Source organism: Streptomyces sp. UW30, assembly GCF_008042075.1.
GTDB lineage: Bacteria > Actinomycetota > Actinomycetes > Streptomycetales > Streptomycetaceae > Streptomyces.
The window spans coordinates 876,455-917,484 of sequence record NZ_RDBN01000053.1 but is presented as its reverse complement, the minus strand read 5'-3'; the positions used below and the strand labels follow the sequence as shown (position 1 = coordinate 917,484).

General features: G+C 70.6%; 38 protein-coding genes, 1 tRNA gene, 3 pseudogenes and 1 riboswitch. Of the genes and pseudogenes, 21 read left to right on the top strand and 21 right to left on the bottom strand.

Features of this window, described 5'->3' with window-relative positions; genetic code table 11:
- Positions 1–132 (bottom strand): annotated as a pseudogene (locus EAO75_RS47820) (cytochrome P450); the annotation flags it as partial.
- On the opposite strand from EAO75_RS47820, the gene EAO75_RS38415 reads away from it, so the two are divergent.
- The 5 genes and pseudogenes from EAO75_RS38415 to EAO75_RS38395 all read left to right on the top strand — a co-directional run.
- A complete protein-coding gene (locus EAO75_RS38415) occupies positions 79–1,335 on the top strand; it encodes a cytochrome P450 family protein (RefSeq protein WP_147999708.1) in 1,257 nt (418 codons plus the stop codon). The pseudogene EAO75_RS47820 and the gene EAO75_RS38415 overlap by 54 nt on opposite strands.
- Positions 1,336–1,501: 166 nt before the next feature.
- Complete coding sequence (locus EAO75_RS38410; RefSeq protein ID WP_147999707.1) at positions 1,502–2,569, top strand: transglycosylase family protein; 1,068 nt, start codon at positions 1,502–1,504, stop codon at positions 2,567–2,569.
- Positions 2,570–2,777: 208 nt separating this feature from the next.
- Positions 2,778–2,977: riboswitch (cyclic di-AMP (ydaO/yuaA leader) on the top strand.
- 4 nt (positions 2,978–2,981) lie between these two features.
- Positions 2,982–3,671 (top strand): transglycosylase family protein, encoded by a 690-nt coding sequence (locus tag EAO75_RS38405; RefSeq protein ID WP_147999706.1) that lies wholly within the window; start codon positions 2,982–2,984, stop codon positions 3,669–3,671.
- A gap of 339 nt (positions 3,672–4,010) precedes the next feature.
- Complete coding sequence (eno, locus tag EAO75_RS38400; protein WP_147999705.1) at positions 4,011–5,297, top strand: phosphopyruvate hydratase; 1,287 nt, start codon at positions 4,011–4,013, stop codon at positions 5,295–5,297.
- A 107-nt stretch (positions 5,298–5,404) separates the two neighbouring features.
- A pseudogene (locus EAO75_RS38395) lies at positions 5,405–5,818 on the top strand (FtsB family cell division protein); the annotation flags it as partial.
- Here the strand turns inward: EAO75_RS38395 and EAO75_RS46245 are convergent.
- Both EAO75_RS46245 and EAO75_RS38385 read right to left on the bottom strand, forming a co-directional pair.
- A complete protein-coding gene (locus EAO75_RS46245; protein WP_187284826.1) occupies positions 5,761–5,997 on the bottom strand; it encodes a hypothetical protein in 237 nt (78 codons plus the stop codon). The pseudogene EAO75_RS38395 and the gene EAO75_RS46245 sit on opposite strands and share 58 nt — an antisense overlap.
- Positions 5,932–6,100 (bottom strand): annotated as a pseudogene (locus EAO75_RS38385) (exopolyphosphatase); the annotation flags it as partial. The pseudogene EAO75_RS38385 and the gene EAO75_RS46245, both read right to left, overlap by 66 nt.
- Between EAO75_RS38385 and EAO75_RS38380 the strand changes: the two are divergent.
- Positions 6,081–6,587 (top strand): DUF501 domain-containing protein, encoded by a 507-nt coding sequence (locus tag EAO75_RS38380; RefSeq protein ID WP_148000532.1) that lies wholly within the window; start codon positions 6,081–6,083, stop codon positions 6,585–6,587. The pseudogene EAO75_RS38385 and the gene EAO75_RS38380 sit on opposite strands and share 20 nt — an antisense overlap.
- Positions 6,588–6,706: 119 nt before the next feature.
- Positions 6,707–7,660: a Ppx/GppA phosphatase family protein gene (locus EAO75_RS38375; RefSeq protein ID WP_147999704.1), complete on the top strand. Its 954-nt coding sequence runs from the start codon at positions 6,707–6,709 to the stop codon at positions 7,658–7,660.
- A gap of 109 nt (positions 7,661–7,769) precedes the next feature.
- On the opposite strand, the gene EAO75_RS38370 is transcribed toward EAO75_RS38375, so the two are convergent.
- Positions 7,770–7,985: a hypothetical protein gene (locus tag EAO75_RS38370; protein WP_147999703.1), complete on the bottom strand. Its 216-nt coding sequence runs from the start codon at positions 7,983–7,985 to the stop codon at positions 7,770–7,772.
- Between the two features lie 547 nt (positions 7,986–8,532).
- On the opposite strand from EAO75_RS38370, the gene EAO75_RS38365 reads away from it, so the two are divergent.
- A complete protein-coding gene (locus EAO75_RS38365) occupies positions 8,533–9,921 on the top strand; it encodes an NAD(P)/FAD-dependent oxidoreductase (protein ID WP_147999702.1) in 1,389 nt (462 codons plus the stop codon).
- Positions 9,922–10,151: 230 nt separating this feature from the next.
- Positions 10,152–11,456 (top strand): class I SAM-dependent methyltransferase, encoded by a 1,305-nt coding sequence (locus tag EAO75_RS38360; RefSeq protein ID WP_147999701.1) that lies wholly within the window; start codon positions 10,152–10,154, stop codon positions 11,454–11,456.
- 84 nt (positions 11,457–11,540) lie between these two features.
- Here EAO75_RS38360 and EAO75_RS38355 read toward each other — a convergent pair whose 3' ends face one another.
- Together EAO75_RS38355 and EAO75_RS38350 are read right to left on the bottom strand one after the other, a co-directional pair.
- Entirely contained in the window at positions 11,541–14,075 is a 2,535-nt protein-coding gene (locus EAO75_RS38355; protein WP_147999700.1) for an ABC transporter permease, read from the bottom strand.
- The gene (locus EAO75_RS38350) at positions 14,075–14,845 is read right to left on the bottom strand and encodes an ABC transporter ATP-binding protein (RefSeq protein ID WP_147999699.1); all 771 of its coding nucleotides are present in this window, start codon (positions 14,843–14,845) and stop codon (positions 14,075–14,077) included. The genes EAO75_RS38355 and EAO75_RS38350 overlap by 1 nt, the downstream gene beginning before the upstream one ends.
- A gap of 393 nt (positions 14,846–15,238) precedes the next feature.
- Here EAO75_RS38350 and EAO75_RS38340 point away from each other — a divergent pair.
- The 3 genes from EAO75_RS38340 to EAO75_RS38330 all read left to right on the top strand — a co-directional run bounded on the left by EAO75_RS38340 (position 15,239) and on the right by EAO75_RS38330 (position 17,727).
- Positions 15,239–15,322 (top strand) — tRNA-Leu (locus tag EAO75_RS38340).
- Positions 15,323–15,451: 129 nt separating this feature from the next.
- Positions 15,452–16,627, top strand: coding sequence for a 4-hydroxybenzoate 3-monooxygenase (locus EAO75_RS38335; protein WP_147999698.1), 1,176 nt, complete (start codon positions 15,452–15,454; stop codon positions 16,625–16,627).
- Positions 16,628–16,830: 203 nt separating this feature from the next.
- The gene (locus EAO75_RS38330; RefSeq protein WP_147999697.1) at positions 16,831–17,727 is read left to right on the top strand and encodes a Bax inhibitor-1/YccA family protein; all 897 of its coding nucleotides are present in this window, start codon (positions 16,831–16,833) and stop codon (positions 17,725–17,727) included.
- A 61-nt stretch (positions 17,728–17,788) separates the two neighbouring features.
- On the opposite strand, the gene EAO75_RS38325 is transcribed toward EAO75_RS38330, so the two are convergent.
- Complete coding sequence (locus tag EAO75_RS38325) at positions 17,789–18,019, bottom strand: DUF4287 domain-containing protein (protein ID WP_030049879.1); 231 nt, start codon at positions 18,017–18,019, stop codon at positions 17,789–17,791.
- Between the two features lie 94 nt (positions 18,020–18,113).
- On the opposite strand from EAO75_RS38325, the gene EAO75_RS38320 reads away from it, so the two are divergent.
- Positions 18,114–18,425, top strand: a complete 312-nt coding sequence (locus tag EAO75_RS38320) for a hypothetical protein (RefSeq protein ID WP_187284754.1) — start codon at positions 18,114–18,116, stop codon at positions 18,423–18,425.
- 35 nt (positions 18,426–18,460) lie between these two features.
- On the opposite strand, the gene EAO75_RS38315 is transcribed toward EAO75_RS38320, so the two are convergent.
- The 3 genes from EAO75_RS38315 to EAO75_RS38305 form a co-directional block, all read right to left on the bottom strand.
- Positions 18,461–19,252: a hypothetical protein gene (locus tag EAO75_RS38315; RefSeq protein WP_147999696.1), complete on the bottom strand. Its 792-nt coding sequence runs from the start codon at positions 19,250–19,252 to the stop codon at positions 18,461–18,463.
- A 287-nt stretch (positions 19,253–19,539) separates the two neighbouring features.
- Positions 19,540–20,760: an acetyl-CoA C-acetyltransferase gene (locus tag EAO75_RS38310; RefSeq protein ID WP_147999695.1), complete on the bottom strand. Its 1,221-nt coding sequence runs from the start codon at positions 20,758–20,760 to the stop codon at positions 19,540–19,542.
- Positions 20,761–20,979: 219 nt separating this feature from the next.
- Entirely contained in the window at positions 20,980–22,005 is a 1,026-nt protein-coding gene (locus tag EAO75_RS38305) for an SGNH/GDSL hydrolase family protein (RefSeq protein WP_147999694.1), read from the bottom strand.
- 167 nt (positions 22,006–22,172) lie between these two features.
- On the opposite strand from EAO75_RS38305, the gene EAO75_RS38300 reads away from it, so the two are divergent.
- Positions 22,173–23,561, top strand: a complete 1,389-nt coding sequence (locus tag EAO75_RS38300; RefSeq protein ID WP_147999693.1) for a cystathionine beta-synthase — start codon at positions 22,173–22,175, stop codon at positions 23,559–23,561.
- Positions 23,562–23,896: 335 nt separating this feature from the next.
- On the opposite strand, the gene EAO75_RS38295 is transcribed toward EAO75_RS38300, so the two are convergent.
- Positions 23,897–24,724, bottom strand: coding sequence for a helix-turn-helix transcriptional regulator (locus EAO75_RS38295; protein WP_147999692.1), 828 nt, complete (start codon positions 24,722–24,724; stop codon positions 23,897–23,899).
- 139 nt (positions 24,725–24,863) lie between these two features.
- On the opposite strand from EAO75_RS38295, the gene EAO75_RS38290 reads away from it, so the two are divergent.
- Positions 24,864–25,625: an SDR family oxidoreductase gene (locus tag EAO75_RS38290; protein WP_147999691.1), complete on the top strand. Its 762-nt coding sequence runs from the start codon at positions 24,864–24,866 to the stop codon at positions 25,623–25,625.
- Between the two features lie 23 nt (positions 25,626–25,648).
- Here the strand turns inward: EAO75_RS38290 and EAO75_RS38285 are convergent, their stop codons facing one another.
- The 5 genes from EAO75_RS38285 to EAO75_RS38265 all read right to left on the bottom strand — a co-directional run bounded on the left by EAO75_RS38285 (position 25,649) and on the right by EAO75_RS38265 (position 29,466).
- Entirely contained in the window at positions 25,649–26,089 is a 441-nt protein-coding gene (locus tag EAO75_RS38285) for a hypothetical protein (protein WP_147999690.1), read from the bottom strand.
- An 81-nt stretch (positions 26,090–26,170) separates the two neighbouring features.
- On the bottom strand, positions 26,171–27,103 hold the full coding sequence (locus EAO75_RS38280) for an ABC transporter substrate-binding protein (protein ID WP_147999689.1): 933 nt from the start codon (positions 27,101–27,103) through the stop codon (positions 26,171–26,173).
- Between the two features lie 26 nt (positions 27,104–27,129).
- On the bottom strand, positions 27,130–27,792 hold the full coding sequence (locus EAO75_RS38275) for an ABC transporter permease (protein ID WP_147999688.1): 663 nt from the start codon (positions 27,790–27,792) through the stop codon (positions 27,130–27,132).
- Between the two features lies 1 nt (position 27,793).
- The gene (locus tag EAO75_RS38270; RefSeq protein WP_147999687.1) at positions 27,794–28,435 is read right to left on the bottom strand and encodes an ABC transporter permease; all 642 of its coding nucleotides are present in this window, start codon (positions 28,433–28,435) and stop codon (positions 27,794–27,796) included.
- The gene (locus EAO75_RS38265) at positions 28,432–29,466 is read right to left on the bottom strand and encodes an ABC transporter ATP-binding protein (RefSeq protein WP_147999686.1); all 1,035 of its coding nucleotides are present in this window, start codon (positions 29,464–29,466) and stop codon (positions 28,432–28,434) included. The genes EAO75_RS38270 and EAO75_RS38265 overlap by 4 nt, the downstream gene beginning before the upstream one ends.
- A gap of 141 nt (positions 29,467–29,607) precedes the next feature.
- Here EAO75_RS38265 and EAO75_RS38260 point away from each other — a divergent pair, with 141 nt between their 5' ends.
- The 3 genes from EAO75_RS38260 to EAO75_RS38250 all read left to right on the top strand — a co-directional run bounded on the left by EAO75_RS38260 (position 29,608) and on the right by EAO75_RS38250 (position 32,743).
- A complete protein-coding gene (locus EAO75_RS38260; protein WP_147999685.1) occupies positions 29,608–31,125 on the top strand; it encodes an aromatic amino acid ammonia-lyase in 1,518 nt (505 codons plus the stop codon).
- Positions 31,122–32,054, top strand: a complete 933-nt coding sequence (locus EAO75_RS38255; protein ID WP_261989591.1) for a MurR/RpiR family transcriptional regulator — start codon at positions 31,122–31,124, stop codon at positions 32,052–32,054. The genes EAO75_RS38260 and EAO75_RS38255 overlap by 4 nt, the downstream gene beginning before the upstream one ends.
- Before the next feature lie 101 nt (positions 32,055–32,155).
- Complete coding sequence (locus tag EAO75_RS38250; protein ID WP_147999683.1) at positions 32,156–32,743, top strand: hypothetical protein; 588 nt, start codon at positions 32,156–32,158, stop codon at positions 32,741–32,743.
- Between the two features lie 9 nt (positions 32,744–32,752).
- Here EAO75_RS38250 and EAO75_RS38245 read toward each other — a convergent pair whose 3' ends face one another.
- From EAO75_RS38245 to EAO75_RS38225, 5 genes are all read right to left on the bottom strand, one after another.
- Positions 32,753–33,127 (bottom strand): hypothetical protein, encoded by a 375-nt coding sequence (locus EAO75_RS38245; protein WP_147999682.1) that lies wholly within the window; start codon positions 33,125–33,127, stop codon positions 32,753–32,755.
- A gap of 14 nt (positions 33,128–33,141) precedes the next feature.
- Positions 33,142–33,639: a roadblock/LC7 domain-containing protein gene (locus EAO75_RS38240; RefSeq protein ID WP_147999681.1), complete on the bottom strand. Its 498-nt coding sequence runs from the start codon at positions 33,637–33,639 to the stop codon at positions 33,142–33,144.
- A gap of 79 nt (positions 33,640–33,718) precedes the next feature.
- The gene (locus tag EAO75_RS38235; RefSeq protein WP_147999680.1) at positions 33,719–34,513 is read right to left on the bottom strand and encodes a transcriptional regulator; all 795 of its coding nucleotides are present in this window, start codon (positions 34,511–34,513) and stop codon (positions 33,719–33,721) included.
- Entirely contained in the window at positions 34,510–34,902 is a 393-nt protein-coding gene (locus EAO75_RS38230) for a hypothetical protein (RefSeq protein WP_147999679.1), read from the bottom strand. Before EAO75_RS38230 ends, EAO75_RS38235 begins: the two co-directional genes overlap by 4 nt.
- 181 nt (positions 34,903–35,083) lie before the next feature.
- Complete coding sequence (locus tag EAO75_RS38225) at positions 35,084–36,490, bottom strand: diaminopimelate decarboxylase (RefSeq protein ID WP_148000530.1); 1,407 nt, start codon at positions 36,488–36,490, stop codon at positions 35,084–35,086.
- Between the two features lie 146 nt (positions 36,491–36,636).
- On the opposite strand from EAO75_RS38225, the gene hutU reads away from it, so the two are divergent.
- From hutU to EAO75_RS38210, 3 genes are read left to right on the top strand one after another with little or no spacing between them, the layout of a single operon-like run.
- Entirely contained in the window at positions 36,637–38,301 is a 1,665-nt protein-coding gene (hutU, locus tag EAO75_RS38220; protein WP_147999678.1) for a urocanate hydratase, read from the top strand.
- 38 nt (positions 38,302–38,339) lie between these two features.
- The gene (locus tag EAO75_RS38215) at positions 38,340–39,542 is read left to right on the top strand and encodes an allantoate amidohydrolase (protein WP_148000529.1); all 1,203 of its coding nucleotides are present in this window, start codon (positions 38,340–38,342) and stop codon (positions 39,540–39,542) included.
- Entirely contained in the window at positions 39,539–40,900 is a 1,362-nt protein-coding gene (locus EAO75_RS38210) for a formimidoylglutamate deiminase (RefSeq protein ID WP_147999677.1), read from the top strand. Before EAO75_RS38215 ends, EAO75_RS38210 begins: the two co-directional genes overlap by 4 nt.
- Positions 40,901–41,030: the final 130 nt, after the last annotated feature.

The window sequence follows — 41,030 nt, the reverse complement described above, 5'->3', positions numbered from 1 at the left end:
GTGGTCGGAGGCGCGGATGAGGCCCGAGATGAGGTCCTCGCCGGGGTCGGGGGTGGCGGGAAGTGCCTCGCGCTTGCGGTGGATGAGGTCGGCCAGATACCCGCGCATCTTCTTCACGGACCGCGCGACCCCTACCCCGCCTACGCCTGGCTCCGGGACCACGCCCCCGTGCACCGGACGCGGCTCCCCAGCGGGGTGGAGGCCTGGCTGGTCACCCGGTACGCCGACGCCAAGCAGGCCCTCGCCGACAGCAGGCTCTCCAAGAACCCGGCCCACCACGACGAGCCSGCGCACGCCAAGGGCAAGACCGGTATCCCGGGGGAGCGCAAGGCCGAGCTGATGACGCATCTGCTCAACATCGATCCACCGGACCACACCAGGCTGCGCCGGCTCGTCTCCAAGGCCTTCACGCCCCGCAGGGTCGCCGAGTTCACGCCCCGGGTGCAGGAGCTCACCGATCAGCTCATCGACCGGTTCGCGGCGGAGGGGAGCGCCGACCTCATCCACGACTTCGCCTTCCCCCTCCCCATCTACGCCATCTGCGACCTGCTCGGCGTCCCCCGCGAGGACCAGGACGACTTCCGGGACTGGGCGGGCATGATGATCCGGCACCAGGGCGGCCCCAGGGGCGGGGTCGCGCGGTCCGTGAAGAAGATGCGCGGGTATCTGGCCGACCTCATCCACCGCAAGCGCGAGGCACTTCCCGCCACCCCCGACCCCGGCGAGGACCTCATCTCGGGCCTCATCCGCGCCTCCGACCACGGTGAGCACCTCACCGAGAACGAGGCCGCGGCCATGGCCTTCATCCTGCTGTTCGCCGGCTTCGAGACGACCGTCAACCTCATCGGCAACGGCACCTACGCCCTGCTCACCCACCCCGATCAGCGCGCCCGCCTCCAGACCTCCCTCGCCGCCCGGGAAACCGACCTCCTCGAGACCGGCGTCGAGGAACTCCTGCGCTACGACGGCCCCGTCGAGCTCGCCACCTGGCGCTTCGCGACCGAACCGCTCAGCATCGGCGGGCAGGGCATCGCGGCCGGCGACCCCGTCCTCGTCGTCCTGGCCGCGGCCGACCGTGACCCGGAGCGGTTCGCCGACCCGGACGTGCTCGACCTCGGCCGCCGCGACAACCAGCACCTCGGTTACGGCCACGGCATCCACTACTGCCTCGGCGCCCCGCTCGCCCGGCTGGAGGGCCAGACCGCCCTCGCCACGCTCCTCACCCGCCTCCCGGACCTCCGACTCGCAGTGGACCCGGGGGAGTTGAGATGGCGCGGCGGCCTCATCATGCGCGGACTGCGCACGCTTCCGGTGGAGTTCACCCCAGTTGGGTGAGTGTGTCCACCGCCGAAAACGTGAATCGCGCTCAATTCTGTGATCTTCACGTGATCTACGCGGCATTAACTTGTGACAAGTGATCGTCTGCCTATACGTTCACGGATCAACAAGGCGCCCAGGTTTCAAGCGCCGCGTTCACTGCTGTCTCGTGAAAGGTCCCCGCATGCTCTCCGGGAACGGTCGTCACCGTCGCCCCCGTCAGGCTCCGGCTCTCCTCGTCGCGGCCGGAGTGACCGGGTCCGCAATCGCCATCCCGCTCCTCGGCGCAAGCGGCGCGAGTGCCGCCGACGGCACCGTGTGGGACAAGGTGGCCGAGTGCGAGACCGGCGGCTCGTGGAGCGCCGACAGCGGCAACGGACACTACGGCGGACTGCAGTTGACCCAGGAGGACTGGGAGCAGTACGGCGGTCTCGACTACGCCTCCAGCCCCGACCTGGCCAGCCGCTCCCAGCAGATAGCCGTGGCCCAGGACATCCTCGCGGACCAGGGGACCAGCCCCTGGGGCACGTGCGCCGTGCTCAACGGGCTCACCAAGAAGTCCGGATCGATCGACCTCGACACCGGAGTGGACGACGACTCGCCCTCCGAGGTGTCCGGATCCTCCGGATTGCTCGATTCGTCCGGCTCGTCGAATTCATCTGATGCGTCCGAGGAGTCCGACTCCTCTGACTCTTCCGACTCCAGCGGTTCCCCCGACGCGTCGACGCCGTCCAGTGACCCGTCGAAGTCGGCGAGCGGCACTCCCGACGCTTCGTCCGAATCGCCCGGGAAGTCCTCTTCCTCGCCGTCTTCGCCCTCTAAGTCCGGCAAGTCTTCGAAGCCCGATGCGTCCCCCGAAGCGACGGACTCGCAGTCGCCGGAGAGCTCGCCCGTCGAGACGCCCAAGGCTGACAATCCGGACAACTGGTCGCAGGATGCGGGCTCCTGGGGCCTCGTCGACACCGGTTCGGTCGACGGCGTGACCGAAGGCGCGGTCGAGGGATTGACGGCCGGCGCCGGTCGGCACCGCGGCCCCAGCGCCGACGAGAGCGACACCGCCGAGGTGGCCACCAAGTCCACCGGTCGCCACGCCTCGTACAAGGTCCGCGAGGGCGACACTCTCGCCTCGATCGCCGACTCCCTTGACCTCGACGGCGGGTGGCGCGCGCTGTACAAGGCGAACGAGAAGGCCATAGGGGGCGACGCGAACCGCATCGCCCCCGGTCAGACCCTGGACGTCCCTGTCAAATAGCGGTCGAACAGGGCGAAAAACAGCGGGAGTTCGCGTCACATTTCGCGCTGAATGTCCGTTTTGAAAGTAGTGAGAGATAGATCTCAGAAGCCCTGATCGTCTTTGTCATTCCGCGAATCGCGTGTCTACGGTCGGGACCGCTCGCCACCAGAGTGAGCCCCGACAGCCGTCACGCCGAATCCTGCCGGCGGCCGTACGGGAACAGTCGTCGCGTAAAGCGCCGTAGGCAGGAGCGGGGGACCCAAGGTTTGTGCCGGGTCCGGCAGTTGAGGCCCTTCGGGGCCGCACAGCCGGAGCCGGCTTGGGGTGGAGCCGTGCAACGCGAGCCGAAAGGCGGACGTGCGCGGCCGGGCAACTCAACCGGCCCGAACCCGACAGCTCACCTCGCAGGCGTCGGTGAGGGGATCTCTCCATGCTGTTTTCCAGCAAGGGCAAGCACCGTCGTCCGTCCAAGGCCGCTCGCGCCATCGCCGTCGTCGGCGTCACCGGTGCCGCCGCCGTCGCCGCCCCGCTGATGGCGGCCGGCAGCGCCTCGGCCGCCACCGCCTCCGAGTGGGACGCCGTCGCCCAGTGCGAGGCCGGCGGCAACTGGTCGATCAACACCGGCAACGGCTACTACGGCGGTCTGCAGTTCTCCGCCTCCACCTGGGCCGCGTACGGCGGCACCCAGTACGCCTCCACCGCCGACCAGGCCACCAAGGCGCAGCAGATCGAGATAGGCGAGAAGGTCCTCGCGGGCCAGGGCAAGGGTGCCTGGCCGAACTGCGGCACCGGCCTGTCGAGCGCCGCGTACTCCGGCTCCTCCGCCGGCGGCTCCTCGCAGAGCACCGAGTCGACCACCCGCTCCACCGAGCAGCAGTCGGCCTCCCGCTCCGCCGACCGTCCGGCCGCGAAGAAGAGCACCAAGACCGTCACCACCCCGACCGGCAAGAAGGTCAAGAAGGGCGACGGCGAGTACAAGGTCGTCAAGGGTGACACCCTCAGCTCGATCGCCGCGGACCACGACGTCAAGGGCGGCTGGGAGAAGCTCTTCAAGCTGAACAAGGACATCGTCGAGGACGCCAACCTGATCTACCCCGGTCAGCAGCTGCACCTGAAGTAATACGTGCGCGACAGTTGAACCACAGCGCCTTCACATCCGTGGACCTGATAGTGAAGGCGTCGTGAGGGTCACCCCCGTCCCCGCGAACTCCCCGCCTCGGTGCGTTTTCCCCCGTACGCACCGGGGCGGGGCTTTCTTTTGCGCCGGCTCCCGGACCGCCGTCCGGCACGGTGCCCGCCACGGTGTCCGCCACCGCGGGTTTTTGTTCCGTTCGGAAACAATTCGCTCTCGGTTCTGTCCACGGGGCGGTCGACCACTGGCCGAAGCCCCCGGGCCGGTTAGGCTCGTCTCGCAGCACCCTCCGGGGTCTGCGTACCCGCGTCACATCCGAAGAAGGAGATGCTCGTGCCGTCCATCGACGTCGTCGTAGCCCGGGAAATCCTGGACTCCCGAGGCAACCCCACGGTCGAGGTCGAGGTCGGCCTCGACGACGGCAGCACGGGTCGTGCCGCCGTTCCGTCCGGCGCCTCGACCGGTGCCTTCGAGGCCATCGAGCTCCGCGACGGTGACCCCAACCGTTACCAGGGCAAGGGCGTCGAGAAGGCCGTCCTCGCCGTCATCGAGCAGATCGGCCCCGAGCTGGTCGGCTACGACGCCACCGAGCAGCGCCTGATCGACCAGGCCATGTTCGACCTGGACGCCACCGACAACAAGGGCTCCCTCGGCGCCAACGCCATCCTCGGCGTCTCGCTCGCCGTCGCCCACGCCGCCTCCGAGGCCAGCGACCTGCCGCTGTTCCGCTACCTGGGCGGCCCGAACGCGCACCTGCTGCCGGTGCCGATGATGAACATCCTGAACGGCGGCTCGCACGCCGACTCCAACGTGGACATCCAGGAGTTCATGATCGCCCCGATCGGCGCGGAGTCCTTCTCCGAGGCGCTGCGCTGGGGCACCGAGGTCTACCACACCCTCAAGAAGGTCCTGAAGGGCCGCGGCCTGTCCACCGGCCTCGGCGACGAGGGCGGCTTCGCCCCGAACCTCGGCTCCAACCGCGAGGCCCTCGACCTCATCCTCGAGGCCATCAAGGAAGCCGGCTACGCCCCCGGCGAGCAGATCGCCCTCGCGCTCGACGTCGCCGCCTCCGAGTTCTACAAGGACGGCAAGTACCTCTTCGAGGGCAAGGAGCGCTCCGCCGCCGAGATGACGGAGTACTACGAGGAGCTCGTGGCGGCCTACCCGCTCGTCTCCATCGAGGACCCGCTGTTCGAGGACGACTGGGCCGGCTGGAAGGTCCTCACCGACAAGCTGGGCGACAAGGTCCAGATCGTCGGCGACGACCTCTTCGTCACCAACCCGGAGCGCCTGGCCCGCGGCATCGACGACGGCGCCGCCAACGCGCTGCTCGTCAAGGTCAACCAGATCGGCTCGCTCACCGAGACCCTGGACGCCGTCGAGCTCGCCCAGCGCAGCGGCTTCAAGTGCATGATGTCCCACCGCTCCGGCGAGACCGAGGACGTCACCATCGCCGACCTGGCCGTCGCCACCAACTGCGGCCAGATCAAGACCGGCGCCCCGGCCCGCTCCGAGCGCGTCGCCAAGTACAACCAGCTGCTGCGCATCGAGGAGATCCTCGACGACGCCGCGGTGTACGCCGGCCGCTCGGCCTTCCCGCGCTTCAAGGGCTGACCGAAGGGCTGACACAGGCCCCAGAGCAGCGTCGTACGTACGTCCCCGTACTCGGTCCCGTACCGTGTGCGGGGACGTACGCACGTGAAAGGGGAGGCGGAGAGCCGATGGCCGTCAAGGACCGGGACCGTTTCTCCACCGCGACCAGGATCCGGTTGCTCGGCGAGCAGACGGCGGCCCGCGTCTACCGCTCCCAGACCAAGCGGCAGGCCCGGCGCTCCAGGCTCACCTCGCGCGCCGCGCTGCTCGCGCTGGTGGTCTGCTCCCTCGTCGTGGCGCTGGCCTACCCCATAAGGCAGTACGTCTCCCAGCGCGCCGAGATCGCCGACCTCCAGCGGCAGAAGGAGGAGGCCGCCCAGCGCGTCGAGGACCTGCGTGACATCAAGGCACGCTGGCAGGACGACAAGTACGCCGAGCAGCAGATCCGGCAGCGGCTGCACTATGTGATGCCCGGGGAGACCGGTTACATCGTGATCGACCCGGACGCGGCCAAGAAGGCGCGGACCGACCAGAGCGCGGCGAGCGTGGGCACGGTCGACACGACCGTGATCTCCTGCTCGACCAGCCACGGCCCGAGATCGGCGCCGCTCCTGACCTGCGAGCGCGGCACCGGCACCAGACAGGCGCCGTACCGCCAGGACGAACTCCGTCGACCCGCCGCCGATGTCCACGACGAGGTAGGGCCGGTGCAGGTCCGCACGCCCCGTCAGCTCCTTCGTCGCGCCCGTGAAGGAGAACTCGGCCTCCTGGTCCCCGGTGACGACCTCGGGCTCGACGCCCAGGATGTCCACGACCCCGCGCACCGAACCCACCGACGCGGATGTCGAGGCCTTCAAGCAGCAGCTCGGCCGTCCTCCGCGCGGGCTGCGCGCGATCGCTCACCGGTGCCCGTGCGGGCAGCCCGACGTGGTCGAGACGGCGCCTCGGCTGCCCGACGGCACGCCCTTCCCGACGCTGTACTACCTGACGTGCCCGAAGGCCTCTTCGGCGATCGGCACGCTGGAGGCCGAGGGTGTGATGAAGGAGATGACGGCTCGGCTGGAGACGGATCCGGAACTGGCCGCCGCGTATCGCTCCGCGCATGAGGACTACATCCGGCGGCGGGACGAGATCGAGGAGCTGACCGGGTTTCCGAGTGCGGGGGGCATGCCGGACCGGGTGAAGTGTCTGCATGTGCTCGTTGCGCACTCGTTGGCGGCCGGGCCCGGGGTGAATCCGCTGGGGGACGAGGCGATCGCGATGCTGCCGGAGTGGTGGCGGAAGGGGCCGTGCGTGGTTCCGGCCGAGTGAGCCTCGCCCCGCCACCCCTACCCGTCGTTCCCCCAAGCTCTTCGAGCAGGGGGGACCCCCGGATGGGCTGAGTGATACCGACCGGCGCTGAATTGTCCCGCACATCAGAAGGGCCCACCATGACCCGCGTCGCCGCCATCGACTGCGGTACCAACTCCATCCGGCTTCTCGTCGCCGACGTCGATCCAGACAGTGGTGAACTCGTCGATCTGGACCGGCGTATGACCATCGTGCGTCTCGGGCAGGGCGTGGACCGTACGGGACGGCTCGCGCCGGAGGCGCTGGAGCGTACCTTCGCCGCCTGTCGTGACTACGCGGCGATCATCAAGGAGCACGGCGCCGAGCGGCTGCGCTTCGTCGCCACCTCCGCCTCGCGGGACGCCGAGAACCGGGACGAGTTCGTGCGCGGGGTCGTGGACATCCTGGGCGTCGAGCCCGAGGTCGTCACCGGGGACCAGGAGGCCGAGTTCTCCTTCACGGGCGCGACGAAGGAGCTGACGGGGCGTGCGGACCTGCACCGGCCCTACCTCGTCGTGGACATCGGCGGCGGGTCGACGGAGTTCGTCGTCGGCGAGGAGCACGTGCGCGCCGCGCGCTCCGTGGACGTCGGCTGTGTGCGGATGACCGAGCGTCATCTCGTACGCGACGGCCTCGTCTCCGACCCGCCCTCCGCGGAGCAGATCGCGGCGATGCGGGCCGACATCGAGGCGGCCCTCGACCTCGCCGAGGAGAGCGTGCCGCTGCGTGAGGCGAAGACGCTGGTGGGGCTGGCCGGTTCGGTCACCACGCTGTCGGCGATCGCGCAGGACCTGCCCGAGTACGACTCGACGCGCATCCACCACTCCCGGGTCACCCTCGACCGGGTCCGCGAGATCACTGACTGGCTGCTGCACTCCACCCATGCCGAGCGTGCGGCCGTTCCCTCCATGCACCCGGGGCGGGTCGACGTCATCGCGGCCGGCGCGCTGGTGCTGCTCGCGATCATGGAGCGGACCGGCGCCGAGGAGGTCGTCGTCAGCGAGCACGACATCCTCGACGGCATCGCCTTCAAGGTGGCGCAGGCGCCCCAGTAGGGCGAGCGGGCAAGGCACTTGCGCGGACGCGGAACGGACGCGGAACGGCCCCGGTACCTCGTGAAGAGGGGCCGGGGCCGTTCCGCGTCGAGCCCGTGCGGGCCGTCCGTCAGTTGCAGAGGATGACGAGGAGGCCGCTGCACCCTCCGTCGTCACCGCCTCCGTGGGCCGGACTGGACTGTACGGCCGAGGTGTTCATGGTGGCGGGTGTCGCTGCCGCGGTGGATGCGACCGCCGTCCCCAGCGCAAGGGCGATGCCGAGGGCAGCGCCGACCGAGACTATTCGCTTGACGGCCCGCTTGGGGGCCTTCTGTGAGGTGATCATGGCTGCACGTTATGTGCCCTTCTGATCAATTTCGCGCGGAGTGTGGCCGACCGGGTGACGGTGCCTCAGATCGCCGTCTCGGGGTGGTTCGGGTCTCGTTTTCCTACCGGTGGGTAGCTTTCGGTTGAGCAGGTCGGCTAGCGTATGAGCGCCCCCGAGGGGGCTTTCGGGGCCCTGATCGACCCGCCGCGGGCACCCGCCGAAGAAAGTTCGTGAAGTTCTTCACAAGGAATTCGGCCCTCTCGGACCACGGATAGGTGTCGGTTGACCCTTCCGAGGGGTGAACGGCCCCTTGAACATGTTCAGATGGACGGTGTAAAGAGGCTTCGGGAGTCTCTCCACGGAGGGTGTTCCGGTCCGCTCACGCGAGGCCCAAAGACCCAGAGGGGCAGCTCACGCGGCATTGACAACGGGGCATAGCGCTTCCCGGTTCCCCATCGTGACCATGACCTGTGTCACGCGGGCCGGGGAGTGTAGCACAGGGCCTGCAAGAGCTTGTGAAGGGGCGCACGAGCGACCCCCCTGAGGCAGGTGGATACTCGATGGCATGAGCACCACGGAGCGTCCCAGGATCCTCGTAGTAGGCGGTGGGTACGTAGGCCTGTACGCAGCTCGGCGCATTCTCAAGAAGATGCGCTACGGAGAGGCGACCGTCACGGTCGTCGACCCCCGGTCGTACATGACCTACCAGCCCTTCCTCCCCGAAACCGCCGCCGGCAGCATCTCCCCGCGCCACGTCGTCGTCCCGCTGCGACGCGTGCTGCCCAAGGCGGAGGTCCTCACCGGCCGGGTCACCACCATCGATCAGGACCGCAAGGTCGCGACGATCGCCCCGCTGGTCGGCGAGGCGTACGAGCTGCCCTTCGACTACCTGGTCATCGCGATGGGCGCGGTCTCCCGCACCTTCCCGATCCCCGGCCTCGCCGAGCAGGGCATCGGTATGAAGGGCATCGAGGAGGCCATCGGCCTGCGCAACCACGTCCTCGAGCAGCTCGACAAGGCCGACTCCACCACCGACGAGGAGATCCGCCGCAAGGCGCTCACCTTCGTCTTCATCGGCGGCGGCTTCGCCGGTGCGGAGACCATCGGTGAGGTCGAGGACATGGCCCGCGACGCGGCCAAGTACTACACCAGCGTGTCCCGTGAGGACATGCGGTTCGTGCTCGTCGACGCCGCCGACAAGATCCTCCCCGAGGTCGGCCCGAAGCTCGGCCAGTACGGCAAGGAGCACCTCGAGGCCCGTGGCGTCGAGGTCTACCTCTCCACCTCCATGGACTCCTGCGTCGACGGCCACGTCGTGCTGAAGAACGGCCTCGAGGTCGACTCCAACACGATCGTCTGGACCGCCGGCGTCAAGCCGAACCCCGCCCTCACCCGCTTCGGTCTGCCCCTCGGCCCCCGCGGTCATGTCGACTGCGAGCCGTCCCTCCAGGTCAAGGGCACCGACTACATCTGGGCCGCCGGCGACAACGCCCAGGTCCCGGACCTCGTCGGCCGCAAGGCGGGCAACGAGAACGCCTGGTGCCCGCCGAACGCCCAGCACGCGCTGCGCCAGGCCCGCACCCTCGGCGACAACGTGATCTCCGGTATGCGGGGCTTCCCGCAGAAGGACTACTCGCACGCCAACAAGGGCGCGGTGGCCGGCCTCGGCCTCCACAAGGGCGTCGCGATGATCGTCATGGGCAAGATGAAGATCAAGCTCAAGGGCCGTCTCGCCTGGTACATGCACCGTGGCTACCACGGCATGGCGATGCCGACCTGGAACCGCAAGATCCGCGTCTTCGCCGACTGGACCCTCGGCATGTTCCTCAAGCGCGAGGTCGTGGCGCTCGGCGCGCTGGAGACTCCGCGCGAGGAGTTCTACGAGGCCGCCAAGCCGGCCCCGGTCGCCGCCGCGAGCAGCGCCGACAAGGGCGAGAAGGCCAAGGCCTCCTGACCCTGCCGGCCGGCCCCGCCGGTCGCTGAACCAACCGAAGGACCTCCCGCCATCCGTGGTGCGGGAGGTCCTTCGGCGTTTTCTCGGACGCATGCGTCGGACGGGCCAACTGAGTGGCTCCTGCACCCTTTTTGCCCATCCGTAACGCGCGTGGGGGACTGTCATCGGGCCCCGCAGGTGTTTACGTGGTGTTGGACATTCCGGGATCCTTTTTCACGGAGGTGCTCGCCATGGCAGACGCCGCGGTGCGGCTGAAGGGGCTTCTCGAACAGGTGCTGGGAGTGCCGCTCCCGGTGCGCATCCGCGCCTGGGACGGTTCCCAGGCGGGTCCGCCGGGCGCGCCGACCCTCGTCGTACGCAACCGCCGTGCCGTGCGGCGGCTGCTGTTCAAGCCCGGCGAGCTGGGGCTCGCCCGGGCCTGGGTCGCCGGAGACCTGGAGATCGAGGGGGACCTCTACACGGCTCTCGATCTGCTCTCGGGGCTCGTGTGGGAGCGGGGCGAGGACGCCCGGAGCCTGGCGCAGGCGCTTCGGGACCCCGAGGTGCGCGCCGCCGTCCGCGGCCTCGTCAAGCTCGGCGGACTGCCGTTTCCGCCCGCGCCGCCGCCCGAGGAGGTGCGCCGGCACGGCCATCTGCACACCAAGCGCACCGACAGGCGCGCCATCAGCCACCACTACGACGTAGGCAACGACTTCTACGAGATCGTCCTCGGCCCGTCCATGGTGTACTCCTGCGCCTACTGGCCCGCCCCGGACAGCACCCTGGAGACCGCCCAGCGCGACAAGCTGGACCTCATCTGCCGCAAGCTCGACCTGAGGCCCGGTCAGCGGCTGCTCGACGTCGGCTGCGGCTGGGGCTCCATGGCCCTGCACGCCGCCCGCGAGTACGGCGTGAGCGTCGTCGGCATCACCCTCTCCCAGGAGCAGGCGGCCTACGCCCGTAAGCGCATCGCCGACGAGGGGCTCACCGACAAGGTGGAGATCCGCGTACAGGACTACCGGGACGTCGACGACGGGCCGTACGACGCTATCTCCTCCATCGGTATGGCCGAGCACGTCGGCGCCGAGCGGTATCTGGAGTACGCCGATGTGCTGCACCGGCTCCTGAAGCCCGGCGGGCGGCTGCTCAACCACCAGATCGGCCGACGGCCGCAGCGCGACGAATCCACGTACGAGGTCGACGAGTTCATCGACTCCTACGTCTTCCCCGACGGCGAGCTCCAGCCCATCGGCGTCACCGTCGCCCAGCTCGAACGCGCCGGCTTCGAGGTGCGCGACGTCGAGTCGATCCGGGAGCACTACGCCCTGACCCTGCGCCGCTGGGTCGCCAACCTGGAGACGGAGTGGGCTCGGGCGGTCAAGCTCACCAGCGTCGGGCGCGCCCGGGTCTGGCGGCTGTACATGGCGGCCTGCGCGCTCGCCTTCGAGCGCAACCGCATCGGCGTCAACCAGGTGCTGGCCCTGCGGACACCCGATTCCGGTGCCTCCGGGATGCCGCTGCGGGCCCGCGAGTGGAGTGAGCCCGAGCGCCGTTGATCCGGACGCAGGAGGTCGGCAAACGGAAACGGCCGGGCTCCCCCGTCGTGGGGAAGCCCGGCCCTTCGGTGTACCGGGGCCCGGTTACTCGGCCTTGATCGCGTTCAGCATGTTCAGCCTCGCCGCGTTGCGGGCCGGCCACAGCGCGGCCAGGACGCCGACCAGTCCGGCCAGCACCAGGAAGATCCCGATCCGGTCCCAGGGCAGGACCAGCCGGTAGCCCGGGATCTGATCGGCGATGGTCTCGCCGATCGCCCAGCCGAGGAACGAGCCGAGACCGATGCCGATGACCGCGCCGAACACCGAGATGACCACGGCCTCCAGCCGGACCATCCGCTTCACCCGGCGCCGGTCGAGACCGATCGCGCGCAGCATGCCGATCTCCTGCTGCCGTTCGAAGACCGACATCGCGAGGGTGTTGACGACGCCCAGCACCGCGATGATCAGGGCCATCGCCAGCAGGCCGTACATGATGTTCAGCAGGGTGTTGATGGCGCCGCCGAACTCGCTGCGGATGTCCTGCTGGTCCATGATCTTGATCGCGGGGTTGTCACCCAGCGCGTCGATGAGGACCTTCTCGTTCGCCGAGGACTGGCCGCCGTCCACCTTCACGAAGATCTGCGGGATGTACGGCTTCACCTCGTGCGGGTTCACGACCTTGGTGTCGACGAGGACGGGGGAGAGGAACTCGCTGTCCTTGAAGACGGCGCCGACCGTCAGCGTGGTCTTCTTCTCGTCGCTGAAGGTGACGGGGATGCTGTCGCCGGGCTTCCAGCCCTTGCTCTTGGCCGTCTTGTCGGCGACCGCGATCTGGCCCTTGGCGAGCGAGTCGATGTTGCCGCTGACGACGTCGACGTTCAGGACCTGCTGGATGGCGCCCGGCGTCACCGCGGAGGCGGACACGAAGTCGTCGTCACCGGTCCGGAAGTAGACGTCCTGCTGCGGCGAGACCGCGCTGACGCCCTTGGCCTTCTCCAGCGCCGTCAGTGCGGACTGGTCGAGGTCCCCGCCGTTCGCCATCGAGACCATGTAGTCGGCCTTGATGTTGTCCGTGGTCATCTTGTCGATGGCCGTGCCGACCGTGATACCGAGCACCGACAGGCCGGTCACCAGCGTCAGTCCGATCGCCAGCGCCGAGGCGGTGGCTCCGGTACGGCGCGGGTTGCGGACCGCGTTCTGGCCGGCCAGCTTGCCGGCCACCCCGAAGGGGCCCACGAGCAGCGGACGGACGAGCGCGATCACGGGCCGGGACAGCAGCGGGATCAGGATGATCACACCGATCAGCGCGAGGAACGCGCCCGCCCCGATGTACATCCGGCCGCTGTCGCCGCCGGTCGAGGCACCCGCCACGATTCCGGCCGCGCCGAGGGCGGTGATGGCCGCACCGATGGAGTTGCGCACCACCAGCGACTTGGTGGTCGCCACCGCGTGGACGCTGCTCATGGCCGCCACCGGCGGGATCTTCGCGGCCCGGCGGCCGGGCAGCCAGGCGGCGAGCATCGTGATCAGCACACCGACGCCGATCGCGGCGAGCACCGGCGTGACGGACAGGATCAGCGGGCCGTCCGGGATCTTCATCTCGAACGCGGCCATTCCGGACCGCAGACCCACGGCCAGCCCGATGCCGAGGACGAAGCCGATCACCGACGCGACCAGGCCCACCACCGCGGCCTCGGCGAGCACCGAGCGGGTGATCTGCTTGCGCGACGCACCGACGGCGCGCATCAGGGCGATCTCCTTCGTGCGCTGGGCGACCAGCATCGTGAAGGTGTTGGAGATCAGGAAGATCCCGACGAACAGCGCGATGCCCGCGAAGCCGAGCAGGACCTGCTTGAGATTGCCCAGACCCTGCTCGATCTGCTTGGCCTGCTCGTCCGCGAGCGCCTGGCCGGTCTCGGCATCGGCGCTGGCCGGCAGCAGCGGCTTGACCGCGGCCAGGACCTTCGCGTCGTCCGAGCCGGAGGCGGCGCTGACGGTGGCTTCCTCGAAGTAGCCCGGCTTGAGGTACTGCTTCTGGGCGACCGCGGTGTCGAAGAGGACGAGGCTGCCGCCGGCGTTCACGGCGCCGTCCTCGGTGGTGAACACGCCGCTGAGGGTGAACTCCTTCACCGGCCCGTTCGTGGCGACCCGGACCCGGTCGCCCACCTTGTACTCGCCCTTGGCCGCGGAGTCCTTGTCCAGGGCGATCTGATCGTCCTTCACCGGGCCGGAGCCGTCGGTGAACGTGTAGGCGGGGTCCTTGCCGTCCTTGCCGGGGGCGAAGTTGGAGCCCTTGTTGGACCAGCCGACGCCGATCAGTTTCCCGTCGGGGTCGGCGACCCCGGCGAAGCCGTTGACGCGGCCGTACACGCCGTCGACGCCGTCCGCCGCGGAGAGCTTGTCGAGGGTCTTGCGGGAGAGGCCGGGCTCTTCCTTGGGGTTGTCCGGGTCGGCGTGCGAGGTGATGGCGACGGCGACGTCGTCGTAGCTCTTCGCCGACTGGTTGCGGAAGGCGTTGGAGAGGGTGTCGGCGAAGACCAGGGTGCCGGAGACGAATGCGACGCCGAGCATCACGGCGAGCACGGTCATCAGAAGCCGGGCCTTGTGCGCGAGTACGTTGCGCAGGGCTGTGCGGAACATCAGCTGGTGCGGCCCTTCGCGTCGAACTGCTTCATGAAGTCGAGGACGTTGTCCGCCGTCGGCCGGTACATCTCGTCGATGATCCGGCCGTCGGCGAGGAAGACCACGCGGTCCGCGTACGCGGCGGCGACCGGGTCGTGCGTGACCATCACGACGGTCTGCCCCATCTCCCGTACGGAGTTGCGCAGGAAGCCCAGCACCTCGGCTCCCGAGCGCGAGTCGAGGTTTCCGGTCGGCTCGTCGCCGAAGATGATCTCGGGCTTGGAGGCCAGGGCGCGGGCGACGGCGACGCGCTGCTGCTGGCCGCCGGAGAGCTGGGCCGGGCGGTGGCTCAGCCGGTCGGCGAGGCCCACCATCCGGATGACCGAATCCAGCCACTGCTTGTCGGGTTTGCGGCCCGCGATGTCCATCGGGAGGGTGATGTTCTCCAGGCCCGTCAGCGTCGGCAGCAGGTTGAACGCCTGGAAGATGAAGCCGATCTTGTCCCGGCGCAACTGGGTGAGCTGCTTGTCCTTCAGGGAGCCGAGCTCGGTGTCGCCGATGCGCACGGAACCGGAGGAGAAGGTGTCCAGTCCGGCCACACAGTGCATCAGCGTGGACTTGCCGGAGCCGGAGGGGCCCATGATCGCGGTGAACTCGGCCTGCCGGAAGTCGACGGAGACCCGGTCCAGGGCGACCACCTGGGTCTCACCCTGTCCGTAGATCTTCGACAGATCCGTGGCACGCGCGGCCACGGAGGTGGCCCGGTCTGCGATGGGTGCGGTGGTCACGAGTAGAACGCTCCTGAAGGGACGGCGGTGTGTTCGAAGGACGTATCCATCGTCCCGGCCGGTGGGCGCCGTGTAGTCCGTCCCTGTTCTGGTTCCGAAGGCAGACTGCGGATGGACCGGAGGCGGTCGTGTCATACCTGAGGATGACGGGCACCCCTGACACCTGTTCGGTTCGGGAACAGGTGGAGCGTCCTTGTTTGGACGGTGAAATTCCGTCATTCCGCATGCGCCGCCGACTGCCGCACGGAAGGCTATTGGCAAGTGCGGACGGCGTGTTCCGTAGGCTGATGCACCCTCAGACGTCAATAAAATAAGACAACATCAGTCCGCCCGTCCGCTGTTCGGGGGATGTATCCCGATAGGCTCGGGACCTCGATGCGGAGCCCATGGCCTGCCCAGATGGTGGAATGCAGACACGGCGAGCTTAAACCTCGCTGCCCCTTCGCGGGCGTGCCGGTTCAAGTCCGGCTCTGGGCACTTCCGAGACCCCTCCTTGCTTCAAGAGTTCACCGCACCCGTTGACAGCGGGCGGGTGCGGCCGGACACTCGCATCGAGATGTGGTGAATGAAACTTCACCATACGAACAGCGGGAAGGGAAGCGACCGATGCGTACCACCGTCGGCATCATCGGAGCGGGCCCCGCCGGGCTCCTCCTCGCGCGGCTGCTGCACGGCGCCGGCATCGACTCGGTCGTCCTGGAGAGCCGCGACCGCGCCTACGTCGAGCACCGCCAGCGCGCCGGAATCCTGGAGCAGGGCACGGTGGACGTGCTGCGCGCGGCCGGCGCCGGGGAGCGGATGGACCGCGAGGGGCTGCGGCACGACGGTATAGAACTGCGCCACGACCGCAAGCGTCATCGCGTCGACTTCCCCGCCCTCACCGGTGGCCGGTCCGTGATGGTCTACGCCCAGACCGAGGTCTGCAAGGACCTCATCGCCCTCCAACTCAAGGAGGGCGGCCCGCTGCTGTTCGAGGCCGAGGCGCTCGCGGTGGAGGGCGCCGACACCGACAGCCCGCGCGTGCGGTTCCGTCAGGCGGGCGTCGAGGACGTCCTGGAGTGCGACTACGTCGTCGGCTGCGACGGCTTCTGGGGCGTGTCCCGCAAGGCGATCCCCGCGGAGCTGGTCCGCGTCTTCGAGCGGACGTACCCCTTCGGCTGGCTCGGCATCCTCGCCGACGTCGCCCCCTCGCACGACGAGTTGGTCTACGCCCGCCACGATCGCGGCTTCGCCCTGCTGTCCATGCGCTCCCCGTCCGTCTCCCGCCTCTACCTCCAGGTCCCGGAGGGCACGGACGCCGAGGCGTGGAGCGACGACGGGATCTGGGACGAGCTGGAGCGCCGCTTCGAGACCGCCGACGACTGGCGCCTGGAGCGCGGCCCCATCACCCAGAAGTCGGTCACGCCCATGCGCTCCTACGTCCACGAACCCATGCGGCACGGCCGCCTCTTCCTGGCCGGTGACGCGGCGCACATCGTGCCGCCCACGGGCGCGAAGGGGCTGAATCTGGCCATTGGTGACGTCGTCACTTTCGCGCGGGCGCTGACGCACGAGAGGGAGACTCGTTCGGCGGAGCTCCTCGACGCCTACTCCGAGACCTGTCTGCGCCGCGTCTGGCAGGCCGAGCGGTTCTCCTACGACATGACGACGCTGCTGCACCGTGCCCCCGGTGCAACGCCGTTCGAGGACCGGATCCAGCGGGCGCGGCTGGAGCGGATCGCGTCGTCGAGGGCGGCCGAGACGGACCTGGCGGAGGGGTACACCGGGTTCCCGTTCGGGTGAGGCAAACGGATGATCTCCGGCCGGTTCCGGCCACGTCGCAGCTTGGTCATGAATGAGCCCCGTCGTGGCCGGGAATCACCCGGCCGCGTAGCGTGTTGGCCAGCACGACGAGGGAAAGATCCTCCCCAAGTACTAGGGTCGATCCTTTGCCAACCTATTACTCTTGAGCCAAGGCCCGCGCACGGCGGCCATGGAGGAGTGAAATGAGGAGCAGCAACCCGGTCTTCTCGCGACGGGGGTTCAGCCGCGACAACGGCTACGCGGGCTTCAACACCGCGCCGCAGGCCGGGGGCACCGCTGTCGGCACGCAGGGCAGCCCGTACGCCCAGCCGCAGGCCGGCAACCCGTACGCGCAGAACCCTTACGCCCAGCAGGACCTTCAGTACGGCGCACCGCCGCAGGCCCCGGCCACCACCGGCCGGATGACGATGGACGACGTCATCCTGCGCACCGGCACCACGCTCGGCGTCCTGATCGTCACGGCCGCCCTCGCCTGGGCGACGCTGCCGGTCGACGACGCGAACATCAGCCGGTCCTACGGCATCGCCATCGGCGCCGGTCTGATCGGCATGGTCCTGGCGCTCGTCCAGTCCTTCAAGCGCAAGGCGACGCCCGCGCTGATCCTGGCGTACGCCGCGTTCGAGGGCGTGTTCCTCGGCGTGGTCTCCAGCGTCGTCGACAACCGCATCGCCAGTGGTGCGGCCATGCAGGCGGTGCTCGGCACCATGGCGGTCTTCGCCGCGGTGCTGGTGGCGTACAAGGCGGGCTGGATCCGCGTCAACCGCCGCTTCGTCGGCTTCGTGATGGCGGCCGCGCTCGGCTTCATCATGCTGATGGCGATCAACCTGCTGTTCGCCGTCTTCGGCGGCGGTGACGGCCTCGGCTTCCGCAGCGGCCCGATGGGCATCCTGTTCGGCGTCATCGGCATCCTGCTCGGCGCCTGCTTCCTCGCCCTGGACTTCAAGCAGGTCGAGGACGGACTCGCCTACGGCGCTCCGCGCGAGGAGGCCTGGCTGGCGGCCTTCGGTCTCACCCTGACGCTGGTGTGGATCTACATGGAGTTCCTGAGGCTCATCTCGATCCTCAACAGCAGCGACTAGTCTGCGACGGTTTTGCAGCAAAGGGCCCCGGTACGCACCGGGGCCCTTCGTCGTATGCGCGCTAGAGGAATTTGCGCGCCGCCCTCCTCAGGTCGTACTCGTGGACGATCGCCTTCGCGTGGCCGTACGCGAGGTCGTATTCGTGCCGAAGCCAGCTGACCTTCTCCTCGAAGCGGACGAGGGCCGGGCCTTCTTCTACGGTGCGCAGCCAGTCGGAGACTTCACGACCGGTGCAGTGGGGGATGCGGGCGAGCATGTTGCGGTGGGTCTCCTCGGAGAGGACGTGGGACATCGGCGCCTCCGGACGCAAAGGGGATGTAAGCCGGTCCTTCAGGTCACCGTGCCTGAGCGTTCGCCCGTTGGCAACAGTCGCGTACGCTCGCGGCGTGGTTGATACGACGCGTCTGACCAGAGCCGTGGATCACTTCGCCGACCGGTTGAGGGCGGCGCCGCAGAGCCGGTTGCAGCGGAACGGGGCCGCCGAGGCGCTGGCGCTGGCCAGAGAATTGGCACGTCGGGCCCAGGTCCTGGAGGCGCCGGGGGCCGAGCCCCGGGTCATGCCCGATGCCGGGATGTTCGCGGCGGCCGACCAAATCACCGTCGCCGCCCATGACTTGGCGGTCGTACTGACGAACGAGGGTGAGGTCGAGGACGCGGTGCGGCTGGTGGAGGAGGCGCAGAAGCGGGCGGGGGTGTGATCCCCGGGGAGTGCGCTCCCTGGCCGGCGTGATTCCTAGAGGGACGCTATGACCCGGTCGGCCAGGATGTAGACGTTCTCCTCGCCGCACGCGAAGGTCAGCGTGTACGCGCCCGAGATACCCGAACCGCCCAGCAGCACCGGCGTCTCGCCGGCGCGCAGGGCCGCCGCCAGACGTTCCGCCGTCTCGCGGTGGCCCGGGGTCATGCACAGGGTGGTGCCGTCGGCGAAGACGTAGACGTCGAGGGTGCCCAGAGGGCCGGGGCGGACGTCGGTCAGTTCGGTGGCGGAGGAGGCCAGGTCCTCCAGGGTGGCCACCGTGCGCTCGTGGTCGTTCACCACCGGTGACMAGGTCGGGACGAAGTCCGGGTGGGAGGGGTGACGGCGGCGGGCCGCGGCCAGTTCGGGGGACTCCCCCGAGAACTCGTCGGGCTCCGCGGTCGGCTCGGTCACCGGCTCCAGATGCTCCAGGCCCGCGAAGTCGGCCTGGCGGGGCAGGAACAGCTCGCTGTCCGACAGACCCAGCAGCGTCGGCGCGTCCGAGGCGTCACGGGCCTCCTGGGCGGCCCAGAAGGCGCGCGCCTCGGCCAGCTCACGCTCCCGTTCCTCGGCGAGCGCCTCGGCCACGGCGGCGCGTATCTCATCGGCCTCCGCGGCGATGCGGGCCTGCGGGACGAGGCCGCGGGCAGCGGCGGCGTTCTTCTGTGCCAGCTCGGCGTGCAGGGCCGCGACCTGCCGGCGCAGCACCATGACGGTGCGCAGGACGGCGACGCCCACGGCGCCGGTGGCGGCCGTGGTGAGCAGCAAGGCGATCGGCATGGCGCTCACTGACGTACTCCCGGTTCAAAGTCGACCCCCGACTTCCTACATCAGCTTGAAGGGCGGACTATCCAGCTGTCAGTGCGTAACGTCACGAAACGGGCAGGGTTTTGGGCCTGGGGTTTGGTGCTGAAACAGCTCTGACCTGCGTATATCCCTCCGCGAAGGGAGATAGGTCACATCCTGGGGGAGATTGGATCACAAAACGGCCCAGAACCTTGGAGTTTCCCGGGTTCTGGGCCGAAGGCTCACGCTGGGTCGTGAGTTGACTACCTAGGGGCTCGAATCGGCCCGTTTCAGCTGAGGCGCTCGATGACCATCGCCATGCCCTGACCGCCGCCGACGCACATCGTCTCCAGACCGAACTGCTTGTCGTGGTGCTGGAGGGAGTTGATGAGCGTGGTGGTGATGCGGGCGCCGGTCATGCCGAAGGGGTGGCCGACGGCGATGGCGCCGCCGTTGACGTTCAGCTTGTCGATGTCGATGCCCAGGTCGCGGTAGGAGGGGATCACCTGCGCGGCGAACGCCTCGTTGATCTCGACCAGGTCGATGTCGTCGATGGTGAGGCCGGCACGGCGCAGGGCCTGCTGGCTGGCCTCCACCGGGCCGAGGCCCATGATCTCCGGGGACAGGCCGGAGACGCCGGTGGAGACGATGCGGGCGAGCGGGGTGAGGCCGAGCTCGCGGGCCTTGGTGTCGGACATGATCACGAGCGCGGCGGCGCCGTCGTTGAGGGGGCAGCAGTTGCCGGCCGTGACGAGGCCGTCAGGGCGGAAGACCGGCTTGAGGCCCGCCACGCCCTCCACGGTGACGCCGGCGCGGGGGCCGTCGTCCTTGCTGACGACGGTGCCGTCGGGGAGGGTCACCGGGGTGATCTCGCGCTCCCAGAAGCCGTTCTTGATGGCTTCCTCGGCGAGGTTCTGCGAGCGGACGCCGAACTCGTCCAGTTCCTGGCGGGTGATGCCCTTCATCCGGGCGAGGTTCTCGGCGGTCTGGCCCATGGCGATGTACGCGTCCGGGACGAGTCCGTCCTCGCGCGGGTCGTGCCAGGTCGTGCCCTCCTGCTGGGCGACCTCGGCGGTGCGGGCCTCGGCCTCCGCGAAGAGGGGGTTGTGGGTGTCGGGGATGCTGTCGGAGTTGCCCTTGGCGAACCGGGAGACCGTCTCCACGCCCGCCGAGATGAAGACGTCGCCCTCGCCGGCCTTGATGGCGTGCAGGGCCATGCGGCTCGTCTGGAGGGACGAGGAGCAGTAGCGGGTGACGGTGCAGCCCGGGAGGTGGTCCATGCCCATCTGTACGGCGACGATGCGGCCGAGGTTGTTGCCCTGTTCGCCGCCGGGGAGGCCGCAGCCGAGCATCAGGTCGTCGATGTCTCGCGGGTCCAGCTCGGGGACCTTGGCGAGGGCGGCCTGGATGATCGTGGCGGTGAGGTCGTCGGGGCGCAGGTCCTTGAGGGAGCCCTTGAAGGCGCGGCCGATGGGGGAGCGGGCGGTCGAGACGATCACGGCTTCGGGCATCACGGCTCCAGTGAAAAGGTGCGGCGCGTAGCGCCTCGTCGAGGGGTGGGCATACCGGGGGGTCGGGCAGGGCTGTGATGGAAGTTACCCGTACGTATGGACGAGGTCACTGCCGTGGGAGTGTGACCCTGACCGCAATTTTCTAAGCGCTTGCTTTTCTCCCCCCGCTGAAAATCCAGCCCCTCCGGCGTCAGGGGGCGGCGGGGGCGAGTTCTTGGCTCACGGTGACGGAGTCGCCGGGGTCCTCTCCGGTTCCGGTACGCGGCGGCGTCGGCGGCGTTTCAGGAGGGCCCAGGGGCCCTTGGGGCCCGTCGGCATGGCGGCAGTGACCTCCGTGCCCGCCTCCGAGGCCGCCTCGGCCGCTGCCCGGGCCACCGGGAGGAAGCCCTCGTGGCGGGTGATGTCGGGGCGTTCCTCTTCCGCCGGCCACAGGCCCAGGGTGGCGCAGACCGTCGGGAGGACTGCCATCGCTGCCGTGGCGTAGCCCTCCGCCGAGGGGTGGTAGTTGTCGGGGCCGAAGAGTTCCCTCGGGTTCGCCTCGAATTCCGGGCCCAGGAGGTCGCCCAGAGAGACCGTGCGACCGCCCTGCTCGATCGCGCCGATCGTCTGGGCGGCCGCCAGCTGGCGCGAGGCTCGGCGGGCCAGCCAGCGCAGAGGCTGCTGGACCGGTTCGATCGTGCCCAGGTCGGGGCAGGTGCCGACCACCACCTCCGCGCCCGCCGTACGCAGGCGTCGTACCGCCGAGGACAGGTGGCGCACCGAGCGCGTGGCGGGCATCCGGTTCGTGACGTCGTTCGCGCCGATCATGATCACGCAGACGRCGGGCACGAGGGCGGGGTCGGCCAGCACCAGGGCCACCTGGCGGTCCAGGTCGTCCGAGCGGGCACCGGGCAGGGCCGCGTTGCGCAGGAGCACCGGGCGTTCCGCCACCGCCGCCAGCCCCGACGCCAGCAGCGCGCCCGGCGTCTGGCCCGCCCGGTGTACGCCCTGCCCCGCGGCCGTCGAGTCACCCAGCATCGTCAGCCGCAGCGGCCCTTCGGCGGGGGTCTCATAGAGGTGGCCGTACCGGCCGTCGGCGTTCGGCACGTGGTTGCTGGTGCCGTTGCCGACGTGGCGCCTCGCCATCCGCACCTCGGCCAGCACCAGACCGACGGCCGCGGCGCCGGCCAGACCGATGCCGCCGCCGCCGTACGCGGCGCCCGCCGCGATCCGTCGGGCCACCCTTGCCCTCGACATCCTCGTCATGCGTCGACGCCACCTCCTCGTAGCCGTACATCAACTGCTTGCCCCGCACCGACCGTGGCCCAATCCCAACGGCGAGTGAACTGGCCTTCACCAGCCTCGGTCCGGCCACAGGGCCTAGGCTGGCGTAACCACTACGACCACCCTTTTTGCAGCATCCGGAGACAACGGTGCATTTCCACGACTCGATGATCAGTCTCGTCGGCAACACCCCGCTGCTGAGACTCAACAACGTGACCAAGGGCATCCAGGCCACCGTCCTGGCCAAGGTCGAGTACTTCAACCCGGGCGGTTCCGTGAAGGACCGCATCGCCCTGCGGATGATCGAGGCCGCGGAGGAGAGCGGCGCGCTCAAGCCCGGCGGCACCATCGTCGAGCCGACCAGCGGCAACACCGGCGTCGGGCTCGCGATCGTCGCCCAGCAGAAGGGGTACAAGTGCATCTTCGTGTGCCCCGACAAGGTCAGCACGGACAAGATCAATGTATTGCGGGCCTATGGGGCCGAGGTGGTCGTCTGCCCGACCGCCGTGGATCCCGAGCACCCGGACTCGTACTACAACGTCWCCGACCGGCTCGTGCGGGAGACGCCCGGTGCCTGGAAGCCGGACCAGTACTCCAACCCCAACAACCCGCTCTCCCACTACCACTCCACCGGCCCCGAGCTGTGGGAGCAGACGGAAGGGAAGATCACCCACTTCGTGGCGGGCGTGGGGACCGGCGGGACCATCTCCGGTACCGGGCGCTATCTGAAGGACGTCAGCGACGGCAAGGTGAAGGTCATCGGCGCCGACCCCGAGGGCTCCGTCTACTCGGGCGGCTCCGGGCGGCCGTATCTCGTCGAGGGCGTCGGTGAGGACTTCTGGCCGACCGCTTACGACCGGACCGTCGCCGACGAGATCGTCGCCGTGTCCGACAAGGACTCCTTCCAGATGACCCGGCGCCTGGCCCGTGAGGAAGGGCTGCTCGTGGGCGGGTCGTGCGGGATGGCGGTCGTGGGCGCGCTGCGGGTCGCCGAGCGGCTGGGCCCGGACGATGTCGTGGTCGTGCTGCTGCCCGACAGCGGCCGTGGCTACCTCAGCAAGATCTTCAACGACGAGTGGATGGCCGACTACGGCTTCCTGGAGGACGAGGGCCCGAGCGCGCGCGTCGCCGACGTCCTCAACGACAAGGAGCACGGCGCCATCCCCTCCCTCGTCCACATGCACCCGGACGAGACGGTCGGCGAGGCCATCGAGGTGCTGCGCGAGTACGGCGTCTCGCAGATGCCGATCGTGAAGCCGGGCGCCGGTCACCCGGACGTCATGGCCGCCGAGGTCGTGGGGTCCGTCGTCGAACGGGAGCTGCTCGACGCCCTGTTCACCAAGCGGGCCTCCCTGGAGGACCCGTTGGAGAAGCACATGTCGGCGCCGCTGCCGCAGGTCGGCTCCGGTGAGCCGGTCGGTGACCTGATGTCCGTGCTGGGCGAGGCGGACGCGGCGATCGTGCTGGTCGAGGGCAAGCCGACCGGTGTGGTCAGCCGGCAGGACCTGCTGGCCTTCCTGGCCAAGGGCGGGAAGTAGCGGCGAACCTGCGGTGAACGAGCCGTGTCCGCGGCGAACTTGCGGTGACAGGGGCCGCTCGGAGTGACGCGGAACTGGTACGAGCGCGTCACGTCCGCGCAGCACCGGCTTAACACGGGTCCGGCACATTAGTGGGTGTCGGCAGGGCGGGAGCGGCTCCCCGCCCTAGCCGGCGCCGAACGGCGCCAAGGACCTCCGGAGCGGCTCCCGGACCTCCATGGACGCCAAGGACGCGCAAGCCCGGCCCTGACCCGGCCCGCGTCCCTCGCGGGGACCGCCGTCGTCCCGCCCCCCGGAAACGGGGGTGCGGCGGTCCCCGCCACACTTCTTTGCGCCTAGACCGGCGCCGCTCTCCAACTGCCCAGCAACTGGAGCCGCTCCGCCGTGTCCGAGCCTCGCTCCGGCGTGTACACCACCAGTGTCTGGTCCGGTTCCGGCTGGATGGTCATCGTCTCGTACGGGAGGGTCAGCGGGCCCGCGAGCGGGTGGTCGATGCGTTTCGTCCCGGACACGCAGGCCTTGACCAGGTGGTCCACCCACAGGCGGCGGAAGTCCTCGCTCTTGCCGGACAGTTCGCGCACGAGGGCGCGCAGCCGGTGGTCGTCCGGGCGGTGGCCGGCGTTCAGGCGGAGGTGGGCGACCGCCTGCGCGGCGATGGCGGGCCAGTCCGGGTACAGGGACCGGGACGCCGGGTCGAGGAAGACGTGCCGGGGGATGTTGCGGTCGTCGGGGGCCGCGTCGCTGTAGCCGTTCAGCGCGTCGGCGAGGGAGTTCCACGCCAGGACGTCCATACGGGGGCCGATGACGAAGGCCGGCGTACGGTCCATGCCGTCCAGCAGCACCTGGACGCCGGGGCGGACGGGAGCCGTCTCCAACTGGCGGGAGCCCGGGCGGCGAGGCCGGGCCACCGTACGCAGATAGGCGTGCTCCGTCTCGTCCAGCCGCAGAACCCGCGCGACCGCGTCCAGGACGGCGTCCGAGACGCTCTGCCCCCGGCCCTGTTCGAGGCGGACGTAGTAGTCGACGCTCACCCCCGCCAGCTGCGCCACCTCCTCGCGACGCAGACCCGGAACGCGGCGCCGCCCGTACGAGGGCAGCCCCAGCTCCTCCGGCTGGATCCGGCCGCGGCGTGAGCGCAGGAAGTCTCCCAGGTTCCCGTCCATGGGTTCGAGCGTAGACCGGCGGCGGGCCGTGAGCCTGGTACTGCCAGACACAGGAACAACGCATCCCTGGGTAGGGCGGGCGCGGCGGCCGAGGGTGGTGGAAACCGACACACGCATCACGGATTCACGGAGGACTCCCATGTCGTACGAGAACCTGACCGGCCGTACCGCCGTCGTGACCGGAGCGGCGAGCGGGATCGGCGAGGCCATCGCCCTGCTGCTCGCCGCGCAGGGGGCGCGGGTCGCGCTGGTGGCCCGGCGCGGGCAGCGGCTGGAGGAGCTGGCCGCGAAGATCACCGCGGACGGAGCTGCGGCGCTGGCCGTCGTCGCGGACGTCACCGACGACGCGTCCGTGGCCGCCGCAGTGGAGCGGATCCACACGGCGTACGGGCCCGTCGACCTCGTCGTCAACAACGCCGGCGTCATGCTGGGCAACCCCGTCGAGGCGGGGCGGCTCGACGAGTGGCAGCGGATGATCGACACCAATGTGACCGGGGTGCTGCGCGTCATCCGGGCGTTCACCGGCGATCTGGTGGCGGCGGCCGCGGACGGGCGCACTGCCGACCTGGTGAACATCTCCTCGGTCGGCGCGCACCTCGCCTTCCCCAACTACGCGGTGTACGGGGCGACCAAGGCCGCGGTCACGCATCTGTCCCAGTGCCTGCGCACCGAGTTCGGGCCGCGTGACGTGCGGGTCACCAACATCGAGCCGGGGTTCGTGGAGAGCGAGCTGCGGCTGCACACCGACAATCCCGAGGTGGCGGGGCAGGTCGACGGCATGCTCGACGCCGTGGGCACGCTGGCGGCCGAGGAGCTCGCCGATGTGGTGGCGTACGCGGCGAGCCGGCCCCGGCATGTGAACCTGCGGCAGATCATGGCGATGCCGACCCGGCAGGCGTGAGCTGCGCGGACCGCCGGGGAGGCTCAGTCCTCCCAGCGGTCCTCGTGCTTGGCCGACTTGAGGCGCCAGCCCCGGAACAGGCCGGGGTTGATGCGCGCCGCCTGCACGACGTTGACACCGACGATGCCGACCCAGGCGACCAGCAGCCCGGGCAGGCCGGAGACGCCGCCGCCGATCGCGGACAGCGGGACCGCCAGCACCAGCGAGACGATGCCGAAGCCGAAGCGCTCACCGAAGGAGTCCGTCGGCTTCGGTGACCGCGAGCCGCGGGCCACCACCATCTGCTGCTCGGCCATCTGCCGCCGCATACGGCGCTCGACCGCCCCGTCGATACGCTGGTCGACCTTCTCCATGAACGAGTCGACCAGCGCGGACTCGTAGTCGTCGCCCAGTTCCCTGCGTGCGTGCAGGGTGGCGTTGAGTTCCTTCTTGAGCTCGGTGTCCCGCGCGTCCATTCCGGTCATAAGCCCAAGGTAGGCAGCCCGGGAACGGACCGCACTGGGGTTAGCCCCCCTGTTCGCCAGGGGGTGTACGGCACCGCGCCGTCACTTCACCAGCCCCTGCTCCTTCGCATACGCGTTCGCCACGTCTTCCGGGTCCTTCTTGTCCTTGTCGACCTGCCGGTTCAGCTCGGTCAGCTGGGCGGTGGTCAGGGCGTTGCCGAGTTCGGCGAGGGCCTTGCGGACGGTGGAGTCGGCCTTGCGGTCGGCGATGAGCGGGACGACGTGCTGGCCGGGGATGAGGTTCTTGGGGTCGGTCAGCACCACCCAGTCGTTGGCCTGGATGTCGGTGTCGGTGGTGAAGAGGTTCGCCACGTCCACGTCGCCCTTCTTCAGGGCGCCCTTGACCAGCGGACCGGAGGAGTCGAGGGACTTGAACTCCTTGAACTCCACCCCGTAGACCTCCTTGAGGCCCACCGCGCCGACCTCCCGCTTCTTCACCTCGGGCGCCGCGCCGATCACCAGCTTGCCGTTCTGCTTCTTCAGGTCGGCCAGCGACGTCAGACCGTACTTCTCGGCCGTCTCGCGGGTGACGACGAAGGCGTCCGAGTCCTCGGCCATGCCGTACGGCAGCACCTGGAGGCCGCTCGGGAGGGCGATGGTGAGGGCGTTCTGCATCTCGCCCTCCTCCGTCGCGGTCGCCTTGGGGGCGACGTAGTGCAGCAGGGCGCCCTGGTACTCGGGGAGCAGGTCGATGTCGCCGCCCTTGAGGGCCGGGATCAGGATCTCGCGGGTGCCGAGGTTGGGGCGGACCGTCACCTTCACGCCGGCCTCCTGGAGCACGGCCGCGTACAGGTAGCCGAGCACCTGGTTCTCGGTGAAGTTGGCGGTGCCGATGGTGAGGCCGCCCTTGCTGGAGCCGCCGCCACCGGAGGTCGAGCCCTGGTTGTCCAGGGACGTGATGCCGCCGGAGCAGGCGGCGAGGGCGGGGACGGAGGCCGCTGCGAAGAGGCCGCCGAGGAGAGTGCGTCGGTTCATCGAGCGTGGGTTCATCGGGAGGGTCCCTAGGCAGTGCGGTGGCGGAAGAGGAAGCGCTGGAGGGCGGAGAGGAGTAGATCCAGGGCTACGGCGATCACGGCCACCAGCACCGCGCCGCCGAGCACCTGCACGAGGTCGCGCTGGGCGAGGCCGTCGAAGACGTAGCGGCCCAGGCCGCCGAAGGAGACGTACGCGGCGATGGTCGCCGTGGCCACGACCTGGATCAGTGCCAGGCGCAGGCCCGTCATGATCAGGGGGAGGGCGAGCGGGAGTTCCACCTGGAAGAGGACCTGGTGGGCGCGCATGCCCTGGCCGCGTGCCGCGTCCTTCACGTCCGGGTCGACGGCCGTCATCCCGGCGTAGGTGTTGGTGACGATCGCGGGGACCGCGAGGGCGACCAGCGCGACGTAGACCGGGGTCATGGACAGACCGCTGGCCAGGAAGACCAGCACGACCAGGCCGACGGTCGGCAGGGCGCGGCCGAACGACGCGAGGTTGATCGCGAGGAAGGCGCCCTTGCCGGTGTGGCCGATCAGCAGGCCGAGGGGGAGGCCGATCGCCGCCGCGATGAGCGTGGCGAGCAGGGAGTACTGGAGGTGCTCGGCCAGGCGGTGCGCGATGCCGTCGGGGCCGGACCACTGCTCGCTGCTGGTCAGCCATACGCCGAGGTTCTTGAAGAGTTCGTACATGTCAGGCTCGCCGCCTCCGCCAGGGGGTGAGTACGTACTGCAGGGCGACCAGCAGGGCGTCCGCGACCACGGCCAGGAGCAGTGTGAGGACCACTCCGACGATCACCGGGGTGGGGAAGTTGCGCTGGAAGCCGTCGGTGAAGAGCTGGCCGAGGCCGCCGTCGCCGATGTAGGTCGCGACCGAGACCAGGGAGATGGACATGACGGTCGCGATCCGGACGCCGGCCATGATCACGGGGAGCGCGAGCGGGAACTCGACGGTCAGGAGGGTGCGCAGGGGGCGCGTACCCATCGCCTTCGCGGCCTCCTTCGCCTTCACGGGGACCGAGTCCAGGCCCTCGACCGTGTTCCGCAGCAGGACGACCAGGGTGTAGATCGTCAGGCCGATCACGGTCGTGGTGCGGGTGAGGCCCGAGATCGGGAGCAGGAGCACGAAGATCGCGATCGACGGGATCGTGAACAGGACGTTCGACAGGCCCAGCAGGAAGCCGCGCAGGGGGCGGATCCGGTGGGCGATCACGGCGAGCGGGAGGGAGATCAGGACGCCGAGGAGGACCGCGGTGAGCGCGGCCTGGAGGTGCGAGATCGTCAGGGTGGTGAGGTCGTCGGTGTGGTCGCCGATCCACGACCAGTCGATGGTCATGCCGTCACCCTGGCTTCCGTGTGTGCCTGGCCCGCGTGCTCGTGGATGTCGTCGCGGGACGAGACACCGGTGAGGATGCCGTCCGCGTCGACGCGGGCTATCAGGCCGGTGGGGGAGGCGATGGACTCGTTGAGGGCCGCGAGCAGGGAGTCGCCGTCCCGGAGCGGCCGTACGGGGATCTCGGTGTCCTTCGACGCCCAGTGCAGCGGCTTGTTCGCCTCGTCGAGCACCAGGCTCCAGGCGCCGCCCTCCGGTGCCGGGCCCTGCGGCACGTCCGCCAGGGTCCTCAGGCTCAGCAGCTTCAGGCCGCGCTCGGCGCCGAGGAAGTCGGCCACGAAGTCGTCGGCGGGGCGGGCGAGCAGCTCGGCGGGGGAGGCGCACTGCACGAGATGGCCGCCGGTGCGGAAGATCGCGATCTGGTCGCCGAGCCGTACGGCCTCGTCGACGTCGTGCGTGACGAAGACGATGGTCTTGTTCAGCTCCTTCTGCAGTCTGAGCAGTTCGTCCTGGAGCTGGGTGCGCACGACGGGGTCGACCGCGCCGAACGGCTCGTCCATCAGCAGCACGGGCGGGTCGGCGGCGAGCGCGCGGGCGACGCCGACGCGCTGCTGCTGGCCGCCGGAGAGCTGGTGCGGGTAGCGCTTGCCGGCGTCGGGCGCGAGGCCCACCGTCTCCAGCAGCTCGGCCGCGCGGGCCCGGGCCGTCTTGCGGCCGTGGCCCAGCAGCAGCGGCACCGTGGCGACGTTGTCGAGCACCGTGCGGTGCGGGAACAGGCCCGCCTGCTGGATGACGTACCCGATGGAGCGGCGCAGCTCGGCGGCGTCCTGCCGGGTGACGTCCTTGCCGCCGACCCGGATGGTGCCGGAGGTCGGTTCCACCATCCGGTTGATCATCCGCAATGTGGTCGTCTTGCCACAACCGGAGGATCCGACCAGGACGGTCACGCCGCCCTGCGGCATCTCCAGGGAGAGATCGTGGACAGCTGTCGTGCCGTTGGGGAAGCGCTTGTGGACCGCGTCGAACTGGATCATGAGATGTCCCTTGCCCGGCTGTATAACGTCATGCAGAGTTCTCGGTAGCTGAATAGGTTGTCAACGGGTTGGTGTAAATCCGAAGTAACGGATGACCGAAGAGCAAGATCAGATGTCCGGATTGAGGGGAGTTTGGGCCTTATGTCGTCTCGGATCGTGGACACGCCGGGAGTGGTGTCTTCCGGGCACACCGGCCTGGTCGTCCTCGACGGGATCGGGCTCGGCGTCGAGGACGTCGCACGCCTCGCCGACGGAACCGCGCGGCCGGTCCCCGCGACCGACGCGATGAAGCGGGCCGAGGAGTCCTGGGACGCCGCCCGCCTCATCGCCGCGACCGGCCGTGTCTACGGCCGCTCCACCGGTGTGGGCGCCAACCGGAACGAGGACGTCCCTACCGAGGCCGCCGCCGAACACGGCCTGCGCCTGCTGCGCAGCCACGCCGGCGCCATCGGCGAGGAGCTGCCGGCCCGGCAGGTGCGGGCCATGCTCGCCGTACGCGCCAACCAGTTGCTGGCCGGCGGTGCCGGTCTGCGCCCCACCGTCATCACGGCGATGTGCGAGGCGCTGGAGAGCGGCGCCCACCCGGTCGTGAACGAGTTCGGCTCGGTCGGCACCGGCGACCTCGCGGCGCTGGCCCAGACCGGCCTCGCGCTCGCCGGCGAGCATCCCTGGCGCGGCTCCGGGGAGCCGCAGCCGCAGCCGCTCGACAACAACGACGCCCTCGCGTTCATCAGCAGCAACGCCCTTACTCTCGGCCAGGCCGCTCTCGCCCTGCACGAACTGCGCGGGCTCGTCGCCGCCACTCAGGTCGTCGCCGCCCTTTCCCTGCTCGCCGTCGACGGGTCCCACGAGGCGTACGCCGCCCCCGTGCACACCGCCCGGCCGCACCGGGGCAGCACCGAGGTCGCCCGCCGGATGCGGGAGCTGATCGGCGCCGAGGACCGGCCGACCCCGCCGCTCGGGCGCATCCAGGACCCCTACGGCTTCCGCTGTCTGCCCCAGATCCACGGGCCCGCGCACGACGCCGCCGACGGCCTGGAGGAGGTGCTCGCGGTCGAGATCAACGCGGCCGCCGAGAACCCGTTCATCTCCCCCGAGGACATGGCCGCCTACCACCACGGCGGCTTCTACCAGGCCCAACTCGCCCTCGCCCTGGACCACTTCAGGCTGGCCCTGACCCAGGTGGCCCGGCTGTCGACGTCCCGGCTGTCGACCCTGAACGAGCCCGCCTACACCCGCCTGAAGCCCTTCCTCGCCGACAACGAGCCCGCCTCGTCCGGCGTGATGATCCTGGAGTACGCCGCCGCGGCCGCCCTCGGTGACCTGCGTGCCTTCTCCGCCCCCGCCTCGCTCGGCCACGCTGTACTCTCCCGGGGCGTGGAGGAGCAGGCCAGCTTCGCCTCGCTCGCCGCGCGGCAGACACTGCGTGCGTGCGGCGCGTACCGTCTCGTCGTCGGCTGTGAACTCGTGGCCGCCGTACGGGCGTTGCGGCTGCGCGGCCTCAAGCCCGACCCTGAGCTTCCGGTCGGCCGGGCGATGGCGCTGGCCGAGTCGGTGCTCGACGACGACCTGGCCGACCGGCCGCTCACCGACGACGTGACGGCGGCGGCCGCACTGCTGGACCGGTTCACGGAGATCTGGAGGGGGAGCGCCGCATGAGCGCGGACAGGGACACGAGCGTGACGTCCGACGGGACGTCGAGCGAGGCGTCGAGCGGGGCGTCCCACGGGGCGTCTCACGGAGCTTCTCACGGGGTGGACAGCCCCGCCGCGCGGCTCCAGGCGCTCTTCGAGGGGCACCGGCTCACCCCGACCCAGCGGCGCATCGCGCACAGCATGGTGCGGCGGGCCGCCGACGTGCCGTTCCTGTCCAGCGTGGAGCTGGCCGAGCTGGCCGGCGTCAGCCAGCCGTCCGTGACCCGCTTCGCCGTCGCCCTCGGCTTCGACGGCTACCCGGCGCTGCGCAGGCACCTGCGCGAGGTCGCGCCCGTGGAGCAGCCGGCCGACGCGGGCTCCTACAACGAGTACCAGCAGGCCGTCGAGGCCGAGATCGAGAACCTCCGGCACCTGGCCGAGGTGCTGGCCGACCCGCGCCCGGTGCAGAAGGCGGGGCGGCTGCTCGCCGCCTCGCGCCCCCTGCCGGTGCTCGGCCTGCGCGCCGCCGCCTCCCAGGCGTACGGCTTCTCGTACTTCGCGGCCAAGGTGCACCCGGACGTACGGCTGCTGCACGAGGGCGGCACGATGATCCAGGACCGTATCGACGCCGCCGTACGCGCCGGCGCGAGCGCCCTGCTCTGCTTCGCCCTGCCCCGGCATCCGCGCGAGGTCGTGGACACCCTGGCGTACGCCAAGGAGGCCGGGCTGACCGTCGTGACGGTGGCCGACTCCGCGTTCGCGCCGGTCGCCAAGGTGTCCGACCTGCTGCTGCCCGCCGCCGTCGGCACGGGCCTCGCCTTCGACACGGCCTGCGCGCCGATGCTGCTGGGCCGGGTCCTGCTGGAGGCGATGTGCGACGACCTGCCGGACGCGCAGGCGCGACTGGAGGAGTTCGACGCGCGGGCGGCGGTGCGGGGGCTGTTCGTGGAGTGACCTGCGTTTCGAGGTCCAGGTGACTTCTTAAGGCTCGTCTCACGTTGACTGGCTAGCGTGCGCGCACAGCAGCTGGACAGACGTGGGACGGGAGGCTGGACGTGACACGCGGTGGAGGGCAGGGCCTGGCCCGGGTGGCCGTCGTCGTACGGGCCGGGGCGGCGCCGCTTTGGTGGCTCGGGGGGTTCGCGGCGGGCATCGGCGTACTGGTGCCGGGCATCACCGGCCGCAGGATCGGCGTCCTGGCGGGCGCCGTGCTGTTCATGGTGACGGCGGTCGTGGTGGCGTCCGTGCGCCGCAAGCGCTACGCCGAGCTGATCCGCTCGGCCACCCGCGCCGGCAAGCACGACGTGCTCCAGGACCGCGCGGTGGCCGTCCGCAACTGGCGCCGGGGCCACCGCTGGTGGCTGGTCCTGGCCTTCCTCGCCGCGCTGGGCAGCGCCTTCGCGGCGCCGGCGGCCGGCGGGATGCTGCTCGCGGGGTGCGGAGCGGGGCTCCGGCTCAAGGCGGCGTGGCTCGGGCGGCGGGAGCGGGCCGACGGCGCCCTGCTGTGGGTGCGGGTCGACTGGCTCGACGGCCGGGGCGGCCGCCCCGTGGGCAAGGGTGTGAAGGGCTACCGCAGTACGGGCATCGCCGCGGGCGACGCGGCCCCTGGCGGGGCCCGCCGCCGCACCGCGGCGTTGGTGTAGCGGCCTGCGTCAGACCTCCAGGTCCTCCTCGATCTTCTTCAACTGGTGCCGGGCCATCGCCAGGTTGGCGCGCTTGGCGTCGAGGACCAGGTAGAGGAAGAGGCCGTTGCCGCCGCGTCCGGTGATCAGCCGGATCAGGTGGTAAGCGTCGCTGAGGGTGATCAGGATGTCCTCGATGCCGCCCTTGAGGCCGAGGTGCTCCATCGTGCGCATCTTGGCGCGCACGACGTCGGTGTTGCCGGCGGCGGCGACATTGAGGTCGAAGCTCTTGCTGCCGCCCAGCGTGCCGAGCGCCATCCCGCTGGTGTAGTCGACGAGCGCGACCCCGGTCGCGCCCTCGATCGATGCGAGGCATTCCTTCAGCGTGGTCTCGGTGTTGGCCATGACGTGTCTTCCTCTCAACTCTCGGTAGTGGTGCGCGCGTTGGCGGTGGTGCGTGCCGTACGCGCCGTTTTCGTGCGAGTGGGCATGGGTTTGGCGGCGTCCTTGGCGGAGCTCTTGGCAGGGCTCCTGCGCACGGGCGTCGCCTCCGCGTCGACGAGCTCCCCGATCCGGGCACCGGCCCGCCGGCCCTCCAGATGCAGCCGGCCGACATTGACGCCGTCCGTGGCGAGCAGCGTCAGCACGGCGGTGCGGCCCGCCGCGTACGTCGCGACATAGCCGTCGGTGCCGCGGATGAGCAGCTCCCGGAAGTCGCCCCGGCCGGTCGCGTCCGCCACCCGCACCGCGACGCCGAGCGCGGCGGCGGTCAGCGCGGCGAGGCCGTCCGGTTCGACGCCGGGTGTGTCATGGGCGAGGACGAGGCCGTCCACGCCGGCCGCGAGCGCTCCGGTCAGCTGGGGCACACGGGCTCTGAGCCGGCGGAACTCGTCGAGGATCGGGGCCTCGGCCGCCATCAGGTTTCTCCTCTCGGCGCGGGACCGCTGCGGTGGGCGAGGCACCCCGTCCGGCTCGCGGTCCTCGAAGGGTTTGCGGTCAAAGGGCCTCCAGCGCATCCCTGACCCTCTTCAGCAGCGCGACGTAAGGGTCGGCGGCGGCGTCGTCGGGCGCAGGATCCGGAGCGGGCGGTGGCTGCGGAGACACGAGCCCCGCCGCGGCCAGCCGCCTTATGTGCACCAGCGTGTGGAACGCGGGCCGGCCCAGCTCCCGCGCGATGTCCGCGGCCCGGCGAACGCCGTCCACCCGCTCCAGTACGGCCGCCTGCCGGGACGGCACCATCGGTGCCGCGACCGGGTCGGCCCGGATCAGGGGAGCGCCGTCGGCCGCCGGGTCGGGCCAGATACGGCGCAGCAGCGCGCGCCGGCGCAGCGTCTCGCGCTCCAGCTCGGCGACCGGCACCGGATGCACCGAGGCGAGCCAGTGCGCGGCGCCGTAGCGGAAGCGGCCGGGCGTGCTGCTGGGGCCGAGCGCGAAGTACGCGGCGTCGTACAGGGCGCTCACCTGGGCCAGCTCCAGCGCGCCCGGCGTGACGCCGTACCGCAGGAGCCGCCCCTCGTCGGCGCTGTCCTCGATCTCCTGCCAGGACTCGGCGTCGAGGGCGCCGTGTGCCGTCAGGAGCATGCCGAGGCTGGGCGCGAGCGGGCTCTCGGCGTGCACGACCCGGCCCTCGGCCAGGTGGAGCGTGCCGTGCTCGCGGTCCAGGACGCCGGTGGCCCGCTCCTCGGCGAGCCGGGTCAGCATCGGTGAGACACCGCCCCCGGCCTGCTTCAGAGCCGGCTGCCGGTCCCGGACCGGCAGCCGCGGCGGCGGGGTGGCTTCGACCACGGTCATCCCAGCACCAGCCGTTCGGCCATCTCACCGAGCCGGATGCGGGCCAGCGCGAGATTGCCGTCCGCGCGGGCCAGCCACAGGTACAGGAACACGCTGCTGTCGAACGACGTCGGCACGAACCGCAGCACGTGGTAGCTGTCCCGGTTGCTGAGGATCAGGTCCTCGACCGGCGGATCCACCGTGCCCGTGCCGTCCTCGGGCCCGAAGGCCCCCTGCTCGGCGGCCAGCCGCGCCAGCTCGGCCGCCTCGGCCGCCGCCGTCTCGTGATCGCCGCCCGGGGGATCGCCCACGGTGCCCAGGGCCAGCCCGCTGGTCCAGTCGACCAGCGCGGCGCCTCGCGCACCGGGCAGCCGCATCGTCTCCAACAAGCACTCGTCGATTCCGGGCACCGTCGCTCCCCTCCCGCCTCGGGGTTCGGCTGAGTGACGGCCAAACTACGCAACGTGTGTGCGGCGAGTGAGCGTTCGGGCATTTTCCAGTGGAACATGCCCGCAGTGACTAAGGTGGGTCAACTGGCCCTGTTTTCCGTCCAGTTGATCACGTATGGCCTACCGCTGCGCGGTGGGTGCGTCAACGGCTCCTCGGCGCCCGCAGGGTGGTGAGCGAGGAGGCGTGCGCCCCTCCCGATTCGGCCACGATCTCGTCGAGCGACTGCGGCTCACGCACGGTCGCGAAGGCGATGCCCCCGGCGCCGTCCCCGGCGTCCTTCGGTGCGAAGCCGTAAACGCCCGGCCGGGCAAGGGAGTTGTACGCGTAGTGGTGCGCGAAGTAGTACGCCCCCGTGTCCAGCGCCGCCGCGAAGTCCCCCTGCTCCAGCAACGGCAGCGCGGCCCCCTCGGCAAGCAGATCCCCCGAGAAGCACGCGGGCCCGGCCACGTCCTGCACCACGGCAGGGCCCTCCTTCGGGCGCCCCTTGCCGTCGTGCGCGGCGATCCGCAGCGGCCAGCTCCCCGGCGCGTACACCGTCCGCGTGGCGACCTGCACGCCCGCGTGCGTGACCGCCACCGGCCGCCCGCCCGCGCTCTTGGCGTACTCGACCCGCGCCACGATCGTCCCGTGCTTGGCCAGCAGGGACCGGCCGAATTCGGTGACCAGTCCGTACCGCCCGTCGAACAGTCCGGGTACCGCCTCGCTCAGCAGCCGCGCGTACTGCGCGTAGGTCGGCGTGGTCGCGTCCGAGGCGAAGTTCACCGGCAGTCCGCCGCCGATGTCGAGCGTGTCGATCTGGCGCCGCCCGATCCGCCGGTTGATCTCCTCGGCGAGCGTGTACGCCGCCGCGACCCCCTGGGCCAGCAGCGACAGGGGGATGCCCTGCGAGCCGGTGTGCGCGTGCAGCCGGGTCAGCCACGGGCGGTCCTGGTAGGCCCGTACGACCCACTCCCGCGCCCCCTCGTCGCGCAGCGCCACCCCGAACTTCGAGGTCGCCGTGGCCGTGGACGTCGCCCCGATGGAACCCCCGCCGACCTGGGGATTCACCCGGATCCCGAGCGGCGAGCGGCTGGCCGCCGACCTCATCAGGGCGTCGATGCGGTCCAGCTCCTGCGGGTTGTCGGCGTTGACGGCGATGCCCAGCGCCAGCGCCTCGCGCAGCTCGGCCGGAGTCTTGGCGGGCGAGTCCAGGACCGTCGCCTCCGGGCCCACCCCCGCCGCCCGCGCCAGCGCCAGCTCACCCGGGCTGGCCACCTCCGCGCCGATGCCCTCCTCGCGCAGCAGCCGCAGCACCGGCACCAGCGGGGTCGCCTTCACCGCGAAGGCGTGCAGCACGGGCGTGCCCGGCGCCACCACCGCGTCGAACGCCGCCCGCAGCGCCGCCGCCGACTCCCGGATGCCGGTGACGTCGAGCAGGCCGACGATGGGGGAGCCGGGCCCGAGGAGCCCCTGCTCCACGGCCGCCCGCACCGCCTCGTCGCGCCGGGCCGCCCGGCCCGCGTCGTACGCCGGGATCTCGATTCCGTTGCCCACAACATCCCCCGTCATGTCGTTGTACGAGCCCATGCATCCAGCCAAACACCCGGGGCGCGGCCGTGCGGGCGCACAGATGTATTGACTAGCTCTATTCAGACGGCCAGGATGTGAATATCAACCTCAACAGTTCGCAGTCACAGTCCGCTGGGAGGCAGACCATGTCAGGACCCCGCCCCGTCCGAGCGCCGCGCGGTACGGAACTGAGTGCCCTGGGATGGCAGCAGGAAGCCGCCCTGCGGATGCTCCAGAACAACCTCGACCCCGAGGTCGCCGAGCACCCCGACAAGCTCGTCGTCTACGGCGGCACCGGCAAGGCCGCCCGCGACTGGCGCTCCTTCGACGCCATGGTCCGTACGCTGCGGACGCTGAAGCAGGACGAGACGATGCTCGTCCAGTCCGGCCGCCCCGTCGGCGTCATGCAGACCCACGAGTGGGCCCCGCGCGTCCTCATCGCCAACTCCAACCTGGTCGGCGACTGGGCCAACTGGGAGGAGTTCCGCCGCCTGGAGGCCCTCGGCCTCACCATGTACGGCCAGATGACGGCCGGCTCCTGGATCTACATCGGCACCCAGGGCATCCTCCAGGGCACCTACGAGACCTTCGCCGCCGTCGCCGCGAAGAAGTTCAACGGCACCCTCGCCGGGACGATCACCCTCACCGCCGGCCTCGGCGGCATGGGCGGCGCCCAGCCGCTCGCCGTGACCATGAACGACGGCGTCGCGATCTGCATCGACTGCGACCCGCGCGCCATCGAGCGCCGCATCGAGCACCGCTACCTGGACGTGAAGGCCGACTCGCTCGACCACGCCCTCCAGCTGGCCACCGAGGCCCGCGACGCCCGCCGCCCGCTGTCCATCGGCGTCCTCGGCAACGCCGCCGAGCTGGTCCCGCAGCTCCTCGCGATGGGCGCGCCCATCGACATCGTGACGGACCAGACGTCCGCCCACGACCCGCTGGCGTACCTGCCGCTGGGCGTCGCCTTCGAGGACATGGCCGACGCCGCCGCCAAGGACCCGGCGGGCTTCACCACCAGGGCCCGTGAGGCGATGGCCAAGCACGTCGAGGCCATGGTCGGCTTCATGGACGCCGGCGCCGAGGTCTTCGACTACGGCAACTCCATCCGCGGCGAGGCCCAACTCGCCGGATACGACCGGGCGTTCGCCTTCCCCGGGTTCGTCCCCGCCTACATCCGCCCCCTCTTCTGCGAGGGCAAGGGCCCCTTCCGCTGGGCCGCCCTCTCCGGCGACCCGGCCGACATCGCCAAGACCGACAAGGCGATCCTCGACCTCTTCCCGGAGAACGAGTCCCTCGCCCGCTGGATCAAGCTGGCCGGCGAGCGGGTCCACTTCCAGGGCCTGCCCGCGCGCATCTGCTGGCTCGGCTACGGCGAGCGGGACAAGGCGGGCGAGCGCTTCAACGACATGGTGGCGAGCGGTGAGCTGGCCGCGCCGCTGGCGATCGGGCGCGACCACCTCGACTGCGGTTCGGTGGCGTCTCCCTACCGCGAGACCGAGGCGATGCTCGACGGGTCGGACGCGATCGCCGACTGGCCGCTGCTGAACGCCATGGTGAACGTGGCGTCCGGTGCGTCGTGGGTGTCCCTCCACCACGGTGGCGGCGTCGGGATGGGGCGGTCCATCCACGCCGGGCAGGTGACGGTGGCCGACGGCACGAAGCTGGCCGGGGAGAAGATCCGGCGGGTGCTGACGAACGACCCCGGGATGGGTGTCATCCGGCACGTGGACGCGGGCTACGACATCGCGGAGTCGGTTGCGGACGAGCGGGGCGTGCGGGTTCCGATGCGCGAGGGTGACGACGCGTGACCCAGCACCAAGGTGAGTCCGGCAGCTCGTTCCACGAGATGTGGCGCGACCTGCTCCCCATCGGCCGGCACCCCGACTCCCACGGCTACCGGCGCTTCGCCTGGACCGGCGCCGACCTCGACTGCCGGGCCTGGTTCAAGGACCAGGCGGAGAGCCGGGGACTCGGCTACGAGGTCGACCGCAACGGGAACCAGTGGGCCTGGCTCGGGGACCCCGCGGCCGGGGATGCCGTCGTCACCGGGTCGCATCTCGACTCCGTGCCGGACGGGGGAGCCTTCGACGGGCCCCTGGGTGTCGTCTCCTCCTTCGCCGCGCTCGACGAACTGCGCGGCCGGGGCGCGGACCTCGCGAGGCCCCTCGCCATCGTCAACTTCGGCGACGAGGAGGGTGCCCGGTTCGGGCTCGCCTGCGTCGGGTCGCGGCTCACCGCGGGACAGCTCACCGTCGAGGGCGCCCACAAGCTGACCGACGGCGACGGCGTCAGCCTGCCCCGGGCCATGGAGGCCGCCGGATACGACCCCGACACCATCGGCGCCGACCCCGAGCGGCTCGACCGCATCGGTGCCTTCGTCGAGCTGCACGTCGAGCAGGGCCGGGCGCTGGACCTGTCCGGTGACCGGGTCGGCATCGCCAGCGCCATCTGGCCGCACGGCCGGTGGCGGTTCGACTTCCGGGGCGAGGCCAACCACGCGGGCACCACCCGTCTCGTGGACCGGCGCGACCCCATGCTGACCTACGCCGAGACCGTGCTCGCCGCCCGCCGCGAGGCCGAACTCGCCGGCGCCGTCGCCACCTTCGGCAAGATCGCCGTCGAGCCCAACGGCGTCAACGCCATCCCCTCCCTGGTGCGCGGCTGGCTCGACTCCCGGGCCGAGGACCAGACGAGCCTCGACACCGTCGTCGGCGGCATCGAGAAGGCGGCCCGGCAGTACGCGCAGGCGCACGGCATCGACCTCGACGTCGTGCGCGAGTCCTTCACGCCCGTCGTCGAGTTCGACCACGCCCTGCGCGACGAACTGGGCCGCATCCTGGGCAAGGCCACCGACCTCACCGTGCCCGTCCTGGGAACCGGGGCCGGACACGACGCCGGAATCCTCTCCGGGCGCATCCCGACCGCCATGCTGTTCGTACGCAACCCCACGGGTGTCTCGCACTCCCCGGCCGAGTTCGCCGCCGAGGACGACTGCGTGGCCGGGGTCCTCGCACTCGCCGACGTACTGGAAGGGCTGGCCCGCAGGTGACATCGAAGACCTACTGGCTGGAGCACGCCTGGCTCGACACCTACGTCGAGCCGGGCGTCGCCCTGACCGTGTCCACAAGCGGCTCCGCCGCGGGGCGCGACGGCCGCATCGCCGCCGTCCGCACCGACGTCCCCGCCCCGCCCCCCGGCGCCGAGATCCTGCGCGGTCTCACCCTCCCCGGTCTGGCGAACGCGCACAGCCATGCCTTCCACCGCGCCCTGCGCGGCACCGTCCAGGTCGGCTCCGGCACCTTCTGGACCTGGCGCGAGGTCATGTACGCCACGGCCGGCCGGCTCACCCCCGAGACCTACCACGCCCTCGCCCGCGCCGTGTACGCCGAGATGGCGCTGGCGGGCATCACCTCGGTGGGCGAGTTCCACTACCTCCACCACGCGCCGGGCGGCATCCCCTACGCCGACCCCAACGCGATGGGCGAGGCCCTCATCGCGGCCGCCGCCGAAGCCGGCATCCGCATCACCCTCCTCGACACCGCCTACCTCTCCTCCGGCTTCGGACAGCCGCCCACCAGCCACCAGCTCCGCTTCTCCGACGGCGACGCCGAGGCCTGGGCCGAACGCTCTTCACTTCTCAAGGAACGGGATCACGCACGGATCGGCGCGGCGGTCCACTCCGTACGGGCCGTGCCCGCCGACCAGTTGGAGACCGTGGCGCGGTGGGCGCAGGAGCGGCGCGCCCCGCTCCATGTGCACCTGTCCGAGCAGACCGCCGAGAACGAGGCGTGCCTGGAGGTCCACGGCTGCACCCCGACCCAGCTCCTCGCCCTGCACGGCGTCCTCGGACCGCGCACCACCGGCGTCCACAACACCCACCTCACCGCCGAGGACATCTCCCTCATCGGCGGCAGCGGCACCGGCACCTGTATGTGCCCGACCACCGAGCGGGACCTCGCGGACGGCATCGGGCCGGCCGTCGCCCTGCAGAACGAGGGCTCACCGCTCTCCCTCGGCTCCGACAGCCACGCCGTGATCGACCTGCTCGAAGAGGCGCGCGCGATGGAGCTCAACGAGCGTCTGCGCACCCGCACCCGAGGTCACTGGACGGCCGCGGCCCTGCTGCGGGCGGCCTCGGCCGACGGCCACGCAGCCCTCGGCTGGGACGACGCGGGCACCCTGGAGGCCGGTGCGCTCGCCGACTTCACCACGATCGCGCTCGACTCGGTCAGGACGGCAGGGCCGCTTGCGCGGCTCGGGGCCGAGACGGCCGTATTCGCCGCGTCGGCAGCAGACGTGTCGCATACGGTCGTGGGAGGTCGGCACGTCGTACGGGACGGGGTCCACACCCTCGTACCGGATGTGCCGAAGGCCCTCGCGGACGCCGTCGCAGCCCTGCGCGGATGACAAGGGGCCGGCCACCCGCGCGGCCCGCCTCCGACCACGAACCCGGGTTGCAGTCGGTGGACAGGGCGACGGTGACGCCCGCGTCCAGCAGGCGGCGGGCGTTCGGCCACTCGGCGCGGGTGGAGAACTC

Coding starts and splice junctions, on each gene's coding strand:
- EAO75_RS38410 (WP_147999707.1), top strand. CDS start 1,502: ATGCTCTCCGGGAACGGTCGTCACCGTCGCCCCCGTCAGGCTCCGGCT.
- EAO75_RS38405 (WP_147999706.1), top strand. CDS start 2,982: ATGCTGTTTTCCAGCAAGGGCAAGCACCGTCGTCCGTCCAAGGCCGCT.
- eno (WP_147999705.1), top strand. CDS start 4,011: ATGCTCGTGCCGTCCATCGACGTCGTCGTAGCCCGGGAAATCCTGGAC.
- EAO75_RS38380 (WP_148000532.1), top strand. CDS start 6,081: ATGTCCACGACCCCGCGCACCGAACCCACCGACGCGGATGTCGAGGCC.
- EAO75_RS38375 (WP_147999704.1), top strand. CDS start 6,707: ATGACCCGCGTCGCCGCCATCGACTGCGGTACCAACTCCATCCGGCTT.
- EAO75_RS38370 (WP_147999703.1), bottom strand. CDS start 7,985: ATGATCACCTCACAGAAGGCCCCCAAGCGGGCCGTCAAGCGAATAGTC.
- EAO75_RS38365 (WP_147999702.1), top strand. CDS start 8,533: ATGAGCACCACGGAGCGTCCCAGGATCCTCGTAGTAGGCGGTGGGTAC.
- EAO75_RS38360 (WP_147999701.1), top strand. CDS start 10,152: ATGGCAGACGCCGCGGTGCGGCTGAAGGGGCTTCTCGAACAGGTGCTG.
- EAO75_RS38355 (WP_147999700.1), bottom strand. CDS start 14,075: ATGTTCCGCACAGCCCTGCGCAACGTACTCGCGCACAAGGCCCGGCTT.
- EAO75_RS38335 (WP_147999698.1), top strand. CDS start 15,452: ATGCGTACCACCGTCGGCATCATCGGAGCGGGCCCCGCCGGGCTCCTC.
- EAO75_RS38330 (WP_147999697.1), top strand. CDS start 16,831: ATGAGGAGCAGCAACCCGGTCTTCTCGCGACGGGGGTTCAGCCGCGAC.
- EAO75_RS38325 (WP_030049879.1), bottom strand. CDS start 18,019: ATGTCCCACGTCCTCTCCGAGGAGACCCACCGCAACATGCTCGCCCGC.
- EAO75_RS38310 (WP_147999695.1), bottom strand. CDS start 20,760: ATGCCCGAAGCCGTGATCGTCTCGACCGCCCGCTCCCCCATCGGCCGC.
- EAO75_RS38295 (WP_147999692.1), bottom strand. CDS start 24,724: ATGGACGGGAACCTGGGAGACTTCCTGCGCTCACGCCGCGGCCGGATC.
- EAO75_RS38290 (WP_147999691.1), top strand. CDS start 24,864: ATGTCGTACGAGAACCTGACCGGCCGTACCGCCGTCGTGACCGGAGCG.
- EAO75_RS38285 (WP_147999690.1), bottom strand. CDS start 26,089: ATGACCGGAATGGACGCGCGGGACACCGAGCTCAAGAAGGAACTCAAC.
- EAO75_RS38280 (WP_147999689.1), bottom strand. CDS start 27,103: ATGAACCGACGCACTCTCCTCGGCGGCCTCTTCGCAGCGGCCTCCGTC.
- EAO75_RS38275 (WP_147999688.1), bottom strand. CDS start 27,792: ATGTACGAACTCTTCAAGAACCTCGGCGTATGGCTGACCAGCAGCGAG.
- EAO75_RS38270 (WP_147999687.1), bottom strand. CDS start 28,435: ATGACCATCGACTGGTCGTGGATCGGCGACCACACCGACGACCTCACC.
- EAO75_RS38265 (WP_147999686.1), bottom strand. CDS start 29,466: ATGATCCAGTTCGACGCGGTCCACAAGCGCTTCCCCAACGGCACGACA.
- EAO75_RS38260 (WP_147999685.1), top strand. CDS start 29,608: ATGTCGTCTCGGATCGTGGACACGCCGGGAGTGGTGTCTTCCGGGCAC.
- EAO75_RS38255 (WP_261989591.1), top strand. CDS start 31,122: ATGAGCGCGGACAGGGACACGAGCGTGACGTCCGACGGGACGTCGAGC.
- EAO75_RS38245 (WP_147999682.1), bottom strand. CDS start 33,127: ATGGCCAACACCGAGACCACGCTGAAGGAATGCCTCGCATCGATCGAG.
- EAO75_RS38240 (WP_147999681.1), bottom strand. CDS start 33,639: ATGGCGGCCGAGGCCCCGATCCTCGACGAGTTCCGCCGGCTCAGAGCC.
- EAO75_RS38235 (WP_147999680.1), bottom strand. CDS start 34,513: ATGACCGTGGTCGAAGCCACCCCGCCGCCGCGGCTGCCGGTCCGGGAC.
- EAO75_RS38225 (WP_148000530.1), bottom strand. CDS start 36,490: ATGACGGGGGATGTTGTGGGCAACGGAATCGAGATCCCGGCGTACGAC.
- hutU (WP_147999678.1), top strand. CDS start 36,637: ATGTCAGGACCCCGCCCCGTCCGAGCGCCGCGCGGTACGGAACTGAGT.
- EAO75_RS38215 (WP_148000529.1), top strand. CDS start 38,340: ATGTGGCGCGACCTGCTCCCCATCGGCCGGCACCCCGACTCCCACGGC.